Raw genomic sequence first — 55,909 nt, forward strand, 5'->3', positions numbered from 1 at the left:
GAGACGCAGCTTCACAGGGGGCGCCTTCCTGGCATGGGTGGCTTTTGAGCATAAAAGTGGTGTCGAACCGGGAGCGCCTCACGGCGTTAGGCCGCTCAAAGCGGCTAAAAGTGGAGCCCGGGGGTTCCGCAGTTCGACACCACCTTCAGTGTTCTACTTTGCGGGATTGATGTCAACAAAGCCCCGGCGTGGCGCGGATTTTGGGGTGTGTGGTGTCCCACATCGACCGGCTTCCGGGCACCCGGGAAGAGCCTCTGGCTCCCCCTGACATCCCTTGGGATGGGTGCTTCTAATCCAGTTCGCCGTTGCGCCAGGCAGCGGCGGCGCTCTCAAGATCCTCGGCCGTCTTGACCAGCTGGTGCGCGTTGCGGGTCATCCGGCCGGCATGGTTTTCATCGGCATGTTCACGGTCGTCGGCCATCCGCGACTGGCCCAGGGCCACCACACGGCAGAAGGCTGCGGAGCGTTCCAGCGCGACGTCGAAATCGCCGTCGAACGCGCCGGACAGGATGGCATCGGCCATCGTGCTCAATTCCGCTGCGCCCAGCGGCTCGGCGGCGCCGGCCACGGCCTTGGACACCTGGGCGGTGTCTTGTCCGGCCCGGAAGAAGGCGCTCAACCGCTCCGGGTCCTTCTGGGTGGCGGCACGCAGCGCGTACAGCCGCCACAGGGCACCGGGCAGGGACCGCGCGGGGCTCTCGGACCACATCTCGGCAATGGCTTCCAGCCCCTGCTGGTCGGCCAGCTTCACCAGCCGCTTGGTCACGGCGGGGTCGTCGCTCTTGCGCCCGCGGTGGACCAGCGCCTGGGCGGCGAGGTGCGCAGCTTCGGAGACCCGCGCCGGGTCCGGACCGCCCGTGAAGGGCTCGAAATCGGCAGGCGCAAAAGGCAGCGGCTTATGCGGCCTCGGTGCGCTGGAGCTGGCTGCTTGGGTCATGCATCGACACTACTCCTAAGGCCACAACTGGTCGAGAATCCACGGCCGGCACCTGCGCCTGCCGATTGCCGTGAAGATTGCCGGGTGCGCTATTCTAGTTAGCGTCCACCTTGGGAATACTCTTCCCCGCGTGGGCTGGTACGGGCCTTTAGCTCAGTTGGTAGAGCATCGGACTTTTAATCCGTGGGTCATGGGTTCGAGCCCCATAGGGCCCACCAGCACAGCAAAGCAGCAGCCCGGAACCGTGTCCACGGTCCCGGGCTGCTGCTTTGTTTCAAGGCCAATCCAGGCCAAATGGGAGATCCGGGGCCGGTTGTCGTAGGCTCCAAGCATGCTGAAGAACGGGACGCTTCGACTGGCCGCCATCCTCCTTGCCGTACCGGCACTTGCACTGGGCGGGTGTTCCTCGACCCCGGCCGCCGCGCCGGCGGGGGAAACCACTGCGGTGGTGCAGAGCCCCACACCAGCCCCCACCGAAGCCGCCCCGCCCACGGACGCTCCTGGCCTGGCCTCGACGGTCAGCGCCTCGATGGAGAAGATCACCTCCGTTTCCTTCACCTCCGACATCACTGCCGCCGGCCAGACCCTGAAGGGAACCGGCCACCAGAAGATCACCAATGGCAGGCTTGAGGCCGCGCGCATCACCCAGGACATGGGGGCTGCCGGGCAGATGACCATTCTCATCGCCGGCGGCAAGCTGTACATCACCCTGCCGGCCGCTGCCGGAATGACCACCGCTGACAAGCCGTGGCTGCTGGTTGACGAGACCAGCACAGATCCCCGCATCGCCGCACTCTGGACGAGCATGAAGGGCACGCTGGAGTCCTCGCCGCTGGACCAGTACAGCAGCTTCGCCCAGTCCGCAGCATCCGTCACGCTGGTGGGCCGCGAGACGGTGAACGGCGTCCAGGCCACCAAGTACAACGTCGTCGTCGACGCGTCCAAGCTGCCGGCCGGGAGCGAGGAGCGGTCCAAGCTCGAGGCCGCGGGCCTGACCACCATTCCCACGGACATGTGGGTGGATGCCCAGGGGCGCCCGGTCAAGTTCACCCAGGAGCTGACGGTCCAGGGACAGCAGGTGTCCACCACCATCACCTTCGGCGACTACAACAGTCCGGTGGACATCCAGGCGCCGGCCGCCAGCGAGATCAGCCCCAGCTAGGGAGCGGCGGCTCCGGCCGCGGGTGCAAAAATATACCCATGACTGAATCAGCATCCCCCGCCCTTGCCCTGACCATCGCAGGCTCCGAGGCCACCGGCGGTGCCGGCGCCCAGGCCGATCTGAAGACCTTCCAGGAACTGGGTGTCTTCGGCATCGCCAACCTCACCTGCATCGTCTCCTTCGACCCCAACAACAACTGGGGCCACCGCTTTGTGCCGGTGGATGCGCAGGTGATTGCCGACCAGTTGGAGGCGACGACGGCGGCCTACGGTCCGCGCTCCGGCGCACCGACGGTGCTGGACACGGTGAAGATCGGCATGCTGGGCAGCCCGGCCACCATTTCCACTGTCCAGACGGCGCTGGCCGCGGGCGGGTTCACCAACGTGGTGCTGGATCCGGTGCTGATCTGCAAGGGCCAGGAGCCCGGCCACGCACTGGACACTGATGCGGCTCTGAAGGCCCAGATCCTGCCGCTGGCCACCTTCGTCACGCCCAACCACTTCGAGGCCGAGTCGCTCTCCGGCATGACGATCCGCACGGTTGAGGATCTGGAGGCTGCGGCCCGGAAGATCCACGAGATCAGCGGTGCCGCGGTGCTCGCCAAGGGCGGCGTGCGGCTGGACGGCCCCGACGCCGTCGACATCTTCTTTGACGGGGAGACGCTGGAGGTGCTCAGCGCCCCCAAGGTGGGCGAGGTGGCGGTCTCCGGCGCCGGCTGCTCGCTGGCCGCCGCCGTAACGGCCGAGCTGGCCAAGGGTGCCACGGCGCTGGAGGCCGCACGGACGGCCAAGGCCTTCGTCACCGAGGGCATCAAGAACCGGGTGGCCTCCGGTGCCCCGTTCACGGCCCTCTGGCAGGGCGGTGCGGGCGCCAACTAGCCCCGGCCCCGCCGTCGTCGCACCCGTCCTCCCATGGGCGGGAGGACGGCCGGCTGCGATCCGGGCGTGTGGGCCGTTGCCAGCACGCCCGGATGGTGCCACGATCGAGAAATGAGCGAGACGGCAGAGGGTTTCCACAACGATGTCACCATGCTGCGCAACGACGTGGCGCACCGCTACGAACTCCACGTGGGCGAGGAGTTGGCGTGCATTCTTCTCTTCAAGGACCTGCCCGGCCACATAGATCTGATCCACACGGAGGTCCAACCGGGCTTTGAAGGGCGCGGCCTTGGGGCGGTGCTGGACCGCTATGCGCTGGACGATGTGGTGGCCTCGGGCAAACGGATCATTCCGCACTGCCCCTATGTGGCCAAGTTCATCCGCCGGCACCCGGACGAATACACGCAGTACACCGACTGGCCGGCACCGGGCGAGTGAGCAATGGCCGGCGCGGTGGTCGAGACGGCTCTGGTCACCGGGGCCACGGCGGGCCTGGGGGCTGAATTTTCCCAGCAATTGGCCAAGGCCGGCATCAATCTGGTGCTGGTGGCCCGCGACGGCGCCCGCCTGCAGGCCAAGGCCGTGCGGCTGCACCATGAGTTTGGCGTCCAGGTGGAGACGCTCGCCGTCGATCTCTTGACCGACGACGGCGTGGCCCGAGTGGTGGCCAGGCTGGGCAGCGAGGAATCGCCGGTGTCCATTCTCATCAACAACGCCGGATTCTCCCTGGCGCAGCCCTTCGACAAGACCTCTCCCCAGGAGGAGGCCGACCACCTGAAGATTCTGGTGTCGGTGCCGATGGCGCTCATGCAGGCGGTGCTGGCACCGATGTTGCTGCGGGGGCGCGGCCAGATCATCAATGTGGCGGATGTTGCAGGATTTGTGCCGCGCGGCAGTTATGGTGCGGCGAAGTCGTGGATCATCAGTTTCAGCCGCTGGGCCCATTGGGAATACGGGCCCCGCGGCGTGGGCATCACGGTGGTCTGCCCGGGGTTTGTGCACACGGAATTCTTCTCGCGCATGGGGGCGTCCACCGCCGGCATACCCAAGTGGATGTGGCTGGAACCGGAGCGTGTGGTGCGCGAGGCCTTGGCGCACGCCGCGGCGGGGCGGGCTGTCTCCATCCCGTCGCGGCGGTACGCCATGCTGGTCGCAGCAAGCAGACTCATTCCATCCCGGTGGGCACTGCTGGCGGCAGGCCGCCGGTCAGGCTAGGCGCTGGCGCCTGCCCCGGCACCTGCCGCGGCCATGGCCGGAATGCCATGCGGCGGCGTCGGCGGCTCGTAGCTGTCATCGAAGGGCATCTCGTCCATGTCCAGCAGCGGGTTCTCATCCTGGGTGGCCACCAGTTCACGGGCCTCGGCCACGGTGTCCACGCTGGGCATGGAGCCCGGCAGCGGCTTCTGGGCCGATTCCTTCAGGAAGTAGATGGCCACAGCGCCGATGACCGAGGTCGCCATCAGGTAGTACGCCGGCATCATGTCGTTGCCGGTGGCCCCGATCAGGCCCTGCACGATGAACGGCGTCGTACCGCCGAAGATCGCCACGGAGAAGTTGTACGCGATGCCCATGCCGCCATAGCGGCTGGACGTCGGGAACAGCGCCGGCAGGGCGCTGGCGAGGTTGGCCACGTAGAACGTTACGGGGAAGGCGATCAGGGCCAGACCCGCCATGGTGGACCAGATCTCGCCGATGCCGATCAGGGTGAAGGCCGGGATGGCCAGGACCACCGTGCTGATGGCGCCGATCCACAGCACGGGGCGTCGCCCCACACGGTCGGAGAGCTTGCCGGTCAGCGGAATGCAGACAGCCATGATCACCAGCACCGGGATGGTCAGCAGCGTGCCATGCACCGGATCGTAGCCCTTGGACTCGGTCAGGTACGTGGGCATGTAGGAGGTCAGGGCGTAGCCCACGGTGTTGGCGGCGGCGGCGAGGATCATGGCCAGCAGGATCTCGCGCCAGTAGGCCTTGATCAGTGCCACCGGGCCGTTGGAGGCGGTCTCATCCGAGGCCGTGGCCTCCTTGGCGAGGGCCTCCTGTGCATCCAGGGTTGCCTGGAACTGCGGGGATTCCTCGATCTTGGAGCGGAAGTACACGGCAATCAGACCCAGCGGGCCGGCGATGAGGAACGGCAGACGCCAGCCCCATGCCTCCATGGCCTCCTGGCCCAGGGTGAGCTGGAGGATGGAGACCAGTGCCGCACCCAGGGCGAAGCCGATGTAGCTGCCCATGTCCAGGAAGCTGGCAAAGTAGCCGCGGCGCTTGTCCGGGGCGTACTCGCTGACAAAGGTCGTGGCACCGGCGTACTCGCCGCCGGTGGAGAAGCCCTGGATGAGCTTGAGCAGCACCAGCAGGGCCGCGGCCCAGATGCCGATCTGCGTGTAGCCGGGCAGAAGCCCGACGGCGAACGTGGATGCCGCCATGATCATCAAGGTGGCGGCCAGCACTTTTTGCCGGCCGACTTTGTCGCCCAACCAACCGAAGACGACGCCGCCGAGGGGGCGGGCGAGGAAGGTTGCTGCGAACGTTCCAAGAAGGAACAGGGTCTGGACCGCGGGGTCTGCCTCGGGGAGGAAGACTGGGCCCATCGTAGTAATTAGATAACCGAATACACCAACGTCATACCATTCCATGGTATTTCCAACAATGGTGCCTCCGAGTGCTTTCTTAAGCATCGGTTGATTGACCACATTTACGTGGTCTACGTCTAGCCGGCGGCGCTTGAGCCGCGGCATTCTGAGTGGATTTTGCTTGGACTTCGTGGGTCCAACGGTGTCCTGAACACCTGTCGTCGAGTAGGTTGTGCTTTGGTCTATGGGCATTTGTGCCACTCCTATGGAGGTCATTTGCTTGCGACTTTCGGCTGCCCTCCTCTGGGCAGGCCATAAATTCTATCAGAAAAATGAATGTCCTGCAGAGTAATGAATTCACTTCGAGTTAATCTGGACTTAAACAAACAAAAAGATCCAGTCGAATTCGACTGAATCTTTTTGCGTTTTAATCTGTGATTTACGACATAAAGTTTATGCGTCGTGGTCGGTCTCGAGGATGCGCACCAGGGTCTCCAGCGCCTCCTCGGCGCCGTCGCCCTCGGCCCGCAGCACGACGATGTCGCCCTGGGCTGCGCCGAGTCCCATCAGGGCCAGAATGCTCGAGGCATCCATGGCGTCGTCGGCCGGTTCGCCGAGGCGGGCGATGGTGACTTCCAGGGGCAGATCGCCGGCGGCCTCGGCAAAGATGGCGGCGGGGCGGGCGTGCAGCCCCACGCGGCTGGCAATGGTGGCGTTGCGTTCAATCATGGTCTCTCCAAGGGGGTGTTGATGCGGATGGGTGGCGTGTTAAAGGCCGAGTTCGGCCAGCAGGGGTAGGCGTGCACGCACGGCCGCCCGGGCCTCGACGGCTCCGCGGGCCCCGATGGCCAGCTCGGCCAGCTCGCGGGCCTGCGCGGCGGTGACGGTCCGCAGCACGGCGCTGACGGCCGGGATGGCCCGGGCCGTCATGGACAGGCTGGACACGCCCAGTCCTGCGAGCACGACGGCGAGGGCCGGGTCCGCGGCGGCCTCGCCGCACACACCCACCGGCTTCGCCGTGGTGCCGCCCGCGGCCGCCTGGGCGGCGGCGCCGTCGACGGTGGCCTTGACCAGGGCGAGCACGGCCGGCTGCCAGGGATCGTTCAGGGCGGCCAGGGGGCCGAGCTGGCGGTCCGCTGCCATCGCGTACTGGGTGAGGTCGTTGGTGCCGATGCTGGCAAATTCCACCGCATCCAGCAGGTGCCGCGCGGTCAGGGCGGCCGAGGGGACCTCCACCATGACGCCCGGGACCGGCAGGCCGGCGGCTGAGCACATCGCGGCAAAGTCTGCCGCCTCGGCGGCGGTGGAGATCATCGGAGCCATCACCCAGACATCCGCCTGGGACGCGGCGTCGGCGGCTGCGATGGCCGCCAGCTGGCGCGCCAGCACTCCGGGAGTGGTGAGGTCCGTGCGGTAGCCGCGCACACCCAGGGCCGGGTTCGGCTCGGTGGCGTCGGTCAGGAACGGCAGCGGCTTGTCGGCGCCGGCGTCCAGGGTGCGGACCACCACCTTCTGCCCGGGGAAGGCGTCGAACACGCCCTTGTAGGCGGCCACCTGTTCCTCGTGGCCGGGCTCGGTGTCGTGGCCCAGGAAGCAGAACTCGGTGCGCAGCAGGCCCACGCCCTGGGCGTTGGCGGCAGCCGCTGCGACGGCGTCCTTGGCCCCGCCCACATTGGCGCGCAGCGGGATCTCGGTGCCATCGGCCAGGCGGCCGGTGCCATCGAAGGAGCCCAGCGTGGAGGCCTGCACGGCCCAGGCCGCGGCGGCCGCTGCCTGCTCCTCGCCCGGGGTAGAGAGGATGGCGCCGGCGGCGCCGTCGACGTAGACCACTGTGCCATCGGCAAGTTCCGTCACGCCGGCGGCGGCGACGACGGCGGGCAGGCCCAGCGAACGGGCGATGATGGCCGTGTGCGACTGCGGTCCACCGCCGGCGGTGACCAGGGCCAGCACCAGCGCCGGATCAAGCGTGGCAGTGTCGGCCGGGGCCAGATCCTCGGCCACGAGGATGAACGGCTCCGCCCAGTCCGGGATGCCCGGTGCCGGGACGCCGCGCAGCTCCGCGACAATCCGGGCGCGGACGTCCAGCACATCGTGGGAGCGCTCGGCCATGTAGCCGCCCAGATTCAGCAGCATGGTGGCCACGCCGTCGCCGGCGTCCCAGATGGCCCGCTGGGCGGACGCTCCAGCATCGATGAGCTTCACGGCGGCCTTGAGCAGCATGGGATCAGCCGCCATCAGCGCCGTGGCCTCCAGCACGGCCTTGCCGTCACCGGAGGCACGGCCCGCACGCTCGCGCAGCTCGGCCTGGACTGCCCTGGCCGCTGTCTTCAGTGCGGCCGCCGCCTCGGCGGGGTCCACGCCGTCGAGCAGCTCCCCGGCCGGGGGTGCCGTGATGGCGGGGGGCATGATCTTCACCGGTCCCATCACCCGTCCTGGGGTGACGCCGACTCCTGAGTACGTTGTCATGGAATGTCCTTTGGCTGCGCTGCGCTGCGTATGCGTGATGGTCACGGGATCGCCGATGCTGCTGCCACAGTATCAACGGCGGGCTTGCTGTCCACCTGTGGTGCCGCCACGGGGGTGCGGACGGCCCAGCGCTTGAGCGCCACCACCGCCAGTGCGGAGATGATCATGCCGATCACGATGGAGCCGACAAACCAGCCGAAGTTGCCGATGGCGAAGAAGACGAACAATCCGCCGTGCGGTGCCTGGGAGGTGACGCCTGCGGCCATGCAGATGGCTCCGGTGACGGCGCCGCCCAGCATGGAGGCCGGGATGACGCGCAGTGGATCGGCCGCGGCGAACGGGATGGCACCCTCGGAGATGAAGGAGGCACCCAGCAGCCAGGCTGCCTTGCCGTTCTCACGCTCGGCCAGCGAGAAGCGCTTCTTGTCCAGCACGGTGGCCAGGGCCATGGCCAGCGGAGGCACCATGCCGGCGGCCATCACGGTGGCCATGATCTGCCACGGTGCCTGGTTGTCGATGGAACCGGTGCCCAGACCGGCGACGGCGAAGGCGTAGGCCACCTTGTTGACGGGGCCGCCCAGGTCGAAGCACATCATGAGTCCGAGGATGATGCCCAGCGCGACGGCGGAGACGCCGGTCATGCCGGTCAGCCAGGTGTTCAGGGCCGTGGTCAGTGCGGCAATGGGGCCGCCGAGGACCAGGAACATGAGCCCGGAGGCCACGATGGAGGCCAGCAGCGGAATGATGACGACGGGCATCAGGCCGCGCAGCCAGCGCGGTGCCGGCCAGGTGCCGATCCACTGCGCCGTCACGCCGGCCAGCAGACCACCGACCAGACCGCCGAGGAAGCCGGCGCCCATGTAGCCTGCCACCGCACCGGCGACAAAACCGGGCGCAATGCCAGGCCTGTCGGCGATGCCGAAGGCGATGTACCCGGCCAGGGCCGGAACCAGGAAGCCCAGGGACAGGGCGCCGATCTTGAACAGCACCGCACCGAGGTAGGCCCCGAGCGGCCCGAGGGCGTGCTCCGGGAACTCGGTGGGCAGGTTGCCGAAGTTGTTGGCCGCGAGGATCTTGTCGGCGGCGCCGGCAATCTCGTAGCCGCCGAGCAGGAAGCCCAGCGCGATCAGCAGACCGCCACCGGCCACAAACGGGATCATGTAGCTGACGCCCGTGAGCAGGACCTTCTTCAGCTTGGTGCCCAGGTGCTCATTGGCTGCCTCGGCGCGGTTCTCGGCCGTTTCCTCTGCGCCAAAGTGCGGCACCTTGTGGGCGTGCGGATCGCTGGCGGCCGCAACGGCCTCCTGGATCATCTTGGCGGGCTCGTCGATGCCGCGCTTGACCGGTGCATTGATGACGGGCTTGCCGGCAAAGCGCTCCTTGCCGCGGACATCGACGTCGACGGCGAAGATCACGGCGTCGGCCGCGGCAATCACGGCCGGATCCAGCGGGGTTACGGCGCCGGAGCCCTGGGTCTCCACCTGCAGCTCGATCCCGGCCTCCTGGGCCGCAATCAGCAGCGAATCCGCCGCCATGTACGTGTGCGCAATGCCCGTCGGGCAGGCGGTCACGGCGACCAGGCGGACGGGCCGCTTGGGCTCGGGAGCTTCGCCGGTGTTGGGGGCCCCGCCCGTCCCCAGCTGCTCCCCAAGCTCGCCAGCTCGCTCGGGGCCCCTCGCAGCCGTGGCCCCCTCGCGGAGGCTGGCTGCCGCCACGGCGGCCGACGGCGCCTGCGCAGGGGCAGTTGCTTGGGACGCTGCGGGCTTGTCGGCGAGGGCGCCTTCGACGAGGGCGACGATGTCGGCGGGGGCCGCTGCGGCGCGCAGGGCGGCCGTGAAGTCCTTTTTGATCAGCGAACGGGCCAGCTTGGACAGCAGCTTCAGGTGCTCCTGGTCCGCGCCGGCGGGGGCGGCGATGAAGAAGATGATGTCCGCCGGGCCGTCCTTGGCGCCGAAGTCCACGGCCGGGTTGAGCCGGGCCATGGCGAGCGTGGGGACTGTGACGGCCTCGGAACGGCAGTGCGGAATGGCAATGCCGCCCGGAACGCCGGTGGCGGTCTTTTGTTCGCGGGCCAGGGCGTCCGCGTACAGGCCCTCGACCTCGGAGGCCCGTCCGGTGGCGGCCACCATTTCGGCCAGGGCGCGGATGACGGTGCTCGGCTCGGCGCCCAGATTGGCGTCGAGGGTGATGAGATCGCCGGTGATCAATGCGGTCATGTCAGTTCTCCTTGGCGGAGGCGAAGGCCGTCACGGTGACGGCGTCGGGGTTGGTCTGGTCAAGCGCCGGGACGATGGATCCAGGCAGGGAGGCGGCGGCGGCCCCGTGGGCCACTGCCTGCTGCAGGCGTGCTGGACCGGTTGCCCCGGCCAGGGTGCTCAGCAGATAGCCGGCGAGGGAGGAATCTCCGGCGCCGACGGTGCTTTTCGCAATGATTGTGGGGCCGGAGGCAAACCAGCTGCCCTCCGGTGTCACCAGCACAGCGCCCTTGGCGCCGAGCGTGGCCAGGACGGCGCCCACGCCGCCATCCACCAGGGCCTGCGCTGCTGCGGCCGCCATGGCCGGGTCCGCTTCGAGTTCGGCTTCGGAACCGATCCCGGTGAGCTCGGCCAGTTCCTCGGCATTGGGCTTGAGCAGGTCCGGCTGGGCCGCCAGCGAGGCCGCCAGCGGGGCGCCGGAGGAATCGATGGCCACCCGCGGGGAGCCGGCGCCGTAGCGGGAGCGCAGCTCGGTGGTGATGCGGGCGTAGAAGTCCGCCGGGACGCCCTGCGGGAGGGAGCCGGCCAGCACCAGCCAGCTGGCGCCGTTGGCCTTGGCCAGGGTCAGTTCCACCAGATCCTGCTGCTGGGCCGGGTCCAGCTCCGGGCCGGGCTCGTTGACCTTGGTGGTGGTGCCGTCCGGTTCGGTGAGTGCCACATTGGAGCGCAGCGCGGCACCGATGGGCATGGCCACATGCGGAATCCCGTGGGCAGCCAGGGCGAGCACGACGGCGTCGTCGGCGTCTCCGGGCAGTACAGCCAGCGACTCGATGCCGGAGGCCGAGAGCGCGCGGACGATGTTCACGCCCTTGCCGCCGGGCTCCGCGGTGCCGCCCTTGGCGCGCTGCACTTCGCCGCGGCCCAGTGGGCCGGACAGCTCGATGGTGCGGTCAAGGCTGGGGTTGGGGGTCAGGGTGATGATCATGCGATCACCAGTTCCACGCCGGCGTGGGCCAGGGCCCGGGTGAGTTCCATGTCGGGTTCCTCCGTGGTGATGAGGGTGTCGACCTGTTCCAGGGTGGCGAAGCTGACAAGCGTTTCGGCACCCAGCTTGGTTCCGTCCACCAGCACGACGACGCGGCGGGCGGCGCGGACCATGGCGGTCTTGACGGCCGCTTCCACCGGGTCCGGGGTGCTGAGCCCGAAAGCGGCGTGGACGCCATTGGCGCCGATGAAGGCAATGTCCGGGCGGAGGGCGCCGAGCCGATCGGTGGCCGTGGCGCCGACGACGGCGCTGGTCAGGCCGCGGACGCGGCCACCCAGGATTTCCAGATCCAGGTTGGCGTTGGCGGAGAGCATTGAGGCCATTGGCAGGGAGTTGGTGATGGCCAGCAGCACATCCCCGGCGGAGGCGGGGGACCAGCGGACCAGCAGTTCGGCCAGAGCGGCGGTGGTGGTGCCGGAATCCAGCAGCACCGACCCCGTCCGGGTGGAGGGGACCAGGGCCAGGGCCGCGGCGGCGATGCGCTGCTTTTCGTCCTGGCGCTGGCTCTGGCGCTCCGCCAGGCTGGGCTCGGACATGCTCAGCTTGTCCAGGGCGACGGCGCCGCCATGCACGCGGCGCAGCACCCGGAAGTTCTCCAGCGTGGCCAGATCCCGGCGGACCGTCTCGGCGGTGATGGTGAAGAGATCGGCCAGTTCCGGGACGGACACCCGGCCGCGGGCGGCGACGAGTTCGGCAATTTTCTGGTGCCGTTCTTCGGCGAACATGGGGGCCTCCGGTACTGGTGACTGGCATCACATGGATGTCTGATTCCATGACTTTATCTGCGTTTATCTGTGTATGTCAATGGAAACCAACATAAACACAGATATGCGGTCGCGCGGACCGCGGACCGCAGGTGCTGTACACACACGGAGTGGGCGGGAAGACTGTGGCCATGGATACCGTCCTATGGTCACGGCCCGAGGAGTCCCGCGCCGGCACGCCCCTGCTGCTGATGCTGCACGGCTATGGCACCGACGAACGGCGGATGAGCACCCATTTCGACGCCATGCCCCGCAGCTTCACCTGCGCCGCACCCAGGGCGCCCCATGACATCTCCGGAGACTTCGGCTGGTTCCTGCTGGACTACTTCCTGGTCAACGACTTTGCCCAGGTGGTTGCCTCGGCGTCGAAGGTCTTGGCCTGGATCGACACCGTGCAGGCCAAGTATGCCTTCAGCAGCATATCTCTGCTGGGCTATTCGCAGGGCATGGCCATGGCGACCACCCTGCTGCGGCTGCGGCCCGGACTGGCGGCGGCCGCCGTCGGGCTTTCCGGTTTTGTCCTGGACAACGCGCTGCTGGCCGCGATGGAGCCGCTGGAGGCCAAGGTGCCCTTCTACTGGGCGCGGGACACGGCGGATCTGGTGATCAATCCGGACGCCGCCGCGTTCACCGCAGAGTGGCTGGCGGCCAACACCGAGCTCACCGAGGCCACCTATGCGGGCATGGGCCACAACATCCGAGCCGATGAGCTGGTGGATGTGGCCTCGTTCCTGACGGTGAACGTGCCGGGCTCGTTTCGGCCGTCCGTGGATCAACCGAATGGTTGATGGCAGCGGGCGGCAGGCTTTCTAGGCTTGAAGAAAAGGCCCGCACCGGGCGTCCCACGGCAGAAGGAAACCACATGAAAAAGCTCTTCTACGCAGCGTTCGGCTACATGGTCCTCGGCGTTCTCTCCGGCCTTTTCTACCGCGAGTTCACCAAGGGCAAGGACTTTGCCGGTGACACCCAGCTGTCGGTGGTGCACACGCACCTGCTGACGCTCGGGTTCATCGTCCTGCTCATTGTGCTGATCCTCGAGAAGCTTTTCACCCTGTCGTCCTCGAAGATGTTCGGCTGGTTCTTCTGGACCTACAACGCCGGCCTGGTGCTGACCTCGGCCATGCTCACCGTCCACGGCATGCTGACCGTCAACGGAGTGGCTGAGGCCGACATCAGCAAGGCCATTCCGGGGATCGCCGGCACCGGGCACATCCTGATCACCGCCGGCATGGTGCTGCTGTTTCTGGCCCTGCGCAAGCGCCTGATCGCCGACGGCGCCGCCAAGTCCGGTGCCGCGAATGCCGCCGTGGCTGCCTAGCCCAGATCGAGTTCCAGGCAGGCCGGCCCGAGTTCGGGGACGATGATCCGTGCGTGCCGTTGAAGAACCTCGCGGGGGTGGGTGCCATCGACGCAGATGGCGATCATGCCCGCGGCGGCCACGGCGCCCAGCCCGGGCAGCGAGTCCTCAAAGGCGGCGATGCGGGACGGATCCTCCAGCCCCAGCGCCGCGGCGGCGCGTTGGAAGCCCTCCGGATGCGGCTTGCCCTCCACCACGTCTTCATCCGTGACGACGACGCCGAACAGGTCCAGCAGGCCCGCCCGCTCCAAGGCGGGCAGCACCTGCAGCCTGCTGGCCCCGGTCACCACGCCGAGCTTCAGGCCAGCCGCGTGCAGCGCGCGCACCAGCTCCCGGGTGGCCGGCCGGATGAGGCTCTTCTTGGCCACCCGCGCGGCATAGGACTCATCAATGAGGCCCAGGAAATCCTCCGCCCGGCGTGCGTCGCCCGGGGCCAGGGCCAGGATGTCCGCCATGATTTCGCTGTCGCTGCGCCCGGCCAGGTCCTCCTGGTACTGCCGCGCGGTGATGGTGACGCCGCACTCGGCGGCGGCCAGATCGATGAACAGATCCCGCAGCACGCCTTCGTCATCGGACAGTGTGCCGTTGAAGTCAAAGAGCACGCCGTCAAGGCCTGTCAGTGTTGTTGTGGTGCGGGCGGCAGCTGGGCCCATCATGTATGTCCAATCTCAGGGTGGAATCTTTGGTCTAGACCATTCAGGGTCCTGCAGGCAGTGTAGCCGGGGCAAAAGACCGGAAAATCCGCTCCACGGCACCCGTTCCGCCACTGGAGGGCATGCCGCGGCGGCCGGCTGGGAACCGTCCAGTGGCGGACCTATGCTTGGTTCCGGGCCATCCGCCGCATAGAGGGGCCCATGTGGACTGTACGAAGGGGCCGGACATCAACACAGAAGACCTGCTTGAACGGGCACAAGAATTCACCTTTGGTTCATCTGTCCCGGCCCACCAGGCCGTGCATGGCTGGTTGACAGGCTTCATCCAGGCCGGTTCACTGCCACCGGGCAGCAAGCTGCCCGCCGAACGGCAGCTGGCCAGTGCCCTGGGCATCAGCCGGATGACACTGCGCCAGGCCCTGGACACCCTGGCGCATGAGGGCCGCCTCACCCGCGCCCTCGGTGGCCGCGGCGGCTCCTTCATTGCCGAGCCGCGGGTGCCGGTGGACATTTCCAATCTGATGGGGCTCAGCGCGCAGCTGCTCAAGAGCGTCGACAGTGCGGCCTCCCGCCTGCTCGACGCCGGGACCGTCCCCGCCGGGACGAGTGTGGCCGAGGCATTGCACGTACCCGTTGGCGCCGCGGTGCACAGGATCCGCCGGCTCCGCTTCGCCGCCTCAACGCCGGTGGTGCTGGAAGATTCGTACTTCCCGGCGGATTTGTTCCCGGGGATGCTGGAGCGACCGCTGACCGGATCGTTGTATGCCCTGATGGGCATGGATTACTCTCTGGCCCCGTGCTCCTCCACGGAGGAGCTGAACCCCGCGGTGGCCGGACCGGCAGTGGCCACGCTCCTGGACATCAGCCCCAGGACACCCGTGCTGGCCATCACGCGGACCGCGCTGTCTGCCGACGGCCGGCCGGTTGAATACTCCCGGGACATTGTCCGCACCGACAGGCTGAGGATCATCGTCTCGGGCCGGGTTGAGGCTCAGGGGGAGCAGCCCACGGGAGCCTGACGGCGGCATGCTCTACCCTTGGTAGCACAGGGCAGAAATGGGGCACGGATGGCACAGAATTCTCCCGGCCGGGGCAAGGCAAAACCGAACCCGGCGGTCGTCATAGCGACGGAGGCCGCCTTCGATGAGCAGGGCAAACCGAAGCCTGCCATCCAGAAGGCGCTGCTGAATGCCGTGGAGGTGCAGCGCCCGCTGGTGCTGGCCAATCTGCGCCGGCTGCGGCGCAAATACCCGCAGGCCACGCCCTACGAGCTCAGCCGGAAGCTGGAGCGCGAGTTCCTGACCGGCGTCGGCGGTGGTGGGGCGGCCATCGGCGCCACAGCCATCATCCCCGGTCTGGGCACCGTTGCCTCGCTGTCCATCTCCGCCGCGGCCACCGTCGTCTTCCTCGAGGCCACGGCCCTCTACGCGCAATCCGTCGCGGAGTTGCATGGCATCCGCCTGCAGGATCCCGAGCGCTCCCGGCTGGCCGTCATGGCCATCATGCTGGGGGAGGAGGGCACTGCGATGCTGGCCGGGCTCACGGGCCACGCGATGGGCACCGGACGCACGCCCATGCAGGCCTGGGGCACGGTGCTGGGCAAAAGCCTGCCGATGTCGGCCGTGAAGAGCATCAGCGCCAAAATGCAGAAGGCCTTCTTGAAAAAGGTTGCCGTGCACAGCGGCACCGCCATGCTGGGGCGGGCCATCCCGTTCGGCATCGGTGCCGTCATCGGCGGTGCCGGAAACTACATGCTGGGACGTGCCGTCGTTGCCGCTACCAACAACGCCTTTGGGCCGGCGCCGATGTGGCTGCCCGCCGGGCTGTCGGCGGAATTGGACACCCTGAAGGTGCTGCCGCCCCTGCCCAAGGCGCTGACCCGGCGTCCCAAACTGCCCCAAGCCATCGAAAGCCGGATGCCGGGCAAGAAGACGGACAAGCCCAGGAAGTAGTCCGCGGGTGGGCCAACGCCCGCGGGGGACCCGGGGTGCGTTGAATGAGCGGGTGGGTGGGCCCACGCCCGCGGGGGACCCGGGGTGCGTTGAATGAGCGGGTGGGTGGGCCCACGCCCGCGGGGGACCCTCTGCGAGCTTGCGAGCAGTGGGAGCGGGTGGGGACTAGCGCCGTGCGTCCGGGTGGATGCTGCGGGTTTCGGATCGCTTGCTCCGGCGGCGGATCCAATCCGAGAGGTAGATCTTGGGCAGGATCTTGGCCATGGCCAGCGCCACGTAAATGAGCGTGTTGATGGCCACGAACATGATCAGAATACTGAACCAGTCCGAGTGCATCACCGATTCGGGCAGCAGGATCCCGGCGGGCAGGGCGGGGGCGAGTGCGGCAGTCATGCCCGCGCCGTCTCAGACTCATCCGCAGCTGCATGGGCCAGATGCTTCCAATCGGCCGTCCGGCCCAGCGAGATGTCCACGATGCCTTTCACAAAAACGAGGTTGAGGTACATGTCGAAGAACAGCTCCGGAAAGAGTGTCAAGGCCAGCAGGCGCGACCGCCAGCCGCCCTTCCACACCGTGACCACGCGTTCGAGCGTGAAGATCAGGCCCATCCCCAGCCAGAACGGGAACCAGATCCAGGTATCCATGGACACCAGCGTGATGCCCACCATCACCAGATACGCCGTCAGTGCTATCACGCCGTAGCCGATGCCAAGCTGCTGCAGCCAGTAGCGGATGGTTTGGGGCGTGACGCCGTACGCGCCAATGTTTTCCAGTGCCCCGCGCTGCCAGCGCAGCCGCTGGTTCCACAGCGTCCGCCAGGTGGGCATCAACTCGGTGACAACGGTGCATTCGGCGGGGGAGACCATCAATCCGCCCAGTGACTTGATGGCGATGGTCAGTTCGTTGTCCTCGGTCAGCGCCGCGGTGTCGTAGACATCCCCGGGCGTCCCGGGCAGGGACGTGCCCCGGTGTTCGGCCACCGTGCGCAGGGCGGCAGGGCGGAAGAGCGACGCCGTGCCGGTCAGGATGAACACGCGCCCGCGCCGGCGCTGCATCTCGCGGGCGTAGCGGATGTATTCGTTGCGTTGGAACTGGCCCAGCAGTCCGTGCCCCTCCTCGCCGTAGAAGAGTCCGCCGACTGCCATCAAGGCCCTGTCGTTCGTGAAGCGGGCTACGGCGGACTCCAGGAAACCGTCGTCCAGGGCGGTGTCTGCGTCCATGACCATGACGATGTCGTTGTCGCCCTGGCCGGGCAGCAGCTCCTTGAGTGCCTGGTTGAGCGCGCCTGCCTTTTTGTTGGTGTTGCCCACGGAAGTGAAGACCTCCACCCCGGCACGGCGGGCGATGTCCGCGGTGGCGTCGGTGCAGTTGTCCGCCACCACGATGATGCGCTCCGGCGCGTGGGACTGGGACTTCAGCGAGGCGATGGTGGCCGGCAGCGATGCGGCCTCGTTGTGCGCCGGGATCAGCACCGTGACGGTGACCGGACCGGCAAACACGCCGCGCGTCCGCTCCATGACGACCTTCGGCGCCAGCGGCAGGGCCTGCCCATCGGCGGAGCGGCGGGTGCGTGTGGCGATGCGGCGGTCCGCAATGGCAACGCCCGCGGCCAGCACCAGGGCCACGGCGATGGCCGCCAGCAGCACCTTCAGGCCTGGGGCATCCTGGTCGTAGACGACATTCCAGATGCCGACGACTATGCGCTGCGTGGGCGACACATCGGTGGGAGGGCCCGCCGAGGCGACGATCAGCCACAACAGTGCCGCAGCGGCGAACACGGAAATGGCGATGACGATGCCCACCGAACGTTGCAAGCGCTGCCTACCCATACCGGCAGGCTAGCAGGACCAGGACTCCTCCCGTGCCTGCCGCCGTGCCTCCACGGGTGCCAGTGGGTGGTCGCCTAGACTTCTGCCCAATGGCCACGGTCTCCGCGGCTTCCCCGTCGCCGTCGTTGGAGAGTTGCACGTGTTGCCTGCGCCAAGCGTCAAGAGCCCTTCCGTCCGCACCAGTGCCGTCCTGCTGCGCTGGGCGGTGGCCGGTGCCGCGGCCCTGCTGCTGGTCGTGGGGATCTACGTGAGTGTGGACCCCGGCACGGCCACGGCCCAGACCGTGGGTGACTTTTCCATCCTGCTCTCGGCCCTCGCCGCCCTGGCCAGCTGCACCACCGCCGCACGGCGGCGGCAGGCGGATGCCCGGGCCTGGACGTTTCTGGCCGGGGCCATGCTCTTGTGGACCGCCGGCCAAGCGGTGTGGACGTACTACGGGGTTTCCCGCAACCACGACTACCCCTTCCCCTCGCTGGCCGACGCCGGCTTCCTGGGCTACTCGCTGCTGGCTGGCGCCGCGCTCTTCTCCTTCCCCCGGCCCAGGGTGTCGCGGGTGGCCCTGTCGCGGACCATCCTGGATGCCGCCGTCATCTCCGGGGCCGTGCTGTTCATCAGCTGGGATACGGTGCTCGGCCCGATGGTCAAGTCCGGCGGGCACGGGGACCTGGCCCGCCTGACGGCGCTGGCGTACCCCATCGTCGACGTCGTGGTCACCTCCCTGGTGCTGGTGCTGGCCATGCGGCGGGTTCCCGGGGAACGGCTGCCCTGGCTGTTCCTGGGCGGGGGCCTGATGGTGCTCACCTTCACGGACAGCGCCTACGCGAAGCTGACAGCCGACGGCGCTACGGGCGCCACTGGCACACTGCTGGCCCTGGGCTGGATGGCTGCCTTCCTGCTGATCGCGCTTGCCCCGCTGGCCCCGCGGGGCGGCGGCTCGGGGACGGACCGGCGGGCCTACACGCTGGCGCTGGAGCTGCTGCCCTACATTCCGGTGGTCGGCGCCGTCGTGGTCTCCTTTGTCCTCTCCGGTGCCGGAACGGACCCCTTCTTCCTGCTCAACGGCGTCATCGTGCTCATCCTCGTGGTGGTGCGGCAGGTCCTGATCGTCTTTGAAAACGTCACCCTGACCCGCGACCTCGAACAGAAGGTGGCCACCCGAACGGCCGCGCTGGAAGGGCTGGGGGCCATCGTCAATTCCTCCACCGACGCGATCTTTGGCACCGATGCCAGCGGTGCCATCACCAGCTGGAACCCCGGCGCGGAACGGCTCTACGGCTACGACGCCGCCGCGGTGATGGGTAGGGAGGCGGGCTTCCTGGTCCCGCCCCACCTGCGCCCGCGGGAGGACGCCATTTTGGCCTCGGTGCTCAACGCCGGGGTGGCCCGCACCTACGAGACCCAGCGGCAGCGCCGGGACGGAAGCACTGTTGAGGTGTCCCTGACCGTCTCACCCATCCGCGGCGAACTGGGCATCCGGGGGATTGCGGCCATCGGGCAGGACATCACCGAGCGGCGCGCCGCCGAGGGCGCCCTGTCCAGCGCCCGGGAGGCGGCCCTGGAATCCAGCCGGCTCAAATCGGAGTTCCTGGCCACCATGAGCCACGAGATCCGCACGCCCATGAACGGCGTCGTCGGCCTGACCACGCTGCTGCTGGACACCCGGCTGGATGCCACCCAGCGCCAGTATGCACAAGGCGTGAGGGGCGCGGGGGAGGCCCTGCTGTCCCTGATCAACGACATCCTGGATTTCTCCAAGCTGGAGGCGGGCAAGGTGGATCTGGACTACATTTCCTTCGACCCCCGGGCGCTGGTGGACGAGGTGGCGGCGCTGCTGGTCGAGTCGGCACGCGCCAAGGATCTGGAGCTCATCGCCTACTGCCGCCCGGAGGTGCCCGCCACACTCCGCGGCGACGCCGGCCGGATCCGGCAGGTGCTCCTGAACCTCGCCTCGAACGCGATCAAGTTCACCAGCACCGGCGAAGTCACGCTGCGGGTCGCGCTGGTGGAGCACGACGGCAGTGAGCCGGTGGTGCGCTTCGACGTCCGGGACACCGGCATTGGCATTGATCCGGCCGACCACGGCCGCCTCTTCGAATCCTTCTCGCAGGCCGATGCCTCGACCACCCGCAAATACGGAGGGACCGGCCTGGGCCTGGCCATTTCACGCCGCCTGACGGAGGCCATGGGTGGGGAGATCGGCGTGGACAGTGCCGCGGGGGCCGGCAGCACCTTCTGGTTCTGGCTGCCCCTGGCCGCGGGAGGCCCAGGTGCTGCCGCGCCAACGCCGTCGGGCCCGGACCAGCTGACGGGGCTGAAGGTGCTGGTGGTTGACGACAACGCGACCAACCGGCTGGTGCTGCAATCCCAGCTGGCGGCGTGGCGGATGCGTCCGGTGGTGGTCGAGGACGCCGCTGCGGCGCTGGCCAGCTGCCGTGCCGCGGCCGGTGCCGGGGAACCCTACGACATCGCCGTGCTGGACATGTGCATGCCCGGCATGGACGGTCTGGACCTGGCCCGCAGCATCTCTGCCGATCCCTCACTGCCGCCGATGGGGATGATCATGCTGACCTCCACGGCGCACATCGACAGGGCGGACCTAGCCGAGGCAGGAGTCACCCAATGGCTCACCAAGCCCGTCCGCAGCTCGGAGTTCTACGACCGGCTGGTCCGCATGACCGCCGGGACGGAACGGTCCCCGGCCGCGGCGAAGACCATCGAGAGCAGGTGGGACGGACCCTCGCGGGGCCGGGTGCTGATCGTGGAGGACAACGAGGTGAACCAGCTGGTGGCCAGGGAAATGGTGGCCAAGCTCGGCTTTGACGTTGATGTGGTGGGCGACGGCGCACAGGCCGTGGCCGCGACGTCGGCCGCCACCTACACCGTTGTGCTGATGGACTGCCACATGCCTGTGATGGATGGCTACGAGGCCACCAAGGCCATCCGCACCCGCGGGGATGCCCCGCACCTGCCCATCATCGCCATGACGGCCGGCGCCCTGGATGAGGACCGCCAGCGCTGCCTGGCCGCGGGCATGGACGACTATCTGGCCAAGCCGGTGGACTACACGGCCCTGGGGGACACCCTGTCCCGGTTGGCGGGTGCCGCCCCGGCTGTCGTGGAGCCCGCGGTCGAGCCCGCCACTGCTGTGGACGAGCAGCACCCTGCCCTGGACCCCGCGCGGCTCCAGGTGCTGCGCTCCCTCGGGCCGGCGGACGGTCTGGGGCTGCTGCCGGCCGCCGTCGAGGCGTTCCGCAGCGACATTCCGGCCAGCCTGGCCGCCCTCCGCGGGGCGCTCGCGGACGGCGACGGCGCTGCCCTGGGCCAGGCCGCCCACAAGCTCAAGGGCGCCGCCGCCAACATCGGCGCCGGCGCGGCCGCCACGCTGTGCAGCGAGCTCGAGCGCGGCCCGGCAGGAAGCGGACCGGACGGGCCCGACCCCACCCGGGTGCTGGCCGATCTGGAGGCGGAGCTCGCCCGGGTGGACAGTGCGCTCGAGCAGGCTCTGGTGGTGCGATGAAGGTCCTGGTGGCCGACGACGACCGCGGGTCCCTGCTGGTGGCCCAGGCGGCGGTGCAGCAGTCCGGCCACGACTGCATCGTGGCCTCCGACGGCGACATGGCCTGGCAGTTGTACCAGGAGCACCGGCCGGAGGTGGTGGTCAGCGATTTGATGATGCCCGGTCTGAACGGGCTGGACCTGTGCCGTGCCATCCGCGCCGACGAGTCGGATCTGTACACCTATGTGGTGCTGCTGACCTCCCACGGGGCGAGGGATGATGTCCTGGCCGGCATGGAGGCCGGCGCTGACGACTATGTCACCAAGCCGCTGGACCCCTTCACCCTGCACACCCGGCTGCTGGCCGCCATGCGCGTCACCTCGCTCCACGCCGAGCTGGCCAGCTACCGCAGCGCCCTCGCCGCCCAGGCCCGCACCGATCCTCTGACCGGGCTGCACAACCGCCTGAAGCTGGCGGAGGATCTTCAGCTGATGGAGAGCAGCAGCGAGCGCTACGGACATGGCTATGCCCTGGCCATCGTTGATGTGGACAATTTCAAGAGCTACAACGACATCTATGGGCACCCGGCCGGTGATGCTGCCCTGCAGGCCGTGGCCCGTGTTCTGGCGGAGCAGTCACGCGACAGCGACGGCGTCTACCGCTATGGCGGGGAGGAGTTCCTCTTCCTGCTGCCCGGACAGCCGTTGGACGGCGCAAGGTCCATCGTTGAGCGGACCCGGGCCGCCGTCCAGGAGCTGGGGATTGTCCATGCCGGCGGCACCTGCGGCGTGCTGACGCTGAGCGTGGGCATTTCCGCCACCTGGGCGGACCGCGGGGTGGATGGGCGGCAGCTGCTCAAGGAGGCCGATGCGGCCCTCTACGCCGCCAAGACCGCCGGGCGGAATATGGTGGCCGTGGCCGCCGTGGCGGAGCAGTCCTAGCCGAACACCAGGGTGGCGATCGTGAAGATGGCCACGCCCGCGAGGGCGCCCACCACGGTGCCGTTGATGCGGATGTACTGCAGGTCCTTGCCCACCTGGAGCTCGATCTTCTGGGAGGTCTCCACCGCATCCCAGCGTTCCACGGTGTCGGTGATGATCGAGGCGATCTGGTGGCGGTAGGTGCGCACCAGGTAGGAGGCGGCGTCGGAGATCCAGGCATTGGCCTTGGCGGCCAGCTCGGGGTCCTCCACCAGCCGGGTGCCAAAGTCACGGACGGCTGAGGTGAACTTGAGGCGCAGCTCCGAATCGGGATCGTCGACGGCGGAGAGCAGCGCCGTCTTGATGGTGGTCCAGGTGCGGCCCGCCAGATCGCGCACCTGCGGATCGTCAAGCACCTGGGTCTTGATGGCCTCCACCCGGGCGATCATTGCCGGATCATGCTGGAGGTCCTGTGCGAGGTCCTTGAGGTAGTCATCGATCTGCCGGCGCACCTGGTGGTTTGGATCGTGCTGGACGGAGCGGATGAATTTGGTGAGCTCGGCGTGGACACGCTCGCCCACCAGCCCGTCCACAAAGGAGGGCACCCACGACGGCGAGCGGTCCGACACCAGGCGGCCAATCACATCCCCGTGGCTGTCCACCCAGTCCGCCGAACGGTCCACCAGCAGGTCCACCAGCTGGTGGTGGTGCCCGACGTCGAAGATCTTCTCGGCCATCCGGCCCACCGGCGGGCCCCACGGCGGCGTGAGGATGTGCTTGCGCACCATCGACTCGATGACGTCGCGGACGTCGTCGTCGTTCAACACCGTCATGGCGCCGCGGATCAGCGCCGAGCCCTCGGTGGCCACGCGCTCCGCGCTCGCCGGCTGGGCCAGCCAGGCTCCGGCCTTCTGGGCCAGCTCGGCGCCGGCCAGCTTCTCGGCCACCACGGCCTCGGAGAGGAAGTTGGTCTCCACGAAATCCCCGAGGCTGGCGCCGATGGCGTCCTTGCGGTTGGGGATGATGGCCGTGTGCGGAATCTTCAGGCCCATGGGGTACTTGAACAGCGCCGTCACGGCGAACCAGTCCGCCAGCGCGCCCACCATGCCGCCCTCGGCCGCCGCCCGGACGTACTCCAGCCAGGGGTACTGGTGCTGCAGGGCAAAGGCCACGGTGAAAACGACGGCCATGGCGATCAGCAGGGACAGGGCTATGGTCTTCATCCGCCGCAGCGCCGCAGCCTTCTGGGCATCGGAGGAGGAGGCCCCGGAGGGGACCCGTGCGCCCGAGCCGCCCCGTGCGCCGTCGTCGTTATTCCCGTTGCCAACGGATGACGTGCTGGGGCGGTCCTGATCGGTGAACGACATACGCCAAGCCTAGCCGCCGGGGGACTGGGGCCGGGCGAAGCGCCATGGCATCCGGCGGCGCCTTGGCCACCCGGCGTCGGTCAAAGCGACACCTGCCCGTTGCCTTCATGCCCTAGCGTGGTGCCATGACATGGAAGATCTATGCGCACCGGGGCGCCAGTGAAGAATATGCCGAGCACACGCGGGCGGCCTATCTGCAGGCCCTGGCCGACGGCGCGGACGGAGTGGAGTGCGACCTCCAGCTGAGCGCCGATGAGGAATTGGTGCTCCTGCACGACGACACCCTCGACAGGACGTCGGACGGAACAGGTCCGGTGGGCGAGCACACGCTGGAGGAGCTTCGGGCCCTGGACTTCTCCTCGTGGAAGGGCGTCAGGGTGCCCGCGGAGTATGGCGGCCCGGCCAACCAGCTGCTGACCCTGTCCGAGCTGCTGGAGATTCTGCTCGACGCGGGCCGGCCCGTGGGCCTTGCGATCGAATTCAAACACGCCGGCCCGTTCGGCCCCCGGCTGGAGGAGCGAACCCTTGAGGTGCTGCTGGACGCCGGCTGGCTGCCGCAGAGCTCGCAGCTGGAGAACATCGCCATCTCCTTCATGAGCTTCCACCCGGAGGCCGTCAAGTACCTGGCCCAGACAGTTCCCGCCCGGCACCTGTGCCAGCTGGTGGCCGACGTCGATGTGGCAGACATCCGCGAGGAGATGGACCTCGGCGCCCTCTCCGGGGAGGCCGTGGCCGTGCTCATGCGCCGGGCGCTCGCCGAGGGGGAGCGGCTGATCGAGGACGGCGTGGCGGGCCTCGCCGGGCCGGGCATCGACTACGTCCGCGCCCACCCGGACACGGTTGCCGCCTGGCGCCAGACCGGCGCGCGGTTCCGCGTCTGGACGGTGGACGCGGCGGCGGACGTGGAGCATTGCGTGGGGCTGGGCATCGAGGAGATCACCACCAACCGCCCGGCCGCGCTGCGTGGACTGCGGGACGCCGCCTCCGTGTAGTGCGGCCCTCGCGTGCCGGTGGCTGGGGTGCCGGCCGCTGTGGCGTTCACCATGTGGGGTGACCAAACGGCAGGTTGGTGTGGTTCCATGGTCCAATGGCTTCACGCATCGAAGATTATGCCCTGTTGTCCGATCTCCACACGGGACCGTTGGTTGCCCGCGATGGCAGCGTTGATTGGCTCTGCTTCCCGCGCTTCGACTCCCCTTCCGTCTTTGGTGCCCTGCTGGGCAGTGAAGAGAACGGCCGCTGGCTGCTGGCCCCGGCCGACGCCGCTGCGACGGTGGTTTCACGCTCCTATGTGGACCGGACGTTTGTGCTGGTGACCGAGTGGGCGGCCCCGGGTGGCACGGCCAGGATCACCGAATTCATGCCGGTGGGGGACCGCCGCGCCTCCCTGGTCCGCCGGGTGGAGGGCATCACCGGCAGCGTGGACATCCACCAGGAGCTGGTGATCCGCTTCAACTACGGCACGGTGCTGCCCTGGGTCAGCCGGATGCCCGACGAAGACGGCACCGAGGTGCTGCTGGCCGTGGCCGGACCGGACGCCCTGGTGCTGCGCGGGGACGAGCTGCCGCACGCCGTCGACCACAAACACGCCGGCACCTTCGCCGTCGCCGCCGGGGAGACGGTGGACCTCGAGCTGGCCTGGTACCCCTCGCACCGCAAGGTCCCCGCCGGCATCGACGTCGACGCCGCCCTGGCCGAAACCCTTCGCTACTGGGCGGACTGGGCCTCGGGCTACAACCAGGACGGCAAATACGCCGACGCCGTGGAGCGCTCGCTGCTGGTGCTGCGCGCCCTGACGCATGAGGACACCGGCGGCATTGTTGCGGCCCCCACCACCTCGCTGCCGGAGGACTTTGGCGGCGCCCGCAACTGGGACTACCGCTACGTCTGGCTGCGCGATGCCGCCCTGACGCTGGAGGCCATGCTCACCCACGGCTTCGCCAACGAGGCCCTGCAGTGGCGCAACTGGCTGCTGCGCGCCGTCGCCGGCGATCCGGAGGACCTGCAGATCATGTACGGCCTGGGCGGCGAGCGGGAGCTGGTCGAGGCGGAGCTGGGCCATCTGCCCGGCTACGAGGGCTCCGGGCCCGTGCGCATCGGCAACGGCGCCGTCGGACAGTACCAGGCCGACGTCGTCGGCGAGGTGCTGGTGGCGCTGGAGAAGCTGCGCCTGGCCGGAGGCGCGGAGGACCACTTCTCCTGGCCGCTGCAGCGCGCCCTGCTGGGTTTCGCCGAAAAGCACCTGGAGGCCCGCGACCACGGCATCTGGGAGATGCGCGGGGATCTGATGCATTTCACCCACTCGCGGGTGATGATGTGGGCCGCCTTCGACTGCGCCGTCCGCGCCGTCCGCGACCACGGGCTGGACGGCCCGGTGGAGCGCTGGGAGGAGCTGCGCGCCGGGCTGCACGCGGAGGTCATGGAATTCGGCTTCAACAAGGAGATCAATTCCTTCACCCAGACCTACGGTGGCACCCAGACCGATGCCTCGCTGCTGGTGATTCCGCAGGTGGGCTTCCTGGCCTACGACGACGAGCGGATGCTGGGCACCGTGGCACGGATGGAGGAGGAGCTGCTGGACGAGCACGGGCTGCTGCTGCGCTACCGCAGCGAAACCGGCGTCGACGGATTGGAACCGGGCGAACACCCCTTCCTGGCCTGCTCCTTCTGGCTCGTGGAGCAGTACGCGCACACCGGCCGGCGCCGCGACGCGACGGCCCTGATGGACACGCTCGTGGGCCTCTCCAACGAGCTGGGCCTGCTGAGCGAGGAGTATGCGATGGATCTGGGCCGGATGGCCGGAAACTTCCCGCAGGCCTTCTCCCACCTGGCCCTGGTCCGTGCCGCGGATGCCCTGCATGGCACGGAAAAGCTCTCCCTGGCCACCGGCGCCATGCCCATCGTGGGCCCGCCGCTGCTGTGACAACCACTTCTCCGCAATCGTTTTTTGCCTCTCCGGCGGTCCGGATCGGCATCTCCATCAGCATTGCCACCGGGCTGTACGGCATCTCCTTCGGTGCACTGTCCTCGGCCTCCGGGCTGGATTTTTGGCAGACCATGGCGCTGAGCCTGCTGCTTTTCAGCGGCGGCTCCCAATTCGCCTTCATCGGCGTCGTGGCCGGCGGCGGCAGCGGGGTGGCGGCCATGAGCGCCTCCGCCCTGCTGGGCATCCGCAACGGCGTCTACGGCATGCAGCTCAACGCCCTGCTGCGCCCCAGCGGCTGGCGCCGGCTGGCCTCGGCGCACATCACCATCGACGAATCCACGGCAACCGCCACAGGCCAGAGCGACCCGGCGGAGCAGCGCCGCGGGTTCTGGGTGGCCGGACTGGGCATCTTCGTTCTGTGGAATGTCTTCACCGCCGTGGGTGCGCTGTTGGGCGACGCCCTGGGCGATCCCAAGCAGTGGGGTCTCGACGGCGCCGCGGTGGCCGCGTTCCTGGGCCTGCTCTGGCCGCGCATCAAGGCCGTCCAGCCGGCGGCCATCGCCGTCGTCTGCGCCGTGGCCACGCTGCTGGTGGTGCCGCTGGTGCCGCCCGGCGTGCCGATCCTGGTTGCGGCGGTGGTGGCCGGATTGATTGGCTGGTTCCGCCGCGGACACGAGGGCGAGGGCATGGAGCCGGACGTGGAACCCTATGAGCACGACGCCGAGCTGCACCACGGTGCGCACCGCGCCGCCGCTGGTGGGCACCCGGGCACCGGCTCTGCCGGCACCGACCCTGGCGGCCGCGCCGTCGGGCACCCCGAGGACCGCTCCGGCCGCCAAACTGCTGGGCCGTCCGACGCTGAAACGCGGGAGAAGCCATGAACCTGTGGCCCTGGATCCTGCTGGCCTGCGTGCTCGCCTACGCGACAAAGCTGCTGGGCTATCTGGTCCCCGCGAAGCTGATGGACAACCCCCGCATGTCGCGTGTTGCGGGAACACTGACCATTGGGCTGCTTGCCTCGTTGACCATTGTGAACGCCATGGGCAGCGGCAACGCCGTCGTGCTCGATGCCCGGCTGGGCGCCCTCGTGGCCGCAGCAATTGCCCTGGCGCTTCGGGCCCCGTTCCTCGTCGTCGTGATTGTCGGCGCCGCGGCCGCCGCCGGGCTCAGACTCCTCGGCTGGGGCTGACCGGCCCCGCAGCATTCATCCATGACGCCGATTCCCGTTTATGACGTGACTACTACCGCATCCCAAGCGGGAAACTGTGTCGGCGTTGCGTGGGGGACACGTCTGTCGCACCGGATTTCGGTTCCGCACGCTCCGCTCAATCAGCGACGCCGGTGTCGAGCGGTTCCGAGACCCCTCCGCGGCCTGCAGCATTCATCCATGACGCCGATTCCCGTTCATGACGTGACTACGACTGCATCCCAAGCGGGAAACTGTGTCGGCGTTGCGTGGGGGACACGTCTGTCGCACCGGATTTCGGCTCCGCACGCTCCGCTCAATCAGCGACGCCGCTGGTTCAGCCGTTGGCGTCGAGGGCGTTCTCGAGGCGGGAGACCTTGCCGGTGAGTTCGCCGGAGTAGCCGGGGCGGATGTCGGCCTTCAGGACCAGGGAGACGCGGCTGCCATAGCGGCCCACGGCCTCGGTGGCGCGCTTGACGACGTCCATGACCTCATCCCATTCGCCCTCGATCTCGGTGAACATCGAGCCGGTGTGGTTGGGCAGCCCGGACTCGCGGACCACCTTCACCGCGGCGGCGACGGCATTGTGCACGCTGGCGGCGTCGCCGGTGCCCGCGGGGGCGTCGGTGGGGGTGCCGGACGGGGCGACGGAAAAGGCAACAATCATGGTGGGCTCCTGGCAGCGGGGCGGACATCGAATGGGTGGCGCCGGCGGCCGGCGCTGCTTCAACGTTAGGCCATGCGTCCGGCCCGGCGCGGCCCGTCATGGGCACCGCTCCCCATTGAGACGTCTTTCCCCATCGCCTACCGCCCAGTGTCCTCCCCTGCCTCGCTGCGCTCGGCGGGGCCCCTCGGACACTAGGCTTGGGACTATGCTCGCATCTCTTTTTGCTCTGCCGTTGGCGCTGCCCGGCAAGACCTATGACACCACCTCTGGCGACCCTGCGGCGGCGATGGCCTTCCTGGTCACCGTGCTGCTCGTGGAATTCCTGATCTTTGCCGTGCTGTACGTGGGCGGCGCCATTGCCTGGATGGGCGTCTACAAGAAGGCGGGCTACCCCGGATGGGTGGGGTTTGTCCCGTTCTACAACAGTTGGGTGCTGGTGAAGATCGGCGGGCGTCCGGAATCCAGCTTCTGGCTCCAATTCATTCCCTATGCCGGCATCTATTGGGCGATTCTGTCGCTGAACAATGTGGCCAAATCCTTCGGCAAGGACGCCGGCTACACGGTGGGGCTGGTGTTCCTGCCGTGGGTCTTTGCGTCGATGCTGTCCTTTGGCGAGGCCAGGTATCTGGGCCCCAGCTACGTCGACCCCAACCGGTTCCAGGGAGGCTACCCTCCGCAATACGGACAGCCGCAGCAGTATGGCCAGCAGTACCCGCAGCAGTACGGGCAACAGCCGCCCATCCCGCCCGCACAGTAGAACCCGTGGAACCCCGGCCCGGACTCTGGCGCAGCCCCCACGCCCGGTCCTAGGCTGGGGCCATGAGCGATCACCCTGCGGAACCGGGCTGGATTGGTGTGGAGCGTTTCCTGTCGGAGACCCTGGTCAAGCCCGATGCGGCCTTGAAGGCGGCGGTGTCCACGGCTAAGGCCGCGGGGATGCCGGCCATTGAGGTGGCCCCGACGGCGGGCAAGCTGCTGATGCTGCTGGCACGGATTTCCGGTGCCCGGCGGGTGTTGGAGATCGGCACGCTGGCCGGGTTCAGCACCATCTGGCTGGCCCGGGGGATGGCCGACGGCGGAACGCTGGTGACGTGCGAGTACCTCCCCGAGCACGCCGCCGTCGCCCGGAAGAACATCGACGGCGCCGGGCTCGCCGTGGACGTGGACATCCGCGTGGGTCCGGCTTTGGATACACTGCCGCTGCTGGCCGGCGGCGAACCCTTTGATCTGGTGTTCATCGACGCGGACAAGGCCAACAACATCCACTACCTCGAATGGGCCGTCAAACTTTCCCGTCCCGGCACCCTGATCGTGGTGGACAACGTCGTCTGGGACGGGCGCATCATCCACGACGAGTCCCTGGCGGACCCGGCACAGGATGCTGCCGCCATCCGTGCCTCGTTGGAGTTCATCGGCAGCCACCCGCGGCTGGAGGCCACGGCCATCCAGACCGTGGGCGCCAAGGGCTGGGATGGGTTCGCGCTGGCCCTGGTCCGGTAGCCGGCCATGGCCCGCGCTGGCGTAGCCTGAAAGCATGACACCGTTCCCCCTCCCAGGTTCCGCCGCGCCCGAATTGTCCGCTGCCATGCGGGTGTGCGCCTGATGGGCCGGCAGCGGGCACCCAAGGATGCCGCCCCGGATGAGGCCTCGACCGCCGCCAACGGCCCGGTGGCCGGCAGCTACCCGATCGACACCGGATCCGCTGAACTGGTGCGCGACGGCGACAATCCCACCGGCTGGCTGTTGAAGCTCAACGGAGTGCAGAGTTCGCATGTGGATCTGGCCGATCCGCTGCGCCTGGATTTTGAATACATGCGCTGGATCATGGCCCTGGTGGAAAGCCAGTGGCCGCAGGACGCCAAGCTGCGCTCGCTGCATCTAGGCGGGGCGGCCTGCTCCATGGCCCGGTACATGGTGGCCCGGTTCCCCGCCTCGCGCAATGTGGTGGTGGAGATCGACGGGAAGCTGGCCGACTATGTCCGCGGCTGGTTCGACCTGCCCCGGGCGCCGCTGCTGAAGATCCGCGTGGGGGAGGCCCGCGCCGTCACCGAGTCCCTGACGGAGGACAGCCGGGACCTCATCATCCGGGATGTCTTTGCGGGGCCCCTCACGCCTCAGGCGCTGACGACGGCGGAGTTCACCGCCCATGTCCGCCGGGTGCTGGCGCCGGGCGGGGTCTACGCCGTCAACTGCGGGGACGCGCCGTCGTTGGCCACAGCCCGCCGGGAGGCAGCCACCATTGCCGCGGCCTTTCCGCACACCGCGATCATTGCCGATCCGCCGATGCTCAAGGGCCGCCGGTACGGCAACATCATCATTGCCGGCTCCGATGTCCCGCTCGGCATGGACCCCTCGCTGCCCCGCGTCCTGCTGGGCGGGGCGATGCCCGCCCAGCTCTGGGACGACGCCAAGGTGCGCCAGTTCGCGGCGAACGCTCCGCTGCTGCTGGACCCGGCTCCTGTCGAGGTGGACTAGCCGGCTGAGGCTCCAGACGGCGCACCGGCCGATGCTCCGGAAACGAGCGCGTCGTCGTCGGCCGCGGACACCACGGGCAGCGGTGCCGTCTCATCAGCCAGCACCGCCCGCTCCAGGCCCTCGCCGCGGACCCACAGCTTGTAGGCGATCACCAGCAGCACCAGCCAGACGCCGCCCACCCACAGGGCCACGCTGGTGTGCTCGTCCGTGCCCAGGATGACCAGCACCAGAGCCATGAAGGCGAGGGTGGCGATGGAGGTGGCGGGCCAGAACGGGATGGGGAACGACGACGGCGCCAGCCCCTTGCGGGCGATGTCGCGCTTCATCGCCACATGCGAGGCGAGGATCATGATCCAGACCCAGACGGTGGCGAACGTGGCGATGGAGGCAATGATGAGAAAGACGTTCTCCGGAAGCACGGCATTGAGCACCACGCCCACCAGCAGGACGCCGGTCATCATCACCACGGTCATCCAGGGGACGCCGGTGCGCGAGATCCGCCCGAAGACCGCCGGCGCATGCCCCTGCTGGGCCAGGCCGAAGAGGATCCGCCCGGCACCGAAGATGTCGGAGTTGACGGCGGAGAGGGCGGCGGTGATGACCACCGCGTTGAGGATGTGGGCGGCGGCCGGAATGCCCAGCGTGGAGAAGATCTGCACGAAGGGGCTGGTGGCACCGGTGATCTGGTCCCAGGGGGACAGGCTCATCAATACGCCCAGGGTCAGGACGTAGAACAGCAGCACGCGCACCGGAACGGTGTTGACGGCCTGCGGAATCACCGTGGCCGGATTGGCCGCCTCGCCGGCCGTGACGCCGATGGTTTCAATGCCGCCAAAGGCGAACATCACCACGGCAAAGGCCGCCAGCAGCCCGCCAAAGCCATTGGGCATGAAGCCGCCGTGGGCCGTCAAATTGCCCAGGCCCGCCGCGCTGCCTTCAGCGCCCGTGGAGAAGCCGAACACCAGGATGGCCACGCCGCCGGCGATCATGGCGATGATGGCCACCACCTTGATCAGCGAGAACCAGAACTCCATCTCGCCAAACACCTTGACGCTGAGCAGATTCAGCGCCGCCAGGAAGAAGATGATGGACAGCACCCAGATCCAGCCGGGCACCGCGGGGAACCAGAACCCCATGTAGATGCTGAAGGCCGTGACATCGGCGATGGCCACAATGGCCATTTCGAAAACGTACGTCCAGCCGGTGACAAAGCCGGCCAGCGGGCCCAGGTAGCGGCTGGCGTACTGGCCGAAGGAACCGGAGACGGGGTGCCGGACGGCCATTTCGCCCAGTGCCCGCATCACGAAGAACACCGCGGCTCCGCCGATGATGTAGGCCAGCAGGACGGCGGGGCCGGCCTTCTGGATGGCGGAGGCCGAGCCGTAGAACAATCCTGTGCCGATGGCCGAGCCGAGGGCCATGAAGCGGATGTGCCGTACGTTCAGTCCCCGGTTTAGTGCGTTGTGCATGGCGTTCCTTACCCACATGAATAACTGGTCGGGTACAAGCCCACCACTTCAGACCCGGGCGTGACCCGCATCACGGGCCTTCGCTGTCTTAGATTCCGGATTCTTCCATCAAGGATATCCTGTCCGGAATTTCAGACAGGAGTACGCTGATAGCGTCCCTGGGGCTGGTGGCGATGGTCCACACTAGGGACGGTATCCACACCCGTGCGGCACCGCCCGCCCGCTTCGTCGTCAGGGGCATCATGACCAGCACCGCCAAAGGGTCCTCCAAGGTCCCCGCCGCAGAGAACACGCTGCGGATCCTCAAGCTGTTGGCCTCCAAGCGCGGCCCGCTGGCGGCCTCCACCATCGCCTCGGCGCTGGATCTGCCACGCTCCAGCGTCTACCACCTGCTCGGTGTCATGGAGGAGAACGGCTTTGTGCTCCATCTGGCCGAGGAGCAGCGCTACGGCCTGGGTCTGTCGGCCTTTGAGCTCAGCAGCGCCTACTCGCGCCAGGAGCCGCTGTCGCGGCTGGGCCGCCCGCTGCTGGCCGCCCTCGTGGACGGCATCGGCGAGAGTGCCCATCTGGCCGTGCTCCACGGCCGGGACGTTTTGTACATCGTGGAGGAGCGCGCCAAGAACCGCCCCTCGCTGGTGACCGATGTGGGCGTGCGGCTGCCCAGCCACCTGACGGCCACGGGCCGGGCGATCCTGGCAGCCCTGCCCAAATCCCAGGTCCGGGCGCTCTACCCCAATGCCGCGGCGTTCACCTCCCTGGCGGAGATGGAAGCGCCCATCCTGAAGTACTCCACGCTGTCCTCCCACCTGGACCAGGTGCGCCAGCGCGGCTACGCCACCGAGAACGGTGAGATCACCCCCGGCTTCGGCTCCGTGGCCGCGCCGGTCCGCGACCATCTGGGGTGGCCGACGGCGGCTGTCGCCGTGACCTTCCTGGCCGAGAAAGTGCCTGCCGAGGAGTGGCCGGCGCTGGCCAAGCGGGTGCAAAAGGTGGCGGCCGAGCTCTCCGTGCGCCTCTACGGGCGGGCCGGCCAGGCTGTCTGAAATACCGGACAGCGACGTTCCGTAGGGCCTGTGGAAGACGGTTTCGAGGGGCTTTAGTGGAGGTAGGAACACTTTCACTCTTCGTTACAGTCAGGATCCGCAATGCGCACCATCACCCTCTCCTCCTCGGGCACCACGGCCGAGGACGTTCTCGCCGTCGCACGCCACGACGCCACGGTGGTCCTCAGCGAGGAGGCGCTGGCCACCGTCGCCAAGGTGCGCGCCCACATCGATGAACTCGCCGTCTCCGACACCCCGGCCTACGGCATCTCCACCGGCTTCGGGGCGCTGGCCAACCGCCACATCCCCACCGATCTGCGCACGCAGCTGCAGAAGTCCCTGATCCGCAGCCACGCCGCCGGCATGGGCCCGGCCGTGGAGCGCGAGGTGGTGCGCGCGCTGATGTTCCTGCGCGCCAAGACCCTCGCCAGCGGCCGCACCGGCGTGCGCCCCGTCGTCGTACAGACCATGGTGGACCTGCTCAACGCCGGCATCACCCCGGTGGTGCGCGAGTTCGGCTCGCTCGGCTGCTCCGGCGACCTGGCGCCGCTCTCGCACTGCGCCCTGGTGCTGATGGGCGAGGGCGAGGCCACCGGCCCAGACGGCGCCCTGTATGGGGGGAGCAACAGTGGCAGCGGCCGCCCGGTCGCCGAGCTGCTGGCCAGCGCCGGCATCGAGCCGATCGTCCTCGCCGAGAAAGAAGGCCTGGCGCTGGTCAACGGCACCGACGGCATGCTGGGCATGCTGCTGATGGCCATCGCCGATCTGCGCCAGCTCTTCACGACGGCGGACATCACCGCCGCCCTGAGCGTGGAGGGCCTGCTGGGCACCGACCAGGTGTTCCTGCCCGAGCTGCACGGCGCGCTGCGCCCGCACCCGGGCCAGGCCGCCAGCGCCGACAACATGCTGCGCGTGCTCTCCAACTCGCCCATCGTGGCCTCGCACCGCGAGGGCGACACCCGCGTGCAGGATGCCTACTCGCTGCGCTGCGCCCCGCAGGTGGCCGGTGCCGCCCGCGACACCCTGGACCACGCCAACCTCGTGGCCACCCGCGAACTGGCCGCCGCCATCGACAACCCGGTGGTGCTGCCGGACGGCCGCGTGAGCTCCAATGGCAACTTCCACGGTGCCCCGGTGGCCTATGTGCTGGACTTCCTGGCCATCGTGGCCGCGGATCTGGCCTCCATCGCCGAGCGCCGCACCGACCGCATGCTGGACCCGGCCCGCAGCCACGGCCTGCCCGCCTTCCTGGCCGGGGACCCCGGCGTCGACTCCGGTCTGATGATCGCCCAGTACACCCAGGCCGGGCTGGTCTCGGACTCCAAGCGTCTGGCCGTGCCGGCGTCGGTGGATTCCATTCCCAGCTCCGCCATGCAGGAGGACCACGTGTCCATGGGCTGGCACGCCGCCCGCAAGCTGCGCCGCGCGGTGGAGAACCTGCGCCGCGTGCTGGCCATCGAGCTGGTCACCGCTTCGCGTGCCATCGACATCCGCTGCGCGCTGTCCGACGGCGTGCTGACCCCCGGCCCGGCCGGCGCCGCGGTGATCAAGGTCCTGCGCGCCTCCGTGCAGGGGCCGGGCACGGACCGCTTCCTCTCCCCGGAGCTGGAGGAAGCGGACCGCCTCGTGGCCTCCGGCGCCATCCGCGCCGCCGCCGAATCCGCCGTCGGCCCGCTGAACTAGCCCCGCCCCGCCAAAATCGCGCCTCTTCGTAATTTTCGCGTCGGATCACCCGGCGCGGAAATTACGAGGGGGCGCGATTTTCATCTGGCCCCCGCATCGGCCCCATTCTCAATCTGCGGGAATCGCATTCTCACTACCGTGTGGTCTGGATCATGCTGAATGCATGAATGAAACACACATCGATTTGGTCGTCACCGGACTGGTCCAGGATGGCCAGGACTGGGTCCGCAAGGACGTCCACGTTCTCGATGGCCGCATTGCCGCCGTCACCGCCCCGGCCGGGGAATCCACCCCCGCCCGGCGGCGCATCGACACCAAGGATGCCTACCTGCTCCCCGGCATGGTGGACGCCCACGTCCACTCGCTGTCCCACCCGGGCGAGGGCATTGCCGCCTCCACCCGCTCCGCCGCGGCCGGTGGCGTCACCACCATCGTGGAAATGCCCTTCGACCTGACCGGTCCGATCAACTCCACCGACCGCCTCGCCGCCAAGCGCGAACTGGCCGAGAAGGAGGCGTTCGTCGACGTCGCGCTGCTGGGGACCCTGGCGCCCGACGGCGGCTGGCGCTCCGCCGAGGCCCTGGCCCAGGCCGGCGCCGTCGGCTTCAAGGTGTCCCTCTTCGACACCGATGCCAACCGCTTCCCGAGGATCACCGATGCTGAACTGCGCAACGTCATGGCCGCCACGGCCGGCGCCGGCCGGACCGTCGCAGTGCACGCGGAAAACAACGAGATTGTCCAGGCCATGCTGGCTGCCGAGCGCGAGCAGAACCCCTTCGACCCCAAGGCCCATGTGCGCTCCCGCCCGCCGGTCAGCGAGACCATGGGTGTGCTCACCGCGCTGGAGATCGCCTTTGAGCAGAAGGCCCGGCTGCACCTGTGCCACCTGAGCCTGCCGCGCTCCGTGGACCTGGTCCAGTGGTACAAGTCCCAGGGCCTTGATGCCACGCTGGAAACCTGCCCGCACTACCTGACGTTCACCGAGGACGACCACGACGCGCAAAAGGGCCGGTTGAAGATCAACCCGCCGCTGCGCAAGAGTGCGGACCGCGAGGGCATGTGGGAGCGCATCGGCTCCGGAGCCATCGACATCGTCTCCTCGGACCACGCGCCGTGGCCCACGGAATACAAGGACCACGAGGGCATCTTCGCCAACCACTCCGGCGCCCCCGGCGTCCAGACCTCTATGGCGATCACGCTGTCGGCGGCCCTGGACCGCGGCCGCGATGAATTCACCGCCGCAGTGCGCAGCCTGACCGAGGCCCCGGCCGAACGCTTCGGCCTGGCCGGCACCAAGGGCCGCATCGCCGTCGGCTACGACGCCGATTTCGCCGTCTTCGATCCGGCCTCCGGCTGGGACATCGACGAGTCCGATATGTACTCCAACGCCGGGTGGACCCCCTACCAGGGAATGGCCACCAGCGGACGCGTGACCATGACCATCTCGCGCGGTACCGTCGTGTGGGATGGCAGCGAACTGCTCGGCGAACTTGGCCGGGGCGTCGTCGTCGGTGCCTCGTCCTAGCGGGCGCGGCCGCGCGAAAGGGAAGGTGTTCCGATGAGCCTGGCATCACTGCAACGGGGTTTGGACATGCTCGCCCTGCTGAACAGCAACGGTCCGATGCGGGTGGACCAGATGGCCGTCGAACTGGACATCCCGCTCTCCACGGCCTACCGCTACGTGAAGCTGTTCAAGGACTCCAACTTCCTCTTTGAAATCGACGGGGTGTACTCGCCGGGCCTGATGATCTCAAGCCGGGACGAGCAATCGCAGAAGCAGCACCTCGTCGAAATGGCCGGGCCCGTCATGGCCAGGCTGCAGAAGGCCACCGCCGAGACGGTCATCCTCACCGTCCGGGTCCAGTCCGCGGCCCTGTGCCTGGAGCGGCTGCCGGCCCGCCGGAGCGACACACTGTCCTTCTACCGCGGGTCGGTGCGCCCGCTCTACGCCGGGGCCAGTGCGACGGCGCTGCTCGCCTACGCGCCCACCGAGGTGATCACCTCGGTGCGCAGCGGATCGCTGCGCCGGTTCACGGCCCTGACGCCGACGGCGGAGCGGCTGGGCCAGATCCTGCCGGCGATCCGTTCGCAGGGCTACGCGGTCAGTGAGGGGGAGGTTGACCCCTTCATGGTGGCGGTGGCGGCCCCGGTGTTCCGGCACGGGCACTGCATCTGCGCCCTGACGGTGGCCGGACGGCAAAGCTCGCTCTCGGGCGAGCGGCTCGACGACTTTGTGGTCATGGTCCGCGACGCGGCCAAGGAACTAAGCACCGCCCTGGATTCCGACGCCGGCAGCGGCGCCTGGATGACGGAAGAAGGCTGGTAGCAGCCGCCGGCACCCCGGGAAACGCTCCTGGACGCTGCCGGAGGCAATCCGGCACAACGACAGAATTGGAAAGAATCATGACTGAACCAGATCTCGCCACACTGAGCCCCGATGCGGAGCGCATGTGGGCCGACATCATGGAGCTCTCCTCCATCGTGGACGACGCCAGCCCGGGATGGTCGCGGGAAGTGTTTTCCGAGCCCTACAAGGCCTCCCGCGAGTGGACGCTGGCCCGCATGCGCGGTGCCGGGCTGGAAACCTCCATCGACGCCGCCGGCAACATCGTCGGGCGCCTGCCCGGACTGGACCCCAACGCGCCGTCCATCGTCACAGGGTCGCACACGGACACCGTCCACTCCGGCGGCCGCTTCGACGGCATCGTCGGCGTCATGGGCGCCATCGAGGCGGCCCGCACGCTGCAGGAATCGGGCACCCGGCTCACCAGCGATTTGATAGTGGTGGACTTCCTCGGCGAGGAGGCCAACGATTTCGGCGTGAGCTGTGTGGGCTCCCGGGCCATTGCCGGCGTGCTGGAGCCCGGCCACCTTCAGCGGAAGAACCGCGACGGCGTCTCCATGGGGGACACGATGGCAGCCTTCGGTCTGGACCCCCACGCGGCCGTGTCGATGGCCTGGAACCCCCGCTCGGTGAAGTCCTACATTGAACTCCACGTGGAGCAGGGCCCGATGCTGGAAACCGCCGGCAACGAGATCGGCGTCGTCACCTCCATCGCCGGCATTGAACGCCTGATGGCCGTCTTCACCGGCCGGGCCGACCACGCCGGCACCACCCCGATGGACCAGCGCGCCGACGCCCTGATCGCAGCCGCGGAGGCCATCCTCACCGTGGAACGCGTGGGCTGCGGCGCCCCCGTGCACGGCGTCACCACCACCGGCAAGATCGCCACCGGCCAGGGCGCCTTCAACGTCGTTCCGGACTCGTCCACTATCTGGGCCGAGATCCGCAGCATCGATCCGAGCTGGCTCACAGGAGCCCGCCGCCGGATTGCCGAGCAGATTGCCACAGACGCGGCCAAACGCGGCGTCGGCGTGGCCATCGACCTGCTCAATGACCAGGACCCGGTTCCGGCAGCGCAGTCCATGCAGGACACCGTCGCCGCGGCGGCCGGGTCCCTGGGGCTCAACTGGGCGGCGGTGCCCAGCGGCGCCGGCCACGATGCGGCCCACATGGCCCACCTTGGCCCGATGGGGATGATCTTTGTCCCCTCCCGCGGCGGCCGCAGCCACTGCCCCGAGGAGTGGACCGACATCAACCACCTGCGCTCCGGCGTCCAGGTGCTCGCAGCAACTTTGATGCGCCTGGATCAGGCGTAACCTTTTTCTCGTCCCGGCAACGGGCATCCCCACGAAAGCACTCTCATGACAACAGCTCCGCCGTCGACGATGGCCTCCAACGAAAAGTCCCTTGACCAGCAGCGCCGCGGCGCGCTCCGCGGCGGCGTTTTCGGCTACTACGTTGACCAGTTCGACATCTTCCTGCCGATCATCACCCTTGCCCCGGCGATGAGCTACTTCAACGGCGCCGGCACCTCGCCCGAGACCGCCGCGCTGTTCAGCTCGCTGATCTTCATCTCCACGCTTGTGGCGCGTCCGCTCGGTGCCGCCGTCTTCGGCAACTTCGCCGACAAGACCGGCCGCCGCCTGACCACCCTCATCGCCATCGGCGGTTTTGGTGTGGCGACACTGCTGATGGCCCTGCTGCCCGGCTACGCGACCATGGGACACTTTGGCCTGTTTGCGCTGATCGCCCTGCGCTTCATCGGTGGGTTCTTCCTCGGCGGCGAGTACTCCATTGCCATCCCCCTGGCGATGGAATGGTCGCCCAAGGAACGCCGCGGACCGCTGAGCGGCATGATCACCTCCATGGCCTCGGTGGCCAACGTGACGCTGGCCCTGATCACCTTTGTGCTGCTGTCGATCATGCCGTCCGCCGGCCCCGAATCGGCCTATGCCGTCTGGGGATGGCGCATCCCGTTTGTGGCAGGTGCCATCCTGGCGTTCGCCCTGTTCCTGTACTACCGCAACAACGTCCACGACACCCCGGACTTTGCGACGTCGGAGAAGGCCGAGAGCCCGTTCAAGGCACTCTTTGCGGGCGTCCACCGCCGCAGCCTGGTCCAGATCTTCATCCTGATGACGGGCATGTGGATCCTCAGCAACCTCAGCAACGCCGTGCTCACCGGCCGGCTCAAGGCCGATGCGCATATCCCGGACCAGACGGTCAGTCTGATCATGTCCATCGCACCGCTCGTCACGGCGGGCTGCTTCATCGCCGCCGGCTTCATTTCGCAGAAGATCGGGCGCCGGACGTTCTACCGCTGGTACGCCGTCCTGATCATCGTGGTGGCTCCTGTCATGTACGTGCTGGCGATGACCGTGGGCGTGAACAACATTCCGCTCGCCGCCGTGCTGGCCGTCCTGGTCCAGGTCACCAGCCTGTGCGTGTTCGCCCCCGTGGGCGCCTACCTGAGCGAGCGCTTCCCGTCCAACATCCGCGCCAGCGGCTACGGCGTGGGCTACAGCCTGGCCGTGATCCTGCCGGCGTTCTACGAGTTCTACATCAAGGCGCTGGGGAACATCATGCCGGACCGCTTCGCCGTCGCCTCGCTGATCTGCCTGGCCGGTGTGCTGGTGTGGATCGGGGCCACCATGGGCCCGGAGACCAAGGATGTGAACCTGGCCGACGACGCCAGCTTCACCGTCTAACGCCTTCACACGCCAAAATCGCGCCTCTTCCTAACAATCGCCCTCGGTACTCCGGCGCGAAAATTACGAAGGGGCGCGATTTTCGTTAGACCAGCAGAGTGTTCAGCAGGCGGGCTGCGACCTTGGCGGTGCGGTTGTCGATGTCGAACTCGGGGTTCAGCTCCGCCACATCCACGTGCAGCAGCTTCCCGCTCTCGGCCACCTGGCGGCAGACGGCGGCGATCACCGGCAGCGGCACGCCGTAGGCGGCGGGGGCGCTGACGCCGGGGGCCGTGGCCGCGGGCAGCACATCGAGGTCGATGGTCAGGTAGAGCACGTCCACTCCGGCCAGGAATGACTCCACAAAGCCGTGCGTGCGCTCGGCGGAGCAGTCCTCATCCAGCAGGTACTTCACATCCAGCCGGTGTGCCGTGTCGAAGAGGGTGCGGGTGTTGTTCGGCTCGCTGATGCCGACGACGGCGTAGTCCAGCGTGCGGCCGGCGGCGGCTTCGGCGTGGGCCATCTGCAGGAACGGCGTGCCGGAGCTGGGCTCGGGGGCCTCGCGCAGGTCGAAATGCGCATCCAGATTCAGCACGCCCAGGCGCTTGCCGCCTTGGACCGCTGCCGAGGCTGCGACGCCCAGATAGCTGGCAAAGGCCGTCTCGTGGCCGCCGCCCAGCACGCAGGTGAGCGCACCGGCGTCGAGCAGCGCCGCAATGGCCCGGCCCGCGCGCGCCTGGCCGCCCTCCAGCTCATCACCGTCCACCACGATGTCGCCGGCATCGGCCACCGGGCGCTCGGAGTGGTAGGCCAGCGAGCCGAGGGCTGCACGGATGGCCGCGGGTGCTGCCGCTGCGCCCACCCGTCCCTTGTTGCGCGCCACCCCGGCGTCGGAGCGGAAGCCCAGCAGCGCCGTCGTCCGACCTCCGGTGGGAGAGCCTGCGGTGTCGCCTGCCGTGCCGGCGTTGACCGCCTGGAACCAGCGGCGGTGCTCCGCGCCGTCGCCGTCGTTCCGGCCGGTCCAGGGCTGCGGGGGAGTGTCTACTTCAACTGCGGGGAGGTCCATCCCTTAAGACAACAGCAGGCGCCCGGCCGTTGCCAGCCGGGCGCCTGCGTGGTGGTCTGGCATGCCAGACGTTGGAGCTACTTGATGCCGACGATCTGCTCGATCGGTCCAATGACGAAGAAGATCAGGAAGGCCGCTGCCACTGCCCACATCAGCGGGTGGATCTCCTTGGCGCGGCCCTGGAACAGGCGGATCAGTACGAAGGCGATGAAGCCCGCGCCCAGGCCGTTGGCGATGGAGTACGTGAATGGCATCAGCGTGAACGTCAGGAAGGCCGGGATCGCGATGCCCCAGTCGGACCAGTCGATTTTGCCCACCTGGGAAACCATCAGGAAACCGACCACCACCAGAGCAGGGGCCACGGCCTCGAACGGCACCAGCGAGATCAGCGGGGTGAAGAACATGGCCACGATCAGCAGCAGGCCGGTGACCACCGAGGCCAGGCCCGTGCGGGCGCCCTCGCCGATGCCGGCGCCGGATTCCACGTAGATCTGGTTGGCGGAGACGGAGGCGCCACCGCCGGCGATGGCGCCAAAGGCATCCACCAGCAGCACGCGGTCCACATTGGGGATGTTGCCGTCCTTGTCCAGAGTGCCGGCCTCCCGGGCCAGGCCCACCATGGTGCCCATGGCATCAAAGAAGATGCTCAGCAGGATGGCGAAGGCCAGCAGCACCGCGGCCAGCGCGCCCAGATGGGCAAAGGAGCCGAAGAGATTGACCTGGCCGATGAGGCTCAGATCCGGCCATTCCAGCCCGGTGAAGGCGGGGACCACCAGGGACCAGCCCTGCGGATTGGCCTTGGTGCCGTCAAAGCTGGGGCCGATGTGGAAGACGGCCTCCATCACATTGGCCAGCAGGGTGGCGGCGATGATGCCGATCAGGATGGCGCCCTTGACCTTGCGCACCACCAACCCGATGGTCAGCACCAGGCCCACCACGAACACCAGTGTGGGCCAGCCCAGCAGCTTGCCGTCAAAGCCCAGGCCCACGGGCACGGTGGTGTGGGCGATGTCCGGGATGCGGCGGACAAAACCGGCGTTGACCAGGCCGATCAGGGCAATGAACAGGCCGATGCCCACCACGATGGCCGTCTTCAGACCCTCCGGGACGGCCTTGAACACGGCGGTACGGAACCCTGTCAGCACCAGGATGAACATGGTGATGCCGGAGAGGACCACCAGTCCCATCATGTCCGGCCACGTCAGTCCCGGGTGGCTGGCCACGGTCACGGCGACAAAGGCGTTGACGCCCAGGCCTGTGGCGAGCGCGAAGGGATGCTTGGCCCACGCGCCCATCAGGATGGTCAGGACACCGGCCACGAAGGCCGTCACGGCGGCCACACGGCTGGGGCCGAGGATCTCGCCCGAGGAATCGGCGCCGGAGAGGATCAGCGGGTTCAGCACCACGATGTAGCTCATGGCAAAGAACGTGGCGAAGCCGCCGCGGATCTCCCGTGAGTAGTTGGATCCGCGCTCGGTGATCTTGAAATATCGATCCACCCGCGACAATTTGGTCTCGGTCGGCATGGTTGCAGCCACGAAATGCCCTCCAGCACTTGGCGAAAAAAGAGGTGATTGTTCGTCATACTATCGGCCCGCTGTGCTGTGGAGGAGGCCGGGAACGACGTCGATGGCGGGCAAGTGGGAAATCTCACCGCGGGCGCCGCCGGACGTGCCGCCGGCGGTGCTGCGCTTCGGCGTCCGGCCCGGCCCTGTGGCGTACCGTGGAGGGAGGGCCGCCCGTGCGGCCGCGATGTTCTTTGACCGTTTTTGCCATTCCACAGATGGGTGAGCCATGACCTCCGCCGCCAGCCTTCCCGCACCAGCACCTGCGCCAGCCCGCTCCCTGCGCCCGGCGCTCCGCGCGCTGCTGGCCGCCGCCGCGGCCCTGCTGCTCTCCTTCGGTGCCGCCTCCGGCGCCTGGGCCCACGATTCCGTGGAGTCCACCGAGCCGGCCAACGGCTCCACCGTTGCTGTGGTCCCCGGCCAGGTGACAGTCACGCTGAGCGACACCCCCGGGGCGCTGGGCTCGGCCATCAAGGTGCTCGATGCCAGCGGTACGGACTGGGCCACGGGCCCCGTCCAGGTGGTGGACAATGTGGCGACGCAGCAGGTGAAGGCCGGTGCTCCGTCGGGCGCCTACACGGTCCAGTGGCGTCTGGTCTCCTCCGACAGCCACCCGATTGAGGGCAGCTTCACCTTCACGGCCGGCAGCCCGGACGGTGCCGCTGCCGGAACCGCCGCACCGCTGGTGCAGACCACTGAAGCCGCGGCACCGCAGGCCGCCAGCAGCGACGGCATCCCGTGGAGCGTCATCGCCATGATCGCCGTCCTCGTAGCCCTCGTCGCCGGCCTCGTCATCTTCGCCAAGCGCCGCCTCGGCACCGACGACTAGCTGCGCAATCAGCGATCGGCGGTTTTAGGGGGCCGGGAGCACGGATGCTGTCTTCCCCGGCCTCGCAAGCTCGGCCGGGGCCCCTCGGCAGAATCCTTTCGGGCGTCCGCGATGGGCCCACGGGTGCGCGGGACCCGGCGCGAGCTTGCGAGCGGTGGGAGCGCCCGGGGACGGGCGGGCCCCCTAAAACCGCCAGAGCGCGCTGCTAGGCGGTGGCGGGGGTGCCGGACTGGATGGAGATGGCGGCACCTACCTGCTTGGCCTGCTGCAGAATCTCACGCGTCGTCGGGGCCACCAGATCGCCCACACCCACCAGGTACATGCCCAGGGAGCGCAGCACCGACAGGATGTCACGGCCCACCTTGATGCCCAGGGAGCGCAGCAGCGACCGCAGTTGGTTCTGTGCACAGCGCGTCAGCACAATGTTTTGGGCCAGCAGCACGCCCTCGGCGGTGTGGACAACCCACGGCTGCGGGGAGGCAGCGGCGTCCGGATTACGGCTCAGCTGGACTGCCGCGGTGGTGGGGCGCACGTCCATCTGGTGGGTGTCGGCGTAGCGGCGCAGCAGGCGCATGATGTCTGCGCGCTCGTTCAGGGCGGCCGGATCGTCCAATGAGGCCTGGCGCATCGTTGCGGAGGAGCCCAGGAAATTGGCGCCATCGACCACGACAGCGTTGACGCCCTGGCGGCACAGCTCGCTGGCCACGGCCAGCCCGGAGAATCCGGAGCCAATCACCACGGTCGTGCAGGACTCCGAAACCAGGGGAAGACCCAGCCCTGTTGTTTCATGTTCGACACACACAGCAGTCATCTCTTAATGCCTCCATGAACGGTTAGGAGAACGGTGTATCCGGCACAGTCCTCCCCCAGGAGGGGCTATGTGCCGGACGGCAGTGGGGGTAAAACACGGTCCACATAGGCATTGCGAAATACGCCCATCGGATCCGCACTTTCCCGAACACTACAGAACTTTTTCAGCTGTGGATAGAGGCTGTCCAGCGCGTCGTGGTGGAGAAAATGCCACTTCCCCCAGTGGGGGCGTCCGCCGTAGGAAAGGAACAATTTCTCTGCCGAATGGAAGAAATCGAAAGGGTCCGTCCGCCAGTACTGGTGGACGGCAATGTAGCCCGAATCCCTCCCCTGTGCGGTGGACAGGGGGATGTCATCCTTCGCCGCGCAGCGGACCTCCACGGGGAAGGAAATGCTAAAGCCCCCGCGGTTGATCATCCGGTCCAGCTCGCGCAGCACCTCGGGCAGCAGCTCCAACGGCACGGCGTATTCCATCTCCCGGAACCGCACCGTCCGTTCCGTGGCGAAGACCCTGTGGAGGCATCGGCAAACTCCCTGCTGCCCGTCCATTGCGCCGCCGCCCGGTTCACGGCCGGGATGGTGCGCGGCAGCCTCCCGGTCGCGGCGCAGAGGGCGCCGAAGACGGTGTTGGAGAGCAGGACATCGTCCACCAGATGCCGCAGCGGCCCCAATGGCGGCGGCACGGCCCCCGGGCCGGGACTGCCGCGACGCCCGCCCCGTGCGGAGCCCGCGGCGATGCGGGTGTTGGCCTTGGTCAGCGCCAGCTCCGTGTGCGGGAACCAGTAGAACTCGAAGTGGTCGGTGCTGCGCAGCCGCTCCGGCAGGGATTCCAGGACGGCGGCCAGCGGCTCCCGGCGTTCGACGGCGTGCAGGTCGAAGGACGGCACGCAGGCCAGTGCCACGGAGACAATGATGCCCAGGGCACCCAGCCCGATGCGCGCGGCCCAAAAGAGCTCCGGGTTGCTGGTGGGGGAGCAGCGGCGCACCTCGCCCAGCCCGGTGACCAGCACCAGTTCCACCACCTGGCTGGCCATCCCGCCAAAGGCCAGCCCCGTGCCATGGGTGCCGGTGGAGATGGCGCCGGCGATGCTCTGCCTGTCGATGTCGCCCATGTTTGCCAACGCCAGTCCGTAGGGTGCCAGCAGGGCCGGAACCTCGTGGAGCCGGGTGCCGGCGGCGAAGGTGGCGTGCCCCAGCGTGCGGTCCACCTTCAGCAGCCCGCTGAGAGCGTCCATGGACAGTTGGGTTCCGCTGGTCAAGGCGATGTCGGTGAAGCTGTGTCCGGCACCCACGGCCCTGACGGTGCCGCCGACCTGTGCCGCGGCCCGGACGATGTCCGCGATCTGTTCGACGCTGGACACCGCCGCCGTGGCGGCCGGTGTGCAGCGCTGGTCCCCGGCCCAGTTCCGCCACTGCGTGTTCGGACGTGTCCGTTCCTGTGCGACCCCAAATGTCACAGAAATGCCTTTCCCTCGCCGCGGTAGGTTGCCACGGTGCCGTCCAGCCGCCCGCCGTCGAGCACGTGCAGCCCGTCCACGTGTTCGCACACCTCGCCGGATTTCCCGTGGCGGAACCACACCTTGTCCCCGATGCGCAGGGCATCGGCGGCGGAGCCCCGCAGCGGCGTCTGGACCTCGCCCGCGCCCTCGGCGGCCAGCAGGGCGAGCCCGGCGGGATGCACGGGCGTTGGCGCCCTGCTTGGCCCCGTGGGTCCCGAGGCAATCCATCCGCCGCCCAGCACGGTGGCCATGCCCGGTCCTGGCCGGCGCACCACCGGGAGGGCGAAGCCGACGGCGTGGGCCGGGCTGAAGCGCGAGTAGTGGTCGAAGAGCGTGGGGCCAAAGAGCCCCGAACCGGCAGCCAGTTCCGTCACGGAGGTGTCCGCCGCGGTCAGCTCCAGGCTTCCCGTCCCGCCGCCGTTGACGAACTCCAGCTCGGCAGCGCCGCCCACCGCCGCCGCCACCGCCCGCCGTCGGTTTGCGAGTTCGGCCATCGAGGCGGCCTGGATCCGCCCCAGCACCGCCGCCTTCGCCGGGTTGGCGGGGTGGTCCGGCAGCCCCGCCACCTGGGCCTCGTAGGCCATCAGCCCCACCACCGTGAACAGCTGTGTGCCGCGGCGGGTCCGGCCGGCGGCGTTGAACGCCAGTGCCGCGGCGTCCTCCGCGGTGCGGACGGGGGAGCGGCGCACTCCAATGTGCGCCAGCGTGCGCCAGCCAAGGCGGGGCCGGTAGGAGGCATCCAGTTCCAGCGCCACCCGCAGCGGCCCACGCACCGGCAGTTCCGCCAGCACCGCCTCCATCCACTCCAACTGTTCCACGGAGTCCACCATCAGGGTGACCCGGCTCCGCAGCACATCGTCGCCGGCCAGCACCCGCAGCGCCGGGGCATCCGCCGTCGGATAGCCCACCAGCACATCGGCAAAGGCGCCGCTGGGGTCGGCGGCCAGCCACAGCGCCTCGGGAAGGGTGTACGCCAGCAGCCCGGCAAAGCCATCCTGGGCCAGCACCGCCGCCAGCACGCCGCGGCTGCGGATGGACTTGGTGGCCACCCGGATGGTCTTCCCACCGGCCCGGCGCAGCAGGGAACCCGCGTTGAAGGAGAGGGCGGCGCGGTCCAGGATGGCCAGCGGCCCGGGCAGCTGGGCGCAGGCCGCGTCCGCGCGCACCCACGGGTCCGCGGGCGGACGGACGGCTGCTCCGCCGTCGTCGGCCACGGAACGCCCGCGGGCCAGTTCGGCGGGGGAAAGAGTCAGCATCCAGGCACCTTTCGCGGCGGTTGAGGCCACTCTGCCACAGCCCAAAACCAAGTCAAGGACGGCCACGGCCCCGGTCCGGACGAATTGTTTCGGCGCACCCGGGGACATTCTTGACGGGCAGGAGCGAACCGGCAATAGTCACCAGTATGGGGACCGCGGAAGTTCCCCGGACAGCTGCCGCCAGGCAGTGCCCGCAGACGAAGGAGGCGCATCGTGAGCGACCATCCGGCCGACACAACGGCCAACCAGCCCGCCCCGCCCACCGGCATTGTGGTGGGCATCGACGGATCCGAGCAGAGCACCTGCGCCCTCATCTGGGCCGCCCGGGAAGCCGTGCGCCGCAAGAGCCCCCTGCACCTGGTGACCGCCTACAGCGTTCCCATCTTCGCCGCCTCCGGGCTGGACGGCGGCTACGCCACGGTGGATGACGACGTCATCCGTGAGGGCGCCGAATCGGTGGTCCGCGAGGCCGCCGCGAAGATTGCCGAGTACGACGTCGAGATGGACGCCCGCGTGGAGAACGGCGACGCCGCAGGCGTGCTGCTGGACATGAGCGAAACCGCCGAGCTGCTGGTCTTTGGCTCGCGCGGCCGTGGCGGCTTTGTGGGCCGCCTGCTGGGATCCGTCAGCAGTGCGCTGCCGGCCCACTCCAAATGCCCCACGGTGACCATCCCGCTCAGCTGTGCACCGCGCCTGGGCGAGCCCGCCCCGGCCAAGCGCGAACGCGGCGACAAGCATCCCGACGTCCCCGTGGAGAACGTGGTCACCGTCGGCGTGGACGGATCGGCAACCGCCCGGATGGCCGTCCTGGCCGCCGCCGAGCAGGCAGAACGGGCCGGCCGCACGCTGCGGGTCATCTGCGCCATTCCGCCCTACAGCGGCTCGCTGGCCTGGATCCCCGCCCCGCTGGACCGCGAGGCCCTGTTTGCGGACATCAAGGTCCAGCTCGACGCCGGTGCCGCCTGGCTGCGCAGCCACTTCCCGAACCTGCCGATGGACGTCCAGCTGGTGGACGGTCCTCCGGTGGAGGTGCTGATCGACGCCACCCGTTCCTCGGAGCTGGTGGTGCTGGGTACGCGCGGCCGCGGCGGATTCGCCGGCATGCTGCTCGGCTCCACCACCGACGGCGTGCTCCACCACGCCAAGGGCCCTGTCATGGTGGTCAAGGACATCGAGGATCCGCGGCTGGCGGACCGGGAGTCCTTCGGGCCGATGCTTGAGGCCTAGAGGGCTCCACATGCTTGAGGCCTAGAGGGCTCCACAGCAACGACGACGGCGGCCGCCCCGGTTGGGGCGGCCGCCGCTTTGCGTGCTGGGGTGTGCCTAGTAGCGGGCCGCCTGCGGATACAGGCCGGTCATCCACGACAACGGCGTGACCAGGATGCCGTCGTCCGGGTTCATCGCGTGGACCACCTGGCCGCCGCCAATGTAGATGGCAATGTGGGTGAAGTTTCCGCCGCCGAGGTCGTTGAAGACCAACAGGTCCCCGTACTGCATCTGGCTCAGGGGAACCCTGACCGGGGCGCCCCAAAATTGGTCGGTTCCGCCGCGTGCCACGTTGACGCCCGCTGCTGCGAAGGCCTTGTAGACCAGGCCGGAGCAGTCGTAGCCGGGGTTGCCGATGCCGCCCCACTGGTACGCACCGCCCATCTTGGACAGGGCGAAGTTCACCATCACCGAGGTGTTGAAGCCCGCGGGCGGTGCCGGCGGGTCCGGAGCGGCCACGGGCGGCTGTACGGGCGGCGGCTGGACGACGGGCGGGGGCAGCGGTGCCGGCTCCTCGGGCTTCGGCGCAACGACGGGGGGCTGCGGCGTGGTGCCGCCGGTGTTCCCGCCACCTCCGGAGCCGCCGGTGTTCCCACTGCCGCCCGTGTTGCCGTTCCCGGAGCCGCCGTTTCCGCCGCCGCCCGTGTTGCCGTTCCCGGAGCCGCCGTTTCCGCCGCCGGAGGGGGCCGGGGGCTGCGGAGTGTTGGCCGAGTTGGCGATCTGCTCCGCCAGCGCAGCCTCGCGCTTCTTCTGCTCCAGGGCCGCCACACGGGCGTCCTCGAGTTCCACGGTGGTGTTGTTCAAAGTGGCCAGCTTGGCCAGCACGTCCGCGCGCTGCTTGGCGTTGCCATCCACCACGGCACGCTGGGCGGACATGGCGGACTCGGCCGTGGCACGGGCGGCTTCGGCGGTTCTGGCGGCGTCGTCGGCGGCCTGCTGTGCCGCCTCGGCAGCGGCCCGCAGGGACCCCGACGCCTCGGCTGCAGCCTCGGCGGTGGCGTAGGTGCGGCTGCGCGTCTGGCTCAGCGCCATCAACGTGGAGGCCTGGTAGAGGGCATCGCCGGATCCGGACCCGCCCATCACCGTCTGGACGCTGGGGTTCATGCCGCCGGTCTTGTACAGGCTGCCGGCCAGCTGGCCCACCTGCGACTTCGCCTTGTCATAGCCCTTGGCCGCGGCATCGGCGGCGGCATGGGCGGCCTCGGCGGCCAGACGGCGGCTGTCCGCGGCCAGGATGGCATTGGAGTAGGCATCGTTGGCGCGCATGGAGTTGGCCATGCTGCCCTGCAGCGTCGTCGTGGCCTCGGACAGGATGGCTTCCATCTTGGCGGCCTCGGCCGCTGCAGCAGCCTCGCTCGACTTGGCCTTCGCGATGTCATCATCCGATGGGATGGCCGGGCTCGCCGGCTGCACAGCCGGGAAGGGTGCGGCGGGAATTGCCGCGACGGCGGGGGCCATGAACGTGCCGGCGAGCAGCGCGGCGCAGGCGAGGGCGGCGGTGCCAGTGCCCGCGGCACGGCGGAGGAACGCCACGGCAGGCTGGGCCGGGGACTCGGAGCCAGAAGGCTGGCGCGGCACCATCGTCATAGGAGAGACCTCACTGCTGATTCTTCGGGGAATGCACCTGCCTGCCACCGAGGGCGGGCAGACAGGCGCCGGGCCGGGCGGCTGCACTTCCACGTCAGCCTTGAATCTACGGTCACTTTTGTCACTTTGGCAACACAGGAAACACCCTTCACATGAATAACAACAGTGTCATTCCGCGGCGGGCGTGGGACAGTGGCCGGGTCCTAGTCCCAGCCCAGCTCGTGGAGGCGGTCGTCGCTGATGCCGAAGTGGTGGGCGATCTCGTGGACCACCGTGACCATCACCTCTTCGACCACCTCATCGCGGGAGGTGCAGATGTCCAGGATGGCGTCCCGGTAGATGGTGATCCGATCCGGCAGGGAGCCCGCGGCCCACCATGAGTCACGCTCCGTCAGCGGTGTTCCCTCATACAGCCCCAGCAGCACCGTGTCCGGATCTTCGCCGGGTCCGGGCTGGTAGCGCTCCTCGATGAAGACCACCACATTGTCCATGGCCCGGCGCAGGTCCTCCGGAATGCCGTCCAGGGCAAGCTCCACGGCCTTGTCGAACTCGTTCTCGGTCATGGAAAACGGCGCCGATGCGGGCTCCGGTGCGTGGGGATCGTCGCTCATGGGACCAGCGTAGCGCCGGGGATTGAAGCGGCTGCAGGACCGTCGATTGTGCTCGTTTTGTATATTTCGGATTTAGGCCCTATAGTTTTTGGAGTCCACTTCGGGAGGACGCGGGAAGCCGCGGACGATCAAAAGTGACGATGCCCCCATCGTCTAGCGGCCTAGGACACCGCCCTTTCACGGCGGCGGCACGGGTTCGAATCCCGTTGGGGGTACGCATGAGCCAAAAGCTCAAGCAATCATTCGAGTAAAACCGAGTGGTAAAAACAGTCCGAAAAGACTGGTACGATATAACTCGTGAAAATCACGGAAACGTGAATGGAACGAATTATGGAAATACACAGCAAGGCCCTGTAGCGCAGTTGGTTAGCGCGCCGCCCTGTCACGGCGGAGGTCGCGGGTTCGAGTCCCGTCAGGGTCGCTTTGATCTCTTGGAGAAATCCGGGTGGTCATGGTGACCAGTTCACCAGGCTCTGTAGCTCAGTTGGTAGAGCGTTCGACTGAAAATCGAAAGGTCACCGGATCGACGCCGGTCGGAGCCACCAGCTAAAAGATCCCTTCATTCTTTGCGAATGAGGGGATCTTTTCGCTTAACACCACATTCTCCGGGGCTGGGCACGCACCCGCCCCCGGCGTAGCGTGTGAGATGGCCATGCCCGGGGTGTGGCGTAGAAACCTAGGGGCGGTCATGAGATCTTCAACACACAAGCGAGTGGTGGCGCTGGGCGTTGCCGCGGTCCTGGCCCTGAGCGGCTGTTCGCTGCTCCCCGGATCGCCGCCGGGCTCCAAGGCCACCGGCACGGGCACCAGCCAAAGCGCAGCCGCCGGTTCAACGAGTGGATCGACGGCCGGTTCGACGCCGGCCGACCCCACCGCCTGCCTGTCCGTGGCCGGCGTGCTGGCCGGTGTCTCCTTCCTTCCGCTCAGTGCGGCCCTGGGCGCCGTCGGGCCCGAAGATGTGGAAAAGGCCAAGGCCAGCATCAACGAGGCCATGGGCCAGGTCCCTGAGGAGTTGAAGCCCGATTTCGCCAAGCTCTCCGCTGTGGTGGAGTCGATGGGCACCGATCTGGCCAAGTTCGACAGTGCCGCCTATGAGGAGGCCGTGAAACCGATCACCACCTGGCTTGAGGTCAACTGCGGCGGCTAGCAACACCCCAACAGTCCCGGCCCGCCGCGTTGCCCGCCACGGTGTCCCTGCATAGGGTTACGGTAGGGACAACAGAAAGGGCGTGCCAGATGCTCGGGCCAGACCAGTCGCAGGAAGCCACGGGACGCACCGTCATAGCGGAGGCCGCCGTGGCCAAGGTGGCAGCCATGGCCGCCCGAAGCGTGGACGGGGTCCATGCGCTGGGCACCGGTGCCGCACGGTCCATCGGAGCCATCCGCGATGTTGTCGGTGCCAGCGACCTCGCCCAGGGTGTCCGCGTCGAGGTGGGCGAGACCCAGGTGGCGGTGGACATCAACATGGTGGCCCAGTACGGCAAGCCGCTGCAGCAATTGGCCAACGCCGTCCGCGCCGCCGTCTACGCCGCCGTCCAGGATCTGGTGGGGCTGGACGTCATCGAGGTCAACATCGAGATCAACGATGTCCACGTTGGCCCCGTCGACGCCGAGAAGCAGGCCCCGAGGCCCCGGCTGAGTGAACGTTTGGGTGTGTCACGCCCCGCACCCGCCGGCCAGACGACGTCCGCCGCTGCGGAAACGGCTGCAGAGGCCGCCACGGCGGACGTGCTTTCCATCCACAAGGGGGACCAGCCATGAACCTGACACTTGCCGGCATCGCCATCGGTGCCTTTCTGGCCTTCATGGCCTTCAGTTTCGGCTTCTGGGGGTTCCTGATCGCCGCCATCTTCATGGGTGCCGGGGCGCTCGTGGGGCGCGCCGCCAGCGGAAAGATGCAGTGGCGCAGCGTCCTTGACGCCATCACCGGCCGGCGTTCGTCGTCGTGACAGCAGCCCCCGACGTCGCCGGTTCATCGGTTCTGGAACTGGCCGGCCACAACCGCATCAGCACCCAGGCCCTGACCTCCGTGGCGCAGGCCGCCGCGGCCCAGACGCTGGGTGTGTCGGCATCCGATGTCCGTGCCAGCTGGGCCGACGACGCCGGGCTCCTGGCGCTCTCGCTCGCCCTGCCCATCGGCATTCCACCGCTGGGCGAGGTTGCCCGTGATCCGCGGCGCGTGGAGCGCACCGGCGGCAGCGTGCTGGACCGCGCCGTGGCAGCCAAGGCCACCATCCTCGCCCTGGTCCAGGAGCTCACCGGCTCGCGCCTGAGCCGGGTGGACATCCGCATCACAGGCATCCGCACCACGAGGGGAGGCCGCGTCCTGTGACAGCGTCGATGGAGCGCATCCTGCGCCGTGAAATGCATTCCTCCCGGGCGCCGCTGGCCGGCTTGGCGGCCACGGTGGTGGCCCTGTTGGCCATCTACATCCTGCTTGAGGCCGTGCTGCGGGCCGTGGGCCAGCCGCCGTGGCTCGTGGATCCGCTCGCCGCCGCCACGAATCTGGCCAGCCTGCCGGCGGGGGTTTCGCCGCTGCTGCTGGGCCTCATCGGCGCCGTCGTGATGCTGGTGGGTCTTGTCTTTGTCCTGAACGCCATACTGCCCGGCCGCCGCGCCCGCCACGCCATTGCCAACCCGCGCGCCGCCGTCGTGGTCGATGACGAGGTGGTGGCCTCGGCCCTGGCCCGGCGCGCCCGGCTGGCCGCCGGCGTCACGCGGGAGCAGGTGATGGTGGTGGTCTCGAGGAACCTCGTGCAGGTGAACGTCCGCCCGACCTCGGGCATCCCGCTGGATGGGGACACCGTGCGCACCGCCGTCGAAGATGAACTTGATGCGATGGAGCTGCTGCCCCGCCCGGTGGTCCGTGTGGCCCTGGCTCCGATGGGCGTGGTGGGCGTATGAACGGCACACCGCGCGGCGCCAACCGGATTCTGCTGGCCCTTTTCGGCCTGGTCTTCCTGGCCGTGGGCGCCCTGCTGATTGCTGTGGCAGCCTTTCCCGCCGCAGCGCGCTGGTGGCAGGGCTGGGCCAAGCCGGCCGCCGAGTCGCTGGCCGATCTGGCCCACAGCACGGCGCTGCCGGGGCAGGGCGGCAGCTGGCTGTGGATCGCCGTGGCCGTGGCCATGGTGTTGCTGGTCATCGCCATGATCACCTGGGTGGCCAACCAGGGCAAGGGCCGCGCCTCCACCCTGGTCTCCACAGCCGGGGATGCCCAGGACGACGGCGCCGCCGGCCGGGTGGCGATCGGTGCCGCCGTGGCCGAACAGGCGCTGAAGACGGCGCTGGCCGAGCGTTCGGATCTGGTGGGCTCGTGGGTCACCACCTACGAGCTGCGCGGACAGCCCGCCGTCAAGGTGCGGGTGCTGCCGCGCCAGGGCGTGGCCCCGCACACCGTGGCCGCCGACGTTGCAGCCCTCGTGCAGGCGCTGGATGAGGTGCTGGGCTTCCAAACACCGGTGCTGATCAGCATCGGCGCGGGCGCACGGTCGCGGTTCACGAAGGCCGAGCGAGTCCGCTAGTCTGGGCGTGCAACACCCCATCCGGCTTCGGCCGGATTTGGACCTAACCAGATCTAACCCAGGGAGTGTCACATGAGCGAAGTCAACGGCGAGAACCCCATCGAGGCCGTTCAGGACGCCGCCGCCAATGCGGCCGAGAACGTCGAAGGCGCTGCGCAGGACGCCGCCGAGGGAGCCGCCAACACGGCAGAGGATGCCCTCGGCAACGTCAAGGAGTTCCTCGGCGACGCCGGCGAAAACCTCAAAGAGGCAGCCGGCGATGTTACCGAAAACGTCAAGGAATTCTTCTCCGGAGACGTGGCGGAAAACGCCAAGGATCTGGTGGAGGACGTCACCGAAAACGTCAAGGATTTTGCCGAGGACGCCGCCGAGCACGTCAAGGATTTCGCAGGAGATGCGGCCGAGCACGCCAAGGGATTGGGCGCCAAGATCGCCGGATTCTTCAAGGGTGACTCGCACAAGTAGGAGTTTCCAGCCAAGGGGCGCCACCGGATTTTTCCGGTGGCGCCCCTTTTTTGTGCCATGCCACGGAATGGTCACGATTATGTGCAAGCGCTTGCACATTTGTCATTTTCATCGCTACAGTGATCAACATCACTCACCGCGCGGTCCCTGGGCATGATGGCAGGGGCATGCGCCGGCTCGATATTGGTTGGAGAGAAAGAGCATGGGAATGGGAAATTCACGAAAGTTTGCCCCCTTGGCCGCGGCGGCCGTGCTGGCATTGGCGCTGGCATCGTGCAGTTCGGGTTCCGGCGGGGGTGGCGGCGGCGGAGGTGGCGGCGATGCGGCCAGCAACCTGGACGGCCGCGGTCCCATCACGTACGTCCAGGGCAAGGACAACTCCAATGTTGTCCGCCCGCTGCTGGACAAGTGGAACGCCCTGCACCCGGACCAGATCGTCACGTTCAAGGAGCAGTCCGACAACGCGGACCAGCAGCACGATGACCTGGTCCAGCGGTTCCAGGCCAAGGCCACCGACTACGACGTCGTCGATGTCGACGTGGTCTGGACGGCGGAGTTCGCCGCCAAGGGCTGGCTCCAGCCGCTGAAGGACACCATGGCCGTCGACACTTCCAAGATGCTGCCGGCCACGGTGAAGACCGCCACGTACAAGGGCACGCTCTACGCCGCACCGCAGACCTCCGACGGCGGCATCCTCTACTACCGCAAGGATCTGGTCCCCACCCCGCCCAAGACCTGGGACGAGATGATGGGCATGTGCTCCATCGCCAAGGCCAACAACATCGGCTGCTATGCCGGACAGTTTGCCAAGTATGAGGGCCTGACGGTGAACGTGGCCGAGGCCATCAACACCGCCGGCGGCACCATCGTGGGCGAGGACGGCAAGCCCACCCTCGACACGGCCGACGCCAAGACAGGCCTGAACAACCTGGTCAGCGCCTACAAGGACGGCAACATCCCCACCGAAGGCATCACCTTCCAGGAGGAGCAGGGCCGGCAGGCCTTTGAGGACGGCAAGCTGCTGTTCCTGCGCAACTGGCCCTACGTCTACAACCTGGCCAAGGCCGACGGCGCCTCCACGGTGAAGGACACCTTCGGCATCGCGCCGCTGCCCGGCAAGGACGGCCCCGGCGCCTCCTCCCTGGGCGGGCACAACCTGGCAGTGAGCGTCTACTCCAAGAACAAGGCCACGGCCAAGGACTTCCTGGCCTTCATGACCAGCGAGGAAACAGAGAAGTTCTACGCCACCCAGGGCTCGCTGGCCCCTGTCCTCACCTCGCTGTACGACGACCCGGCCCTGGTGGCCCAGCTGCCGTACCTCCCCGTGCTGAAGACCTCCATCGAGAACGCTGTTCCGCGC

At 68.4% G+C, this 55,909-nt stretch carries 52 protein-coding genes, 4 tRNA genes and 2 pseudogenes (2 of these 58 running past the window's edge); 37 read left to right on the forward strand and 21 right to left on the reverse strand.

Going from position 1 to position 55,909, the window contains the following annotated elements:
- Positions 1 to 15, reverse strand: partial view of a DUF47 domain-containing protein gene (locus K254_RS0118690; RefSeq protein ID WP_026556634.1) — the beginning only. It extends 603 nt beyond the left edge of the window; only the first 15 of its 618 coding nucleotides appear in the window; its start codon is at positions 13 to 15; the stop codon falls past the left edge of the window.
- Between the two features lie 274 nt (positions 16 to 289).
- The gene (locus tag K254_RS0118695) at positions 290 to 937 is read right to left on the reverse strand and encodes a hypothetical protein (RefSeq protein ID WP_026556635.1); all 648 of its coding nucleotides are present in this window, start codon (positions 935 to 937) and stop codon (positions 290 to 292) included.
- A 142-nt stretch (positions 938 to 1,079) separates the two neighbouring features.
- Here K254_RS0118695 and K254_RS0118700 point away from each other — a divergent pair.
- The 5 genes from K254_RS0118700 (at position 1,080) to K254_RS0118720 (ending at position 4,192) form a co-directional block, all read left to right on the forward strand.
- Positions 1,080 to 1,155, forward strand: a tRNA-Lys gene (locus tag K254_RS0118700).
- A 113-nt stretch (positions 1,156 to 1,268) separates the two neighbouring features.
- Positions 1,269 to 2,099 carry a hypothetical protein gene (locus tag K254_RS0118705; protein WP_026556636.1) on the forward strand — a complete coding sequence of 277 codons (831 nt, stop codon included), beginning with the start codon at positions 1,269 to 1,271 and terminating at the stop codon, positions 2,097 to 2,099.
- A 38-nt stretch (positions 2,100 to 2,137) separates the two neighbouring features.
- Positions 2,138 to 2,977, forward strand: coding sequence for a hydroxymethylpyrimidine/phosphomethylpyrimidine kinase (locus K254_RS0118710; RefSeq protein ID WP_026556637.1), 840 nt, complete (start codon positions 2,138 to 2,140; stop codon positions 2,975 to 2,977).
- Positions 2,978 to 3,088: 111 nt separating this feature from the next.
- Complete coding sequence (locus K254_RS0118715; protein WP_026556638.1) at positions 3,089 to 3,415, forward strand: GNAT family N-acetyltransferase; 327 nt, start codon at positions 3,089 to 3,091, stop codon at positions 3,413 to 3,415.
- A gap of 3 nt (positions 3,416 to 3,418) precedes the next feature.
- Positions 3,419 to 4,192, forward strand: a complete 774-nt coding sequence (locus tag K254_RS0118720) for an SDR family NAD(P)-dependent oxidoreductase (protein ID WP_026556639.1) — start codon at positions 3,419 to 3,421, stop codon at positions 4,190 to 4,192.
- Here the strand turns inward: K254_RS0118720 and K254_RS0118725 are convergent.
- The 6 genes from K254_RS0118725 to K254_RS0118750 form a co-directional block, all read right to left on the reverse strand.
- Positions 4,189 to 5,802, reverse strand: a complete 1,614-nt coding sequence (locus K254_RS0118725; RefSeq protein ID WP_026556640.1) for an MFS transporter — start codon at positions 5,800 to 5,802, stop codon at positions 4,189 to 4,191. The genes K254_RS0118720 and K254_RS0118725 overlap by 4 nt on opposite strands.
- A gap of 201 nt (positions 5,803 to 6,003) precedes the next feature.
- Positions 6,004 to 6,279, reverse strand: a complete 276-nt coding sequence (locus K254_RS0118730) for an HPr family phosphocarrier protein (RefSeq protein ID WP_026556641.1) — start codon at positions 6,277 to 6,279, stop codon at positions 6,004 to 6,006.
- A gap of 39 nt (positions 6,280 to 6,318) precedes the next feature.
- The gene (locus K254_RS0118735) at positions 6,319 to 8,016 is read right to left on the reverse strand and encodes a putative PEP-binding protein (RefSeq protein WP_026556642.1); all 1,698 of its coding nucleotides are present in this window, start codon (positions 8,014 to 8,016) and stop codon (positions 6,319 to 6,321) included.
- Positions 8,017 to 8,057: 41 nt separating this feature from the next.
- Entirely contained in the window at positions 8,058 to 10,232 is a 2,175-nt protein-coding gene (locus tag K254_RS0118740) for a PTS fructose transporter subunit IIABC (RefSeq protein ID WP_026556643.1), read from the reverse strand.
- Between the two features lies 1 nt (position 10,233).
- Positions 10,234 to 11,196, reverse strand: a complete 963-nt coding sequence (locus tag K254_RS0118745) for a 1-phosphofructokinase family hexose kinase (RefSeq protein ID WP_026556644.1) — start codon at positions 11,194 to 11,196, stop codon at positions 10,234 to 10,236.
- Complete coding sequence (locus K254_RS0118750) at positions 11,193 to 11,981, reverse strand: DeoR/GlpR family DNA-binding transcription regulator (RefSeq protein ID WP_026556645.1); 789 nt, start codon at positions 11,979 to 11,981, stop codon at positions 11,193 to 11,195. Before K254_RS0118750 ends, K254_RS0118745 begins: the two co-directional genes overlap by 4 nt.
- Before the next feature lie 170 nt (positions 11,982 to 12,151).
- Between K254_RS0118750 and K254_RS24180 the strand changes: the two genes are divergently transcribed.
- A complete protein-coding gene (locus K254_RS24180; protein WP_035750362.1) occupies positions 12,152 to 12,808 on the forward strand; it encodes an alpha/beta hydrolase in 657 nt (218 codons plus the stop codon).
- A 74-nt stretch (positions 12,809 to 12,882) separates the two neighbouring features.
- Positions 12,883 to 13,338, forward strand: coding sequence for a DUF2871 domain-containing protein (locus K254_RS0118760; protein ID WP_026556646.1), 456 nt, complete (start codon positions 12,883 to 12,885; stop codon positions 13,336 to 13,338).
- Here K254_RS0118760 and K254_RS24185 read toward each other — a convergent pair.
- On the reverse strand, positions 13,335 to 14,033 hold the full coding sequence (locus tag K254_RS24185) for an HAD family hydrolase (RefSeq protein WP_051389392.1): 699 nt from the start codon (positions 14,031 to 14,033) through the stop codon (positions 13,335 to 13,337). The genes K254_RS0118760 and K254_RS24185 overlap by 4 nt on opposite strands.
- Positions 14,034 to 14,341: 308 nt before the next feature.
- Between K254_RS24185 and K254_RS24190 the strand changes: the two genes are divergently transcribed.
- Positions 14,342 to 15,049 (forward strand): GntR family transcriptional regulator, encoded by a 708-nt coding sequence (locus K254_RS24190; protein ID WP_196811011.1) that lies wholly within the window; start codon positions 14,342 to 14,344, stop codon positions 15,047 to 15,049.
- A gap of 48 nt (positions 15,050 to 15,097) precedes the next feature.
- Positions 15,098 to 15,982, forward strand: a complete 885-nt coding sequence (locus K254_RS0118775) for a hypothetical protein (protein WP_035750364.1) — start codon at positions 15,098 to 15,100, stop codon at positions 15,980 to 15,982.
- 165 nt (positions 15,983 to 16,147) lie between these two features.
- On the opposite strand, the gene K254_RS0118780 is transcribed toward K254_RS0118775, so the two are convergent.
- Both K254_RS0118780 and K254_RS0118785 read right to left on the reverse strand, forming a co-directional pair.
- On the reverse strand, positions 16,148 to 16,375 hold the full coding sequence (locus tag K254_RS0118780; RefSeq protein WP_231391909.1) for a hypothetical protein: 228 nt from the start codon (positions 16,373 to 16,375) through the stop codon (positions 16,148 to 16,150).
- On the reverse strand, positions 16,372 to 17,811 hold the full coding sequence (locus K254_RS0118785) for a glycosyltransferase family 2 protein (protein WP_051389394.1): 1,440 nt from the start codon (positions 17,809 to 17,811) through the stop codon (positions 16,372 to 16,374). The genes K254_RS0118780 and K254_RS0118785 overlap by 4 nt, the downstream gene beginning before the upstream one ends.
- A 139-nt stretch (positions 17,812 to 17,950) precedes the next feature.
- Between K254_RS0118785 and K254_RS0118790 the strand changes: the two genes are divergently transcribed.
- Positions 17,951 to 21,328, forward strand: a complete 3,378-nt coding sequence (locus K254_RS0118790; protein WP_231391910.1) for a hybrid sensor histidine kinase/response regulator — start codon at positions 17,951 to 17,953, stop codon at positions 21,326 to 21,328.
- A complete protein-coding gene (locus K254_RS0118795; protein WP_026556651.1) occupies positions 21,325 to 22,248 on the forward strand; it encodes a GGDEF domain-containing protein in 924 nt (307 codons plus the stop codon). The genes K254_RS0118790 and K254_RS0118795 overlap by 4 nt, the downstream gene beginning before the upstream one ends.
- Here K254_RS0118795 and K254_RS0118800 read toward each other — a convergent pair.
- Positions 22,245 to 23,594, reverse strand: a complete 1,350-nt coding sequence (locus K254_RS0118800; RefSeq protein WP_155848628.1) for a DUF445 family protein — start codon at positions 23,592 to 23,594, stop codon at positions 22,245 to 22,247. The two genes, K254_RS0118795 and K254_RS0118800, sit on opposite strands and share 4 nt — an antisense overlap.
- Before the next feature lie 125 nt (positions 23,595 to 23,719).
- On the opposite strand from K254_RS0118800, the gene K254_RS0118805 reads away from it, so the two are divergent.
- The 4 genes from K254_RS0118805 to K254_RS0118820 all read left to right on the forward strand — a co-directional run bounded on the left by K254_RS0118805 (position 23,720) and on the right by K254_RS0118820 (position 27,709).
- Positions 23,720 to 24,586, forward strand: a complete 867-nt coding sequence (locus K254_RS0118805) for a glycerophosphodiester phosphodiesterase (RefSeq protein ID WP_026556653.1) — start codon at positions 23,720 to 23,722, stop codon at positions 24,584 to 24,586.
- A 77-nt stretch (positions 24,587 to 24,663) separates the two neighbouring features.
- Positions 24,664 to 26,517: a glycoside hydrolase family 15 protein gene (locus tag K254_RS0118810; RefSeq protein ID WP_269209039.1), complete on the forward strand. Its 1,854-nt coding sequence runs from the start codon at positions 24,664 to 24,666 to the stop codon at positions 26,515 to 26,517.
- Complete coding sequence (locus K254_RS24195) at positions 26,514 to 27,401, forward strand: AzlC family ABC transporter permease (protein ID WP_081710247.1); 888 nt, start codon at positions 26,514 to 26,516, stop codon at positions 27,399 to 27,401. Before K254_RS0118810 ends, K254_RS24195 begins: the two co-directional genes overlap by 4 nt.
- Complete coding sequence (locus K254_RS0118820) at positions 27,398 to 27,709, forward strand: AzlD domain-containing protein (protein ID WP_026556655.1); 312 nt, start codon at positions 27,398 to 27,400, stop codon at positions 27,707 to 27,709. The genes K254_RS24195 and K254_RS0118820 overlap by 4 nt, the downstream gene beginning before the upstream one ends.
- A gap of 334 nt (positions 27,710 to 28,043) precedes the next feature.
- Here K254_RS0118820 and K254_RS0118825 read toward each other — a convergent pair whose 3' ends face one another.
- Complete coding sequence (locus tag K254_RS0118825) at positions 28,044 to 28,373, reverse strand: thiamine-binding protein (RefSeq protein WP_026556656.1); 330 nt, start codon at positions 28,371 to 28,373, stop codon at positions 28,044 to 28,046.
- 205 nt (positions 28,374 to 28,578) lie between these two features.
- On the opposite strand from K254_RS0118825, the gene K254_RS24200 reads away from it, so the two are divergent.
- From K254_RS24200 to K254_RS0118840, 3 genes are all read left to right on the forward strand, one after another.
- Entirely contained in the window at positions 28,579 to 29,130 is a 552-nt protein-coding gene (locus tag K254_RS24200) for a DUF5684 domain-containing protein (RefSeq protein WP_155848629.1), read from the forward strand.
- Positions 29,131 to 29,192: 62 nt separating this feature from the next.
- A complete protein-coding gene (locus K254_RS0118835) occupies positions 29,193 to 29,873 on the forward strand; it encodes an O-methyltransferase (RefSeq protein WP_026556657.1) in 681 nt (226 codons plus the stop codon).
- A gap of 102 nt (positions 29,874 to 29,975) precedes the next feature.
- Positions 29,976 to 30,848: a spermidine synthase gene (locus tag K254_RS0118840; protein WP_026556658.1), complete on the forward strand. Its 873-nt coding sequence runs from the start codon at positions 29,976 to 29,978 to the stop codon at positions 30,846 to 30,848.
- On the opposite strand, the gene K254_RS24205 is transcribed toward K254_RS0118840, so the two are convergent.
- Positions 30,845 to 32,335: an amino acid permease gene (locus K254_RS24205; RefSeq protein ID WP_081710248.1), complete on the reverse strand. Its 1,491-nt coding sequence runs from the start codon at positions 32,333 to 32,335 to the stop codon at positions 30,845 to 30,847. The two genes, K254_RS0118840 and K254_RS24205, sit on opposite strands and share 4 nt — an antisense overlap.
- A 224-nt stretch (positions 32,336 to 32,559) precedes the next feature.
- Between K254_RS24205 and K254_RS0118855 the strand changes: the two genes are divergently transcribed.
- The 6 genes from K254_RS0118855 to K254_RS0118880 all read left to right on the forward strand — a co-directional run bounded on the left by K254_RS0118855 (position 32,560) and on the right by K254_RS0118880 (position 40,095).
- Positions 32,560 to 33,360 (forward strand): IclR family transcriptional regulator, encoded by an 801-nt coding sequence (locus tag K254_RS0118855; RefSeq protein ID WP_026556659.1) that lies wholly within the window; start codon positions 32,560 to 32,562, stop codon positions 33,358 to 33,360.
- A gap of 102 nt (positions 33,361 to 33,462) precedes the next feature.
- The gene (gene hutH, locus K254_RS0118860) at positions 33,463 to 35,043 is read left to right on the forward strand and encodes a histidine ammonia-lyase (protein WP_026556660.1); all 1,581 of its coding nucleotides are present in this window, start codon (positions 33,463 to 33,465) and stop codon (positions 35,041 to 35,043) included.
- A 163-nt stretch (positions 35,044 to 35,206) separates the two neighbouring features.
- Complete coding sequence (locus tag K254_RS0118865) at positions 35,207 to 36,568, forward strand: dihydroorotase (RefSeq protein ID WP_026556661.1); 1,362 nt, start codon at positions 35,207 to 35,209, stop codon at positions 36,566 to 36,568.
- Between the two features lie 33 nt (positions 36,569 to 36,601).
- Positions 36,602 to 37,369 carry an IclR family transcriptional regulator gene (locus K254_RS0118870; RefSeq protein ID WP_026556662.1) on the forward strand — a complete coding sequence of 256 codons (768 nt, stop codon included), beginning with the start codon at positions 36,602 to 36,604 and terminating at the stop codon, positions 37,367 to 37,369.
- Positions 37,370 to 37,446: 77 nt separating this feature from the next.
- Positions 37,447 to 38,703 (forward strand): M20 family metallo-hydrolase, encoded by a 1,257-nt coding sequence (locus tag K254_RS0118875; protein WP_026556663.1) that lies wholly within the window; start codon positions 37,447 to 37,449, stop codon positions 38,701 to 38,703.
- Between the two features lie 45 nt (positions 38,704 to 38,748).
- The gene (locus K254_RS0118880) at positions 38,749 to 40,095 is read left to right on the forward strand and encodes an MFS transporter (protein WP_026556664.1); all 1,347 of its coding nucleotides are present in this window, start codon (positions 38,749 to 38,751) and stop codon (positions 40,093 to 40,095) included.
- Positions 40,096 to 40,180: 85 nt separating this feature from the next.
- Here the strand turns inward: K254_RS0118880 and hutG are convergent, their stop codons facing one another.
- Together hutG and K254_RS0118890 are read right to left on the reverse strand one after the other, a co-directional pair.
- Entirely contained in the window at positions 40,181 to 41,140 is a 960-nt protein-coding gene (hutG, locus tag K254_RS0118885; protein WP_026556665.1) for a formimidoylglutamase, read from the reverse strand.
- Between the two features lie 77 nt (positions 41,141 to 41,217).
- Positions 41,218 to 42,666 (reverse strand): NCS2 family permease, encoded by a 1,449-nt coding sequence (locus tag K254_RS0118890; RefSeq protein ID WP_026556666.1) that lies wholly within the window; start codon positions 42,664 to 42,666, stop codon positions 41,218 to 41,220.
- Between the two features lie 268 nt (positions 42,667 to 42,934).
- Here K254_RS0118890 and K254_RS0118895 point away from each other — a divergent pair, with 268 nt between their 5' ends.
- Positions 42,935 to 43,534: a copper resistance CopC family protein gene (locus K254_RS0118895; RefSeq protein WP_081710249.1), complete on the forward strand. Its 600-nt coding sequence runs from the start codon at positions 42,935 to 42,937 to the stop codon at positions 43,532 to 43,534.
- Between the two features lie 205 nt (positions 43,535 to 43,739).
- Here the strand turns inward: K254_RS0118895 and K254_RS0118900 are convergent, their stop codons facing one another.
- From K254_RS0118900 to K254_RS0118910, 3 genes and pseudogenes are all read right to left on the reverse strand, one after another.
- Entirely contained in the window at positions 43,740 to 44,345 is a 606-nt protein-coding gene (locus tag K254_RS0118900; protein WP_051389397.1) for an FAD-binding protein, read from the reverse strand.
- A gap of 65 nt (positions 44,346 to 44,410) precedes the next feature.
- Positions 44,411 to 45,891 (reverse strand): annotated as a pseudogene (locus tag K254_RS24210) (D-arabinono-1,4-lactone oxidase).
- On the reverse strand, positions 45,798 to 47,099 hold the full coding sequence (locus K254_RS0118910; protein ID WP_081710250.1) for an alanine racemase: 1,302 nt from the start codon (positions 47,097 to 47,099) through the stop codon (positions 45,798 to 45,800). Before K254_RS0118910 ends, K254_RS24210 begins: the two are co-directional and overlap by 94 nt.
- Before the next feature lie 210 nt (positions 47,100 to 47,309).
- On the opposite strand from K254_RS0118910, the gene K254_RS0118915 reads away from it, so the two are divergent.
- Positions 47,310 to 48,326, forward strand: coding sequence for a universal stress protein (locus K254_RS0118915; protein WP_051389398.1), 1,017 nt, complete (start codon positions 47,310 to 47,312; stop codon positions 48,324 to 48,326).
- Positions 48,327 to 48,422: 96 nt separating this feature from the next.
- On the opposite strand, the gene K254_RS26365 is transcribed toward K254_RS0118915, so the two are convergent.
- Entirely contained in the window at positions 48,423 to 49,952 is a 1,530-nt protein-coding gene (locus tag K254_RS26365) for a C40 family peptidase (protein ID WP_051389399.1), read from the reverse strand.
- A 203-nt stretch (positions 49,953 to 50,155) separates the two neighbouring features.
- Positions 50,156 to 50,563 (reverse strand): metallopeptidase family protein, encoded by a 408-nt coding sequence (locus K254_RS0118925; protein ID WP_035750369.1) that lies wholly within the window; start codon positions 50,561 to 50,563, stop codon positions 50,156 to 50,158.
- A 142-nt stretch (positions 50,564 to 50,705) separates the two neighbouring features.
- Here K254_RS0118925 and K254_RS0118930 point away from each other — a divergent pair.
- From K254_RS0118930 to K254_RS0118980, 11 genes and pseudogenes are all read left to right on the forward strand, one after another.
- A tRNA-Glu gene (locus K254_RS0118930) sits at positions 50,706 to 50,778 on the forward strand.
- Positions 50,779 to 50,910: 132 nt separating this feature from the next.
- Positions 50,911 to 50,984: transfer RNA gene (locus K254_RS0118935), tRNA-Asp, on the forward strand.
- A 48-nt stretch (positions 50,985 to 51,032) separates the two neighbouring features.
- Positions 51,033 to 51,108, forward strand: a tRNA-Phe gene (locus K254_RS0118940).
- Between the two features lie 143 nt (positions 51,109 to 51,251).
- Entirely contained in the window at positions 51,252 to 51,710 is a 459-nt protein-coding gene (locus tag K254_RS24220) for a hypothetical protein (RefSeq protein ID WP_155848630.1), read from the forward strand.
- Between the two features lie 89 nt (positions 51,711 to 51,799).
- A pseudogene (locus K254_RS24225) lies at positions 51,800 to 52,165 on the forward strand (Asp23/Gls24 family envelope stress response protein); the annotation flags it as partial.
- A gap of 155 nt (positions 52,166 to 52,320) precedes the next feature.
- Positions 52,321 to 52,512, forward strand: coding sequence for a membrane protein (locus K254_RS0118955; RefSeq protein WP_026556672.1), 192 nt, complete (start codon positions 52,321 to 52,323; stop codon positions 52,510 to 52,512).
- A complete protein-coding gene (locus tag K254_RS0118960) occupies positions 52,509 to 52,895 on the forward strand; it encodes a hypothetical protein (RefSeq protein ID WP_026556673.1) in 387 nt (128 codons plus the stop codon). Before K254_RS0118955 ends, K254_RS0118960 begins: the two co-directional genes overlap by 4 nt.
- Complete coding sequence (locus tag K254_RS0118965) at positions 52,892 to 53,467, forward strand: DUF6286 domain-containing protein (RefSeq protein WP_442853063.1); 576 nt, start codon at positions 52,892 to 52,894, stop codon at positions 53,465 to 53,467. Before K254_RS0118960 ends, K254_RS0118965 begins: the two co-directional genes overlap by 4 nt.
- A complete protein-coding gene (locus K254_RS0118970) occupies positions 53,464 to 54,084 on the forward strand; it encodes a hypothetical protein (protein ID WP_026556675.1) in 621 nt (206 codons plus the stop codon). Before K254_RS0118965 ends, K254_RS0118970 begins: the two co-directional genes overlap by 4 nt.
- A 72-nt stretch (positions 54,085 to 54,156) precedes the next feature.
- Entirely contained in the window at positions 54,157 to 54,549 is a 393-nt protein-coding gene (locus K254_RS25025) for a hypothetical protein (RefSeq protein WP_051389401.1), read from the forward strand.
- A gap of 208 nt (positions 54,550 to 54,757) precedes the next feature.
- Positions 54,758 to 55,909, forward strand: the 5' portion of a protein-coding gene (locus tag K254_RS0118980; RefSeq protein ID WP_026556676.1) for an ABC transporter substrate-binding protein. It continues 132 nt past the right edge of the window; 1,152 of the gene's 1,284 nt are visible here — the first part of the coding sequence; it begins with the start codon at positions 54,758 to 54,760; its stop codon lies beyond the right edge, outside the window.

The organism is Arthrobacter sp. 35W, from assembly GCF_000482545.1.
GTDB lineage: Bacteria > Actinomycetota > Actinomycetes > Actinomycetales > Micrococcaceae > Specibacter.

What these genes read in the sequence shown, in the direction of transcription:
- K254_RS0118695 (WP_026556635.1), bottom strand. Translation starts at nt 937, where the DNA reads ATGACCCAAGCAGCCAGCTCCAGCGCACCGAGGCCGCATAAGCCGCTG.
- K254_RS0118705 (WP_026556636.1), top strand. Translation starts at nt 1,269, where the DNA reads ATGCTGAAGAACGGGACGCTTCGACTGGCCGCCATCCTCCTTGCCGTA.
- K254_RS0118710 (WP_026556637.1), top strand. Translation starts at nt 2,138, where the DNA reads ATGACTGAATCAGCATCCCCCGCCCTTGCCCTGACCATCGCAGGCTCC.
- K254_RS0118715 (WP_026556638.1), top strand. Translation starts at nt 3,089, where the DNA reads ATGAGCGAGACGGCAGAGGGTTTCCACAACGATGTCACCATGCTGCGC.
- K254_RS0118720 (WP_026556639.1), top strand. Translation starts at nt 3,419, where the DNA reads ATGGCCGGCGCGGTGGTCGAGACGGCTCTGGTCACCGGGGCCACGGCG.
- K254_RS0118725 (WP_026556640.1), bottom strand. Translation starts at nt 5,802, where the DNA reads ATGCCCATAGACCAAAGCACAACCTACTCGACGACAGGTGTTCAGGAC.
- K254_RS0118730 (WP_026556641.1), bottom strand. Translation starts at nt 6,279, where the DNA reads ATGATTGAACGCAACGCCACCATTGCCAGCCGCGTGGGGCTGCACGCC.
- K254_RS0118735 (WP_026556642.1), bottom strand. Translation starts at nt 8,016, where the DNA reads ATGACAACGTACTCAGGAGTCGGCGTCACCCCAGGACGGGTGATGGGA.
- K254_RS0118740 (WP_026556643.1), bottom strand. Translation starts at nt 10,232, where the DNA reads ATGACCGCATTGATCACCGGCGATCTCATCACCCTCGACGCCAATCTG.
- K254_RS0118745 (WP_026556644.1), bottom strand. Translation starts at nt 11,196, where the DNA reads ATGATCATCACCCTGACCCCCAACCCCAGCCTTGACCGCACCATCGAG.
- K254_RS0118750 (WP_026556645.1), bottom strand. Translation starts at nt 11,981, where the DNA reads ATGTTCGCCGAAGAACGGCACCAGAAAATTGCCGAACTCGTCGCCGCC.
- K254_RS24180 (WP_035750362.1), top strand. Translation starts at nt 12,152, where the DNA reads ATGGATACCGTCCTATGGTCACGGCCCGAGGAGTCCCGCGCCGGCACG.
- K254_RS0118760 (WP_026556646.1), top strand. Translation starts at nt 12,883, where the DNA reads ATGAAAAAGCTCTTCTACGCAGCGTTCGGCTACATGGTCCTCGGCGTT.
- K254_RS24185 (WP_051389392.1), bottom strand. Translation starts at nt 14,033, where the DNA reads ATGATGGGCCCAGCTGCCGCCCGCACCACAACAACACTGACAGGCCTT.
- K254_RS0118775 (WP_035750364.1), top strand. Translation starts at nt 15,098, where the DNA reads ATGGCACAGAATTCTCCCGGCCGGGGCAAGGCAAAACCGAACCCGGCG.
- K254_RS0118780 (WP_231391909.1), bottom strand. Translation starts at nt 16,375, where the DNA reads ATGACTGCCGCACTCGCCCCCGCCCTGCCCGCCGGGATCCTGCTGCCC.
- K254_RS0118785 (WP_051389394.1), bottom strand. Translation starts at nt 17,811, where the DNA reads ATGGGTAGGCAGCGCTTGCAACGTTCGGTGGGCATCGTCATCGCCATT.
- K254_RS0118795 (WP_026556651.1), top strand. Translation starts at nt 21,325, where the DNA reads ATGAAGGTCCTGGTGGCCGACGACGACCGCGGGTCCCTGCTGGTGGCC.
- K254_RS0118800 (WP_155848628.1), bottom strand. Translation starts at nt 23,594, where the DNA reads ATGTCGTTCACCGATCAGGACCGCCCCAGCACGTCATCCGTTGGCAAC.
- K254_RS0118805 (WP_026556653.1), top strand. Translation starts at nt 23,720, where the DNA reads ATGACATGGAAGATCTATGCGCACCGGGGCGCCAGTGAAGAATATGCC.
- K254_RS0118820 (WP_026556655.1), top strand. Translation starts at nt 27,398, where the DNA reads ATGAACCTGTGGCCCTGGATCCTGCTGGCCTGCGTGCTCGCCTACGCG.
- K254_RS0118825 (WP_026556656.1), bottom strand. Translation starts at nt 28,373, where the DNA reads ATGATTGTTGCCTTTTCCGTCGCCCCGTCCGGCACCCCCACCGACGCC.
- K254_RS24200 (WP_155848629.1), top strand. Translation starts at nt 28,579, where the DNA reads ATGCTCGCATCTCTTTTTGCTCTGCCGTTGGCGCTGCCCGGCAAGACC.
- K254_RS0118835 (WP_026556657.1), top strand. Translation starts at nt 29,193, where the DNA reads ATGAGCGATCACCCTGCGGAACCGGGCTGGATTGGTGTGGAGCGTTTC.
- K254_RS0118840 (WP_026556658.1), top strand. Translation starts at nt 29,976, where the DNA reads ATGGGCCGGCAGCGGGCACCCAAGGATGCCGCCCCGGATGAGGCCTCG.
- K254_RS24205 (WP_081710248.1), bottom strand. Translation starts at nt 32,335, where the DNA reads ATGTGGGTAAGGAACGCCATGCACAACGCACTAAACCGGGGACTGAAC.
- K254_RS0118855 (WP_026556659.1), top strand. Translation starts at nt 32,560, where the DNA reads ATGACCAGCACCGCCAAAGGGTCCTCCAAGGTCCCCGCCGCAGAGAAC.
- hutH (WP_026556660.1), top strand. Translation starts at nt 33,463, where the DNA reads ATGCGCACCATCACCCTCTCCTCCTCGGGCACCACGGCCGAGGACGTT.
- K254_RS0118865 (WP_026556661.1), top strand. Translation starts at nt 35,207, where the DNA reads ATGAATGAAACACACATCGATTTGGTCGTCACCGGACTGGTCCAGGAT.
- K254_RS0118870 (WP_026556662.1), top strand. Translation starts at nt 36,602, where the DNA reads ATGAGCCTGGCATCACTGCAACGGGGTTTGGACATGCTCGCCCTGCTG.
- K254_RS0118875 (WP_026556663.1), top strand. Translation starts at nt 37,447, where the DNA reads ATGACTGAACCAGATCTCGCCACACTGAGCCCCGATGCGGAGCGCATG.
- K254_RS0118880 (WP_026556664.1), top strand. Translation starts at nt 38,749, where the DNA reads ATGACAACAGCTCCGCCGTCGACGATGGCCTCCAACGAAAAGTCCCTT.
- hutG (WP_026556665.1), bottom strand. Translation starts at nt 41,140, where the DNA reads ATGGACCTCCCCGCAGTTGAAGTAGACACTCCCCCGCAGCCCTGGACC.
- K254_RS0118890 (WP_026556666.1), bottom strand. Translation starts at nt 42,666, where the DNA reads ATGCCGACCGAGACCAAATTGTCGCGGGTGGATCGATATTTCAAGATC.
- K254_RS0118895 (WP_081710249.1), top strand. Translation starts at nt 42,935, where the DNA reads ATGACCTCCGCCGCCAGCCTTCCCGCACCAGCACCTGCGCCAGCCCGC.
- K254_RS0118900 (WP_051389397.1), bottom strand. Translation starts at nt 44,345, where the DNA reads ATGACTGCTGTGTGTGTCGAACATGAAACAACAGGGCTGGGTCTTCCC.
- K254_RS0118910 (WP_081710250.1), bottom strand. Translation starts at nt 47,099, where the DNA reads ATGCTGACTCTTTCCCCCGCCGAACTGGCCCGCGGGCGTTCCGTGGCC.
- K254_RS26365 (WP_051389399.1), bottom strand. Translation starts at nt 49,952, where the DNA reads ATGACGATGGTGCCGCGCCAGCCTTCTGGCTCCGAGTCCCCGGCCCAG.
- K254_RS0118925 (WP_035750369.1), bottom strand. Translation starts at nt 50,563, where the DNA reads ATGAGCGACGATCCCCACGCACCGGAGCCCGCATCGGCGCCGTTTTCC.
- K254_RS24220 (WP_155848630.1), top strand. Translation starts at nt 51,252, where the DNA reads ATGAGATCTTCAACACACAAGCGAGTGGTGGCGCTGGGCGTTGCCGCG.
- K254_RS0118955 (WP_026556672.1), top strand. Translation starts at nt 52,321, where the DNA reads ATGAACCTGACACTTGCCGGCATCGCCATCGGTGCCTTTCTGGCCTTC.
- K254_RS0118970 (WP_026556675.1), top strand. Translation starts at nt 53,464, where the DNA reads ATGAACGGCACACCGCGCGGCGCCAACCGGATTCTGCTGGCCCTTTTC.
- K254_RS25025 (WP_051389401.1), top strand. Translation starts at nt 54,157, where the DNA reads ATGAGCGAAGTCAACGGCGAGAACCCCATCGAGGCCGTTCAGGACGCC.